Source organism: Streptomyces sp. NPDC057137 (assembly GCF_042670825.1).
Lineage (GTDB): Bacteria > Actinomycetota > Actinomycetes > Streptomycetales > Streptomycetaceae > Streptomyces.
The window spans coordinates 1-56,321 of record NZ_JBHUUW010000012.1 but is presented as its reverse complement, the minus strand read 5'-3'; the positions used below and the strand labels follow the sequence as shown (position 1 = coordinate 56,321).

Annotated in this window: 54 protein-coding genes and 2 tRNA genes; 20 read left to right on the top strand and 36 right to left on the bottom strand. The window is 69.7% G+C overall.

The features are described 5' to 3' along the window. The first annotated feature begins 9 nt into the window (after positions 1-9). The 4 genes from ACFT9I_RS13065 to ACFT9I_RS13050 all read left to right on the top strand — a co-directional run bounded on the left by ACFT9I_RS13065 (position 10) and on the right by ACFT9I_RS13050 (position 4,645). Entirely contained in the window at positions 10-450 is a 441-nt protein-coding gene (locus tag ACFT9I_RS13065; protein WP_382563618.1) for a MarR family winged helix-turn-helix transcriptional regulator, read from the top strand. An 89-nt stretch (positions 451-539) separates the two neighbouring features. Then, positions 540-3,116 (top strand): MFS transporter, encoded by a 2,577-nt coding sequence (locus ACFT9I_RS13060; protein ID WP_382563616.1) that lies wholly within the window; start codon positions 540-542, stop codon positions 3,114-3,116. Between the two features lie 220 nt (positions 3,117-3,336). Then, positions 3,337-4,164: a YceI family protein gene (locus ACFT9I_RS13055; RefSeq protein ID WP_382563615.1), complete on the top strand. Its 828-nt coding sequence runs from the start codon at positions 3,337-3,339 to the stop codon at positions 4,162-4,164. Positions 4,165-4,174: 10 nt separating this feature from the next. After that, the gene (locus ACFT9I_RS13050) at positions 4,175-4,645 is read left to right on the top strand and encodes a PPOX class F420-dependent oxidoreductase (protein WP_382563613.1); all 471 of its coding nucleotides are present in this window, start codon (positions 4,175-4,177) and stop codon (positions 4,643-4,645) included. 37 nt (positions 4,646-4,682) lie between these two features. Here ACFT9I_RS13050 and ACFT9I_RS13045 read toward each other — a convergent pair whose 3' ends face one another. From ACFT9I_RS13045 to ACFT9I_RS13000, 10 genes are all read right to left on the bottom strand, one after another. Then, a complete protein-coding gene (locus tag ACFT9I_RS13045; RefSeq protein ID WP_382563611.1) occupies positions 4,683-5,534 on the bottom strand; it encodes a TetR/AcrR family transcriptional regulator in 852 nt (283 codons plus the stop codon). A gap of 45 nt (positions 5,535-5,579) precedes the next feature. Next, positions 5,580-7,118, bottom strand: a complete 1,539-nt coding sequence (locus ACFT9I_RS13040; RefSeq protein ID WP_382563610.1) for an MFS transporter — start codon at positions 7,116-7,118, stop codon at positions 5,580-5,582. Positions 7,119-7,192: 74 nt separating this feature from the next. Continuing rightward, complete coding sequence (locus ACFT9I_RS13035; RefSeq protein ID WP_382563608.1) at positions 7,193-9,364, bottom strand: glycosyltransferase family 39 protein; 2,172 nt, start codon at positions 9,362-9,364, stop codon at positions 7,193-7,195. Continuing rightward, entirely contained in the window at positions 9,361-10,749 is a 1,389-nt protein-coding gene (locus tag ACFT9I_RS13030) for a glycosyltransferase (protein WP_382563606.1), read from the bottom strand. The genes ACFT9I_RS13035 and ACFT9I_RS13030 overlap by 4 nt, the downstream gene beginning before the upstream one ends. Before the next feature lie 26 nt (positions 10,750-10,775). Continuing rightward, complete coding sequence (locus ACFT9I_RS13025) at positions 10,776-12,335, bottom strand: sensor histidine kinase (RefSeq protein WP_382563605.1); 1,560 nt, start codon at positions 12,333-12,335, stop codon at positions 10,776-10,778. Positions 12,336-12,571: 236 nt separating this feature from the next. Then, entirely contained in the window at positions 12,572-13,309 is a 738-nt protein-coding gene (locus ACFT9I_RS13020; protein WP_382563604.1) for a response regulator transcription factor, read from the bottom strand. Between the two features lie 144 nt (positions 13,310-13,453). After that, the gene (locus tag ACFT9I_RS13015) at positions 13,454-13,765 is read right to left on the bottom strand and encodes a hypothetical protein (protein ID WP_382563602.1); all 312 of its coding nucleotides are present in this window, start codon (positions 13,763-13,765) and stop codon (positions 13,454-13,456) included. 144 nt (positions 13,766-13,909) lie between these two features. Further along, positions 13,910-14,827 carry an amidohydrolase family protein gene (locus tag ACFT9I_RS13010; RefSeq protein WP_382563600.1) on the bottom strand — a complete coding sequence of 306 codons (918 nt, stop codon included), beginning with the start codon at positions 14,825-14,827 and terminating at the stop codon, positions 13,910-13,912. Between the two features lie 69 nt (positions 14,828-14,896). Then, positions 14,897-15,787, bottom strand: a complete 891-nt coding sequence (locus tag ACFT9I_RS13005; protein WP_382563598.1) for a DUF2797 domain-containing protein — start codon at positions 15,785-15,787, stop codon at positions 14,897-14,899. A gap of 102 nt (positions 15,788-15,889) precedes the next feature. Then, on the bottom strand, positions 15,890-16,462 hold the full coding sequence (locus ACFT9I_RS13000) for an isochorismatase family protein (RefSeq protein WP_382563596.1): 573 nt from the start codon (positions 16,460-16,462) through the stop codon (positions 15,890-15,892). A gap of 66 nt (positions 16,463-16,528) precedes the next feature. On the opposite strand from ACFT9I_RS13000, the gene ACFT9I_RS12995 reads away from it, so the two are divergent. Both ACFT9I_RS12995 and ACFT9I_RS12990 read left to right on the top strand, forming a co-directional pair. Continuing rightward, positions 16,529-16,720 carry a hypothetical protein gene (locus tag ACFT9I_RS12995; RefSeq protein WP_382563594.1) on the top strand — a complete coding sequence of 64 codons (192 nt, stop codon included), beginning with the start codon at positions 16,529-16,531 and terminating at the stop codon, positions 16,718-16,720. Positions 16,721-16,723: 3 nt separating this feature from the next. Then, complete coding sequence (locus tag ACFT9I_RS12990; RefSeq protein ID WP_382563592.1) at positions 16,724-17,017, top strand: hypothetical protein; 294 nt, start codon at positions 16,724-16,726, stop codon at positions 17,015-17,017. A gap of 5 nt (positions 17,018-17,022) precedes the next feature. Here ACFT9I_RS12990 and ACFT9I_RS12985 read toward each other — a convergent pair whose 3' ends face one another. The 3 genes from ACFT9I_RS12985 to ACFT9I_RS12975 all read right to left on the bottom strand — a co-directional run bounded on the left by ACFT9I_RS12985 (position 17,023) and on the right by ACFT9I_RS12975 (position 18,793). After that, entirely contained in the window at positions 17,023-17,619 is a 597-nt protein-coding gene (locus ACFT9I_RS12985) for a DUF6461 domain-containing protein (RefSeq protein WP_382563590.1), read from the bottom strand. 80 nt (positions 17,620-17,699) lie between these two features. Beyond that, positions 17,700-18,263, bottom strand: coding sequence for a dihydrofolate reductase family protein (locus tag ACFT9I_RS12980; protein WP_382563589.1), 564 nt, complete (start codon positions 18,261-18,263; stop codon positions 17,700-17,702). Positions 18,264-18,334: 71 nt separating this feature from the next. Further along, positions 18,335-18,793 (bottom strand): hypothetical protein, encoded by a 459-nt coding sequence (locus ACFT9I_RS12975; protein WP_382563587.1) that lies wholly within the window; start codon positions 18,791-18,793, stop codon positions 18,335-18,337. A gap of 247 nt (positions 18,794-19,040) precedes the next feature. On the opposite strand from ACFT9I_RS12975, the gene ACFT9I_RS12970 reads away from it, so the two are divergent. Continuing rightward, entirely contained in the window at positions 19,041-19,268 is a 228-nt protein-coding gene (locus ACFT9I_RS12970) for a hypothetical protein (protein ID WP_382563585.1), read from the top strand. An 85-nt stretch (positions 19,269-19,353) separates the two neighbouring features. On the opposite strand, the gene ACFT9I_RS12965 is transcribed toward ACFT9I_RS12970, so the two are convergent. Further along, positions 19,354-19,689 (bottom strand): hypothetical protein, encoded by a 336-nt coding sequence (locus tag ACFT9I_RS12965; RefSeq protein WP_382563583.1) that lies wholly within the window; start codon positions 19,687-19,689, stop codon positions 19,354-19,356. Between the two features lie 599 nt (positions 19,690-20,288). Here ACFT9I_RS12965 and ACFT9I_RS12960 point away from each other — a divergent pair. From ACFT9I_RS12960 to ACFT9I_RS12930, 7 genes are all read left to right on the top strand, one after another. Next, entirely contained in the window at positions 20,289-20,726 is a 438-nt protein-coding gene (locus ACFT9I_RS12960; RefSeq protein ID WP_382563581.1) for a VOC family protein, read from the top strand. Between the two features lie 400 nt (positions 20,727-21,126). After that, positions 21,127-21,867 (top strand): hypothetical protein, encoded by a 741-nt coding sequence (locus ACFT9I_RS12955; protein WP_382563579.1) that lies wholly within the window; start codon positions 21,127-21,129, stop codon positions 21,865-21,867. 852 nt (positions 21,868-22,719) lie between these two features. Beyond that, entirely contained in the window at positions 22,720-23,940 is a 1,221-nt protein-coding gene (locus ACFT9I_RS12950) for a helix-turn-helix domain-containing protein (protein WP_382563577.1), read from the top strand. Positions 23,941-24,069: 129 nt separating this feature from the next. Continuing rightward, positions 24,070-24,399, top strand: a complete 330-nt coding sequence (locus ACFT9I_RS12945; RefSeq protein WP_382563576.1) for a hypothetical protein — start codon at positions 24,070-24,072, stop codon at positions 24,397-24,399. Beyond that, positions 24,396-24,584 carry a hypothetical protein gene (locus ACFT9I_RS12940; protein ID WP_382563574.1) on the top strand — a complete coding sequence of 63 codons (189 nt, stop codon included), beginning with the start codon at positions 24,396-24,398 and terminating at the stop codon, positions 24,582-24,584. The genes ACFT9I_RS12945 and ACFT9I_RS12940 overlap by 4 nt, the downstream gene beginning before the upstream one ends. Next, entirely contained in the window at positions 24,581-24,754 is a 174-nt protein-coding gene (locus tag ACFT9I_RS12935) for a hypothetical protein (RefSeq protein WP_382563572.1), read from the top strand. The genes ACFT9I_RS12940 and ACFT9I_RS12935 overlap by 4 nt, the downstream gene beginning before the upstream one ends. Before the next feature lie 893 nt (positions 24,755-25,647). Further along, a complete protein-coding gene (locus ACFT9I_RS12930) occupies positions 25,648-26,694 on the top strand; it encodes a hypothetical protein (protein WP_382563570.1) in 1,047 nt (348 codons plus the stop codon). 349 nt (positions 26,695-27,043) lie between these two features. Here the strand turns inward: ACFT9I_RS12930 and ACFT9I_RS12925 are convergent, their stop codons facing one another. The 4 genes from ACFT9I_RS12925 to ACFT9I_RS12910 are packed head-to-tail and all read right to left on the bottom strand — an operon-like array spanning position 27,044 to position 28,659. Beyond that, positions 27,044-27,376: a hypothetical protein gene (locus ACFT9I_RS12925; protein WP_382563568.1), complete on the bottom strand. Its 333-nt coding sequence runs from the start codon at positions 27,374-27,376 to the stop codon at positions 27,044-27,046. A 59-nt stretch (positions 27,377-27,435) separates the two neighbouring features. Next, positions 27,436-27,759 (bottom strand): hypothetical protein, encoded by a 324-nt coding sequence (locus tag ACFT9I_RS12920; protein WP_382563566.1) that lies wholly within the window; start codon positions 27,757-27,759, stop codon positions 27,436-27,438. Beyond that, complete coding sequence (locus ACFT9I_RS12915; RefSeq protein WP_382563564.1) at positions 27,750-28,178, bottom strand: ATP-binding protein; 429 nt, start codon at positions 28,176-28,178, stop codon at positions 27,750-27,752. The genes ACFT9I_RS12920 and ACFT9I_RS12915 overlap by 10 nt, the downstream gene beginning before the upstream one ends. A 46-nt stretch (positions 28,179-28,224) precedes the next feature. After that, positions 28,225-28,659, bottom strand: coding sequence for an NUDIX hydrolase (locus tag ACFT9I_RS12910; protein WP_382563563.1), 435 nt, complete (start codon positions 28,657-28,659; stop codon positions 28,225-28,227). A gap of 88 nt (positions 28,660-28,747) precedes the next feature. Here ACFT9I_RS12910 and ACFT9I_RS12905 point away from each other — a divergent pair, with 88 nt between their 5' ends. Beyond that, positions 28,748-29,536 (top strand): GntR family transcriptional regulator, encoded by a 789-nt coding sequence (locus tag ACFT9I_RS12905; RefSeq protein WP_382563561.1) that lies wholly within the window; start codon positions 28,748-28,750, stop codon positions 29,534-29,536. Between the two features lie 227 nt (positions 29,537-29,763). On the opposite strand, the gene ACFT9I_RS12900 is transcribed toward ACFT9I_RS12905, so the two are convergent. Both ACFT9I_RS12900 and ACFT9I_RS12895 read right to left on the bottom strand, forming a co-directional pair. Continuing rightward, positions 29,764-29,836: transfer RNA gene (locus tag ACFT9I_RS12900), tRNA-Arg, on the bottom strand. Positions 29,837-30,011: 175 nt separating this feature from the next. Then, positions 30,012-30,102, bottom strand: a tRNA-Ser gene (locus ACFT9I_RS12895). A gap of 216 nt (positions 30,103-30,318) precedes the next feature. On the opposite strand from ACFT9I_RS12895, the gene ACFT9I_RS12890 reads away from it, so the two are divergent. Then, positions 30,319-30,789, top strand: coding sequence for an SSI family serine proteinase inhibitor (locus tag ACFT9I_RS12890; protein WP_382563559.1), 471 nt, complete (start codon positions 30,319-30,321; stop codon positions 30,787-30,789). A gap of 204 nt (positions 30,790-30,993) precedes the next feature. Next, on the top strand, positions 30,994-35,049 hold the full coding sequence (locus ACFT9I_RS12885; protein WP_382563557.1) for a PAS domain-containing protein: 4,056 nt from the start codon (positions 30,994-30,996) through the stop codon (positions 35,047-35,049). 53 nt (positions 35,050-35,102) lie between these two features. On the opposite strand, the gene ACFT9I_RS12880 is transcribed toward ACFT9I_RS12885, so the two are convergent. The 3 genes from ACFT9I_RS12880 to ACFT9I_RS12870 form a co-directional block, all read right to left on the bottom strand. Beyond that, on the bottom strand, positions 35,103-36,767 hold the full coding sequence (locus ACFT9I_RS12880; protein ID WP_382563556.1) for a long-chain fatty acid--CoA ligase: 1,665 nt from the start codon (positions 36,765-36,767) through the stop codon (positions 35,103-35,105). A 148-nt stretch (positions 36,768-36,915) separates the two neighbouring features. Further along, a complete protein-coding gene (locus ACFT9I_RS12875) occupies positions 36,916-37,527 on the bottom strand; it encodes a SigE family RNA polymerase sigma factor (RefSeq protein ID WP_382563555.1) in 612 nt (203 codons plus the stop codon). A 512-nt stretch (positions 37,528-38,039) separates the two neighbouring features. Further along, positions 38,040-38,345 (bottom strand): hypothetical protein, encoded by a 306-nt coding sequence (locus tag ACFT9I_RS12870; RefSeq protein WP_382563553.1) that lies wholly within the window; start codon positions 38,343-38,345, stop codon positions 38,040-38,042. Positions 38,346-38,674: 329 nt separating this feature from the next. Here ACFT9I_RS12870 and ACFT9I_RS12865 point away from each other — a divergent pair, with 329 nt between their 5' ends. Continuing rightward, a complete protein-coding gene (locus ACFT9I_RS12865) occupies positions 38,675-39,631 on the top strand; it encodes a bifunctional DNA primase/polymerase (protein WP_382563551.1) in 957 nt (318 codons plus the stop codon). Between the two features lie 106 nt (positions 39,632-39,737). On the opposite strand, the gene ACFT9I_RS12860 is transcribed toward ACFT9I_RS12865, so the two are convergent. Together ACFT9I_RS12860 and ACFT9I_RS12855 are read right to left on the bottom strand one after the other, a co-directional pair. Beyond that, positions 39,738-40,664 carry a hypothetical protein gene (locus ACFT9I_RS12860; RefSeq protein ID WP_382563549.1) on the bottom strand — a complete coding sequence of 309 codons (927 nt, stop codon included), beginning with the start codon at positions 40,662-40,664 and terminating at the stop codon, positions 39,738-39,740. A gap of 252 nt (positions 40,665-40,916) precedes the next feature. Continuing rightward, positions 40,917-41,372, bottom strand: coding sequence for a lamin tail domain-containing protein (locus tag ACFT9I_RS12855; RefSeq protein WP_382563547.1), 456 nt, complete (start codon positions 41,370-41,372; stop codon positions 40,917-40,919). A 320-nt stretch (positions 41,373-41,692) separates the two neighbouring features. Between ACFT9I_RS12855 and ACFT9I_RS12850 the strand changes: the two genes are divergently transcribed. After that, positions 41,693-42,001, top strand: coding sequence for a putative quinol monooxygenase (locus tag ACFT9I_RS12850; protein ID WP_382563546.1), 309 nt, complete (start codon positions 41,693-41,695; stop codon positions 41,999-42,001). Between the two features lie 50 nt (positions 42,002-42,051). Here the strand turns inward: ACFT9I_RS12850 and ACFT9I_RS12845 are convergent, their stop codons facing one another. The 5 genes from ACFT9I_RS12845 to ACFT9I_RS12825 form a co-directional block, all read right to left on the bottom strand. Then, positions 42,052-43,257: a metallophosphoesterase gene (locus ACFT9I_RS12845; RefSeq protein WP_382563544.1), complete on the bottom strand. Its 1,206-nt coding sequence runs from the start codon at positions 43,255-43,257 to the stop codon at positions 42,052-42,054. 202 nt (positions 43,258-43,459) lie between these two features. Continuing rightward, entirely contained in the window at positions 43,460-44,137 is a 678-nt protein-coding gene (locus tag ACFT9I_RS12840; protein ID WP_382563542.1) for a response regulator, read from the bottom strand. After that, entirely contained in the window at positions 44,134-45,435 is a 1,302-nt protein-coding gene (locus ACFT9I_RS12835) for a sensor histidine kinase (RefSeq protein ID WP_382563539.1), read from the bottom strand. Before ACFT9I_RS12835 ends, ACFT9I_RS12840 begins: the two co-directional genes overlap by 4 nt. 162 nt (positions 45,436-45,597) lie before the next feature. After that, positions 45,598-47,901, bottom strand: coding sequence for an MMPL family transporter (locus ACFT9I_RS12830; RefSeq protein ID WP_382563537.1), 2,304 nt, complete (start codon positions 47,899-47,901; stop codon positions 45,598-45,600). 172 nt (positions 47,902-48,073) lie between these two features. After that, on the bottom strand, positions 48,074-48,943 hold the full coding sequence (locus tag ACFT9I_RS12825; RefSeq protein WP_382563536.1) for an SDR family NAD(P)-dependent oxidoreductase: 870 nt from the start codon (positions 48,941-48,943) through the stop codon (positions 48,074-48,076). 58 nt (positions 48,944-49,001) lie between these two features. On the opposite strand from ACFT9I_RS12825, the gene ACFT9I_RS12820 reads away from it, so the two are divergent. Beyond that, entirely contained in the window at positions 49,002-49,454 is a 453-nt protein-coding gene (locus tag ACFT9I_RS12820; RefSeq protein ID WP_382563534.1) for a MarR family winged helix-turn-helix transcriptional regulator, read from the top strand. A 1,219-nt stretch (positions 49,455-50,673) separates the two neighbouring features. Here the strand turns inward: ACFT9I_RS12820 and ACFT9I_RS12815 are convergent. From ACFT9I_RS12815 to ACFT9I_RS12790, 6 genes are all read right to left on the bottom strand, one after another. Beyond that, positions 50,674-52,308, bottom strand: coding sequence for an amidase family protein (locus tag ACFT9I_RS12815; RefSeq protein ID WP_382563532.1), 1,635 nt, complete (start codon positions 52,306-52,308; stop codon positions 50,674-50,676). A 441-nt stretch (positions 52,309-52,749) separates the two neighbouring features. After that, positions 52,750-53,769 carry an iron-containing redox enzyme family protein gene (locus ACFT9I_RS12810; RefSeq protein WP_382563530.1) on the bottom strand — a complete coding sequence of 340 codons (1,020 nt, stop codon included), beginning with the start codon at positions 53,767-53,769 and terminating at the stop codon, positions 52,750-52,752. Next, complete coding sequence (locus tag ACFT9I_RS12805; protein ID WP_382563528.1) at positions 53,766-54,068, bottom strand: CDGSH iron-sulfur domain-containing protein; 303 nt, start codon at positions 54,066-54,068, stop codon at positions 53,766-53,768. Before ACFT9I_RS12805 ends, ACFT9I_RS12810 begins: the two co-directional genes overlap by 4 nt. After that, positions 54,049-54,735, bottom strand: a complete 687-nt coding sequence (locus ACFT9I_RS12800) for a HemK2/MTQ2 family protein methyltransferase (protein WP_382563526.1) — start codon at positions 54,733-54,735, stop codon at positions 54,049-54,051. Before ACFT9I_RS12800 ends, ACFT9I_RS12805 begins: the two co-directional genes overlap by 20 nt. Before the next feature lie 207 nt (positions 54,736-54,942). Next, positions 54,943-55,677, bottom strand: coding sequence for an ANTAR domain-containing protein (locus ACFT9I_RS12795; RefSeq protein WP_382563524.1), 735 nt, complete (start codon positions 55,675-55,677; stop codon positions 54,943-54,945). Continuing rightward, a partial coding sequence (locus ACFT9I_RS12790) for a GAF and ANTAR domain-containing protein (protein ID WP_382563522.1) occupies positions 55,674-56,321 on the bottom strand: 648 nt, incomplete at its 5' end. The genes ACFT9I_RS12790 and ACFT9I_RS12795, both read right to left, overlap by 4 nt.

Genomic DNA, 56,321 nt, shown 5'->3' with positions numbered 1-56,321 from the left:
GGAGGGGTCATGGCCGCCAAAAGTCAGTACGCGGAACTGGCCCGCCAGCTCAGTGCCATCGGCGCCGTGAAACGGGGACTCTCGCGCGTCCTGCCGCCCGACTGTCCGGGCGGCTCCGCCGCCGTACTGACCCTGCTGGAGCGGCACGGCGAGATGCGGATGAGCCGCCTCGCCGAGCTGCTGGCCGTGGACATGTCCGTGACCAGCAGGCATGTGGCCCACGCGGTGGAGCGCGACTGGATCGAGCGCGCACCCGACCTCGCCGACCGGCGGTCCCGCATCCTGCGGCTCACACCGGCGGGCCGCGAGCTGCTCGACGAACTCGCGCGCCGGACGACCGACGTGTTCGCCCGCGCGCTGTCCGACTGGACCGACGACGAGGTCGGACAGCTGAACACCATGCTGGCCCGCCTGCGGGAGAACTTCGGCGACTGCCGGCCCGGCCGTTAGTACGCGTAGTACGCGCGCGACGACAGACGCACAGACACACAGACACAACAGAAGTAACAGCGGCAACAGACGTAAGACAAAGGAATTCAATGGCTACGACCACCACACCAACGGGTGTACGGGGCGGCCACGCCAAGCACGGTGGCGGCTCCCCCGCCCCCGCCGCACCCGGCACGCCGATGACACACCGTCAGATCATGGAGGCGCTCTCCGGGCTGCTGCTCGGCATGTTCGTGGCGATCCTCTCCTCGACGGTCGTCACCAACGCCCTGCCCGAGATCATCTCCGACCTCGGCGGCGGACAGAGCGCGTACACCTGGGTGGTGACCGCGTCGCTGCTGGCGATGACGGCCACCACTCCCCTGTGGGGCAAGCTCGCCGACCTGTTCAGCAAGAAGCTGCTGGTCCAGATAGCACTGACCCTCTATGTGGTCGCCTCGGCGGCGGCCGGACTCTCCCAGAGCTCGGGAACGCTGATCGTCTTCCGCGTCATCCAGGGCATCGGCGTCGGCGGTCTCACCGCCCTCGCCCAGATCATCATGGCCGCGATGATCGCCCCGCGTGAGCGCGGGCGCTACAGCGGCTACCTCGGTGCGACCTTCGCCGTCGCCACCGTCGGCGGGCCGCTCATCGGCGGAGTCATCACCGACACGTCGTGGCTCGGCTGGCGCTGGTGCTTCTACGTCGGCGTCCCGTTCGCGGTCATCGCGGTGATCGTGCTGCAGAAGACCCTCAACCTCCCGGTGGTCAAGCGCAAGGTCAAGATCGACTGGACCGGCGCGTTCCTCATCAGCGCGACCGTGTCGCTGCTGCTGCTCTGGGTCACCTTCGCCGGGGACAAGTACGACTGGGTCTCCTGGCAGACGTACACGATGCTCGCCGGCACGGTCCTGCTCGGTGCGCTCTTCCTCCTCACCGAGTCGCGGGCCAGCGAGCCGATCATCCCGCTGCGTCTCTTCCGCAACCGCACGATCACCCTGGCCTCGCTGGCCTCCCTGTTCGTCGGTATCGCGATGTTCGCGGGCACGGTCTTCTTCAGCCAGTACTTCCAGCTCGCGCGCGACAAGTCGCCGACGATGTCCGGCGTCATGACCATCCCGATGATCGGTGGTCTCTTCCTCTCGTCGACGGTCTCGGGTCTGGTCATCACCAAGACGGGCCGCTGGAAGGCGTGGCTGGTCACCGGTGGTGTGCTGGTGACGGCCGGTCTCGGGATGCTGGGCACCATCCGGTACGACACCGAGTACTGGCACATCGCGATCTTCATGGCGATCATGGGCCTCGGCATCGGCATGATGATGCAGAACCTGGTCCTGTGCACGCAGAACCAGGTCTCCCCTCAAGACCTCGGCGCCGCGAGTTCCGTCGTCACCTTCTTCCGCTCACTCGGTGGCGCGATCGGCGTCTCGGCGCTGGGCGCGGTGCTGGGCAACCGGGTCGCCGGTTACGTCAAGGACGGTCTCGCCGACCTCGGCCCGGAGGGCGCGGCGGCCGGTCACGCCGGTACGGGCGGCGGGGGCATCCCGAATCTGGACACGCTGCCCGGCCCGATGCGGACCGTCGTGGAGGCGGCGTACGGGCACGGTGTCGCCGATGTCTTCCTCTTCTCGGCGCCGGCCGCGCTGCTCGCCTTCTTCGTGACGCTGTTCATCAAGGAGGTCGCGTTGAAGACGCGTGCCGCCGGTGACGCGGTGGAGAGCCTGGAGAGCGCGCCGGCCGTTCCGGCGGGTGTTCCGGTGGAGTCGGCTGTTCCGGCGGGTGTTCCGGTGGAGTCGGCTGTTCCGGCGGCTGCTCACACGGCCGTTCCGGTGGCCGTCGGCGCCGAGGCGCCTGTCACCGTCGCCGCCGAGGCCACCACGACCGTCCTCGCGGCCGGTACCCCGGGCAGCCCCGGCATCCCGATCCACGGCGTCGTACGCGGCGGCGAGGGCGGGGCCGTGCCACGGGCGGCCGTCACCCTCATCTCCCCGGCCGGGCGCCAGTTGGGCCGCGCGGTCGCCGGTGACGACGGCGGCTACACGGTGGACGCGCCCGAGTCCGGCCCGTACGTCCTGATCGCCTCGGCCGACGGCTTCCAGCCGCAGGCCGCGACGGTGACCGTCGGCGCCGAGCCGCTGGCGTACGACATCCTGCTCGCCGGTACGAGCGGCCTCACCGGCTCCGTACGGAGCGCGGAGGGCGATACGCCCGTCGAGGGCGCGATGGTCATCGTGGCCGACGCGCGCGGCGATGTGCTGGCGACCGGCAAGTCCGCCGAGGGCGGCGAGTTCGCCTTCACGGAGCTGCTGCCCGGCGCGGTGACCGTCGCCGTGAACGCCACCGGCTTCCGGCCGCTGGCCCTGCCGGTGGACATCGGCGCCCAGGGCGTGACCCGCGTCGAGGCCGTGCTGCGGTCGGGCGCGCTCGTCCAGGGCACGGTCCGGGCGGGTGCCGACCGGCGTCCGCTGCCGGACGCGCGCGTCACGCTGATCGACGCGGCCGGGAACGTGGTCGCCACGGCGACGACCGGGGACGACGGGGCGTACGGCTTCGCGGACCTGGACGCGGGCGAGTACACGGTCATGGCGACCGGCTACCCGCCGGTGGCCGGTGCCCTGACGGTGGCCGGGCACGGCGTCGACGGCCACGACATCGAGCTCACGCACGCGGGTGAGCAGCCCGCGTAGTCCACGCGCGAGCGAGCCGAAGCCCCCGGACGGGGCGCGTCCCCCAGCGGAGGCGCGCCCGGTCCGGTGGAAAGGGGTCCCGGTGATGGTGGCGGCAGCCTGGGGACGGTGCGCCGCCACCGCGCCGGGACCCACCCCTTGGCCCGTGGGGCGGCCGGACCTGACGGGCCGCACGAGCCTGACGGGCCGCACGGGAACTGCGAACGAGGAGAGAAACGGGATGGGACTTCGCGCACAGGTACGGACACCGGACGGCTGGGCCGTCCAGCACGCCGCCGTGACCCTGACCGACAGAACCGGCGCGCAGGTGGTGCGCGCCGACGCGGACGCCGACGGGGCGGTGGCCGCCGACGTAGCGCTGGCGCCGGGGCCGTACACCGTGATCGTGACGGCCATCGGCTACGCGCCCGCCGCCGCGACCGCGTTCGTCACCTCCAGCGGTGTCGCCGACGCCGGGACGGTCGTCCTGACCCGGCAGGGCGGCGTCCAAGTGCCGCCGCCCGGTGTGTGGAACCTCGACCCCGCGCACTCGTCGGTGGCCACGGTCGCCCAGCACCTCGGGATCTCCAGTGTGCGGGGGCGCTTCACGGAGTTCGGCGGCCGGATCGAGATCGCGGCGGTACCGGAGCACTCGCGCGTGGACGCGGTCATCGACGCGACGAGCATCGACACCGGCAACGGCATGCGGGACAAGCACCTTCGGTCGCCGGACTTCCTGGACGTGGAGCGGTACCCGGAGATCACGTACCACAGCACGGGGATCAGCCAGTCGGGTCCGGACCGCTGGTCGGTACGGGGTGAGCTGTCCCTGCACGGAGTCGTACGGAAGGTGGGGCTGGACCTGTCGTACCTCGGGACCGGGCCCGACCCGTGGGGCGGCGTGCGGGCGGCCTTCCGCGCCACGACGGAGCTGCGGCGCGACGACTTCGCGATGAACTACAACCAGGTGGTGCAGGCGGGGATCTCCGCGATCGGCACGACGCTGCGGGTGGAACTCGACATCCAGGCGGTGCTGGAGGTCGCTCCGCAGGACGCGGCCGGGTCGTAGGCTGCGCGTCATGGCACCCAACATCGCGACCAACACCACCGTGGCGCTCGAAGAGTTGCTGGAGTTCGTCCGGCCCAGGCACCACGCGATCCTGCTGACCACCCGTTCCGACGGCCGCCCCCAGGGCTCGCCGCTGACCTGCGGTGTCGACGACTCGGGGCGGATCGTCGTCTCCACCTACCCGGAGCGCGCCAAGACGCGGAACGCGAAGCGTGACCCGCGTGCGAGCGTGATCGTCCTGTCGGACACCTGGGACGGGCCGTGGGTGCAGGTCGACGGTACGGCGGAGGTGCTGGACGTCCCGGAGTCGGTGGAGCCGCTGGTCGAGTACTTCCGCAACATCTCGGGGGAGCACCCGGACTGGGACGAATACCGCGAGGCGATGGTGCGGCAGGGCAAGTCGATCATCCGCATCACGCCGGAGCGCTGGAGCCCGATCGCGACGGGCGGCTTCCCGGCGCGGCTGGCTCCTCCGGAGTAGCCGGGCCGGGCCGGGCCGGGGGCTCGGCCGGAGGCGCTCAGCCGCGTGCGCGCATCGCCTCGATGCCCGCGATGAGGACTTCGAGCGCGAACGTGAAGTCCCGTTCGCGCATCTCCTCGACGGTCTCACCGCCGCGCGCCGCCATCAGCTCCTCGGCCTGGTCGAAGCGGCCCCGGTACTCCGGCTGTTCGTGGATCGTCCCCATGGCGTGCCGGTAGTACTGATCCTGGGTCATTCCCGCCTCGGCGCACCGCTGGACGAAGTGGCCCTCGATCGTGCCGAAGCCGTACACGAACTGGAAGACGGCGGACAGCGCGCCCATCTGGCCGTGCGCGGGCAGGCCCGTGCGGCGCATGACCCGCTGTACGGCGGCGGAGAACTCCATCGAGTGCGGGCCGATGTTGAGGAACTTGCCGACGAGCGGCGAGACCCAGGGGTGGCGCACGAGCAGGGCCCGGTAGCTGACGGCCAGCGCGCGCAGCTCCTCGCGCCAGTCGGCGCCGGCGCCAGTGTCCGACTCGGCGCCGGCGCCAGTGTCCGACTCGGCGCCGGCGCCAGTGTCCGACTCGGCGTCGGCGTCCGCCGGTTCGAGCGCGTCGATCTCCGTGTAGACGGAGTCCAGGGCGAGTTCGAGGAGGTCGTCCTTGGTGTCCACGTACCAGTACAGGGACATCGCCGTGACGCCCAGTTCGGCGGCCAGCCGCCGCATGGAGAACTTGGCCGGGCCCTCCGCGTCGAGCAGCCGTACCGAGACCGCGATGATCCGTTCCCTGTCGAGCCCGGTGGGATGGTCGGAACGATCGCTCTTACGGCCGCGGGCGGCCGGCTTCCCCTCCAGCCAAACGCTGGTCCGCGGGGGCTGCTTGGCCTTGTCGGCTGTCGACTCCATGGTTGAGCCTCCTCGGTTCCTCGCCCCGTTCGTGGCGGTCCGATGCTATGCCGCGGGCAACTCCGACCGGTCCGTCCGCTCCGCGCGGCGCAGCAGCAGCGCGGCGAGCAGCCCGCCCGCCAGTACCGCCACCGCGCCCACCAACTGGCTTGTCTCCAGCCCGGAGGCGAACGCGTCGGAGATCGCGGCCCGCTCCGCGTCCCCGCCCGGCCCCGACTCGACGGCCGCGAGCGCGGCGGGCAGCGAGGAAGCGCCCACGGCAACCGGCACGAGCGCGGCGAACCGGGAGTTCAGTACGGCTCCGAGTACGGCGACCCCGAGACCGTTGCCGAACTCGGCGAGCGTGCCGTTGACGCCCGCGCCGACGCCCGCCTTCTCCGGTGGGATCGCGCTCATGATGGCGTTGGCCATGACGGGCATCGAGAGCGCGACGCCCGCGCCCATCACGACGAGTCCGACCAGCATCCCGCTGTAGCCGCCGGCGCCGAGAACGGCGATCGCCGCGAGACCGGCGGCCACCAGGGACATGCCGACGGCGATGGTGGCGGGCGTGCCCAACTTCCCCGCGAGCCAGGGACCGAGGCCCGTGAGGTTGAGCGCGACGACGGTGACGGCGAGCGGCGCCGTACGCAGACCGGCGTCCAACGGGTCGTATCCGAGGACGAATTGGAGATGCTGGGTGAGCAGGAACAGCGAGCCCGTCATGCCGAAGGCGACGAGGACCGCGCCCGCGACGGCGCCGACGAAGCGCTGGTTGCGGAAGAAGTGCATGTCCAGCATCGGGTACGGGATGCGCGACTCCCAGGCCACGAAGGCGCCCAGGACGAGCACGCCGACGGCCGCCGGGAGCAGCACCTGGCCGGACGTCCAGCCGTGGTCCGGGCCGGAGATGATCGCGTACACGACGGCGGTCATGCCGATGACGGAGAGCAGCGCGCCCAGGAGGTCGGGCCGGTCGCCCTGCCGGCTCCTGGACTCCGGTACGAGCGCGACGACGGCCGTCAGGCCGAGCACGACGACCGGGATGTTGATGAGGAAGATCGCGCCCCACCAGAAGTGGTCGAGCACGGCCCCGCCGAGCACCGGTCCGGCCGCGAAGCCCACTGAATTGACCGTCGACCAGAGGGCGATGGCCTTGATGCGCTCCGCGTCGTCGAAGATCTGGACGATGACGGCGAGTGTGGTGGTGATCAACAGGGCGCCGCCGACGCCCATTCCGGCACGGGCGGCGATCAACTGGCCCGAGGACTGGGCGAGTCCGGCGGCCAGCGAGCCCACGCCGAACAGCGCGAGGCCGGCGATGAGCATCTTCTTGCGGCCGTAGCGGTCGGCGGCGTTGCCCGCGGTGAGCAGGAGGCCGGACTGGACGAGGGAGTAGGCGTTGATCATCCACTGGACGTCGGCGGTCGACGCGTGCAGCTCGGTGGTGAGGGAGGGGATCGCGACGCTGAGCACGGTGTTGTCGAGGAGCACGGTGAGCTGGGCGAGGCAGATGACGCCGAGGATCAGCCAGCGCTGGGGGTGGCGGTCGGGGACCGGCGAGGGAGGGGTGGTGCCGCGGGTGCCGGCGGCCGACGCCTTCATACGGAAACTCCTTTACGGTGTACGGGACCAACCGGTCCCGTACACCGTACAAGAAACTCCTTTACGCCGTATAGCTACTTTGCGGCGGTCAGGTCGTAGAGGGTCGTGTCACCCACGGTGACCTCCTTGAACGTGGCCTGCACCCAGGTGGAGATGGACGAAGCCGTACCGTTCTGGCCGCCGCCTCCGCCGCCGAACCCGCCGCCTCCGAAGAAGTAGTGGATCTCGCCGTCGGCGACGTACTTCTTGAACTGGTCGAGCGTCGGGGACGGGTCGCTGCCGTTGAAGCCGCCGATCGCCATCACCGGTTCCCCGGTGGCGAGTTGGTTGGTCGCGGCGTTCTGGGAGCCGGTCGTCGCGGCGGCCCAGGTGTAGTCGCCGGCGTCCTTCTGCAGCGCCGCGACGACCTCGGAGCTGACGGCCTGGCCGTCGAGCAGACCGGCCATACCGCCACCACCGCCGCCTCGGCCACCGCCTCCGGCGCCTCCGGCCCCTTGCTGCGCCGGGTTCTCCTGTGCGGCGCCACCGGGCTGCCGCGCCTGACCGGGCGGCTGCTGGCCCCCGCCCTGGGGAGCCCCACCGCCCTGCGGAGCCTGGCCGCCGCCGGGACGCTGACCCCGTGCACCGTCGTCGCCACCGGCGCCACCGCCCGCGGGACCACCACCGCCACCGCCGGGACCACCCGGGCCGCCACCGCCGCCGAATCCGCCGCGCGCGGCCGCCGGACCCGCCGTCACGATCGAGCCCGTGTGCGGGGTGTTGACCGTGGACAGCGTGTACGCGAGCGGCGCCGCCAGTGACGCGGCGATCGCCAGCACGACGGCGCCGACGGCCAGCCGGGGAGCGAGGGTACGGAACCGCCCGTCCCGTCCCAGCCGGCCCACGACCGCCAGCGCCACGGCCGCGATCAGCCCGCCGACCAGTACGGCCCAGCGCAGCCACGGCACATAGTCCGGCGTCCGGCCGAGCAGCACGAACGCCCAGACCGCCGTCCCGGCGACCGTCACACCGAGCGCGGCCGACGCGAGGGCCCTGGCGCGCTCCTCCCACAGCAGCGTCACGCCCATGCCGACCAGAGCGGCGATGTACGGCGCGAGCGCCACCGTGTAGTACTCGTGGAAGATCCCCGCCATGAAGGTGAAGACCCCCGCCGTCATCAGCAGCGCACCGCCCCAGACCAGGAACGCGGCCCGCGCGGTGTCCGTGCGCCTGGCCCGCCAGGTCAGCACCACGCCGACGACCAGCAGGAACAGCGCGGCGGGCAGCAGCCAGGAGATCTGACCGCCGATGCTGTCGCTGAACATCCGGCCGATACCGGTCTCGCCGCCACGGCGACCGCCTCCCCCGCCGCCGCCACCGCCGACACTGCCGACCTCGTCACCGCTGATGCGGCCAAGTCCGTTGTAGCCGAAGGTGAGTTCGAGGAAGGAGTTGTTCTGCGAGCCGCCGATGTACGGGCGGGACGCGGCCGGCCACAGCTCGACGATCGCCACCCACCAACCGCCGCTGACGATCAACGCCAGCCCGGCGGCGGCCAGTTGGCCGAACCTGCGCCGTACGGACGTGGGCGCGCACACCGCGTACACGAGCGCGAGCGGCGGCAGGATCAGGAACGCCTGGAGCGTCTTCGTCAGGAACGCGAATCCCAGCGCGACACCCGCCCACACCAGCCAGCGCGTCCGCGCGCCTTCCAGCGCGCGGAGCACGCAGTAGACGGTGACGGTCATCAGCAACGCGAGCAGCGCGTCAGGGTTGTTGAAGCGGAACATCAGCGCGGCGACGGGCGTGAGCGCGAGCACCCCGGCCGCGATGAGCCCGGCCGACGCGCTGAAACGGCGTCGTACGGCCGCGTACAGCACGGCGATCGTGCCGACGCCCATCAGCGCCTCGGGCACCAGGATCTGCCACGAGCCGAGGCCGAAGAGTCGTACGGACAGGGCCATCGGCCACAGCGCGGCCGGGGGCTTGTCGACGGTGATGGAGTTCCCCGCGTCGGACGAGCCGAAGAAGAGGGCCTTCCAGCTCTCGCTGCCGGCCTGAACGGCCGCGGAGTAGAAGGAGTTGGCGTAGCCGGAGTCGCCGAGACTCCAGAGGTTGACGACGAGCGCCGCGAGCAGGAGGGCGAGGAGGGCGGGGCGTACCCAGGGCGCGTCCTCGGGCCTGCCGCGGCGCAGCCGCGTGAGAAGGGGTACGGCGGGGTCGACAGGTCCGGCGGTCGGTGCGCCGGTGGCGAGGGCGTGGGTCATCGGGCGCTCCGTTCCTGGGCGTTCTGGTCGCTCCGGGTGTTCTGGTTGCTCCGGGTGTTCTGGTCGCTCTGATCGCTCTGGATGTTCCGGGCTTCCTTGGCCGTGGGCTGTTCGTCGCCGCCGCGCCGGTCGGGGAAGACCCACGCGCGGAAGAGGAGGAAACGCAGCACCGTCGCCGCGAGGTTGGCGGAGATCAGTACGGCCAGCTCCGTGGCGTGGGCGGGACTCCCCGAGGCGGCGTCGAGCGCGGCCAGCGAGCCGCTGGTCAGCGCGAGACCGATACCGAAGACGACAAGACCCTGCGCCTGGTGGCGTACGGCGCGCTCCCGGCCCCGTACGCCGAACGTCAGCCGGCGATTGGCCGCGGTGTTCGCGACCGCCGAGACCAACAGCGCGGCAGCGTTGGCCGCTTGAGGCCCGGAGGCCGTACGGAAAAGGGAGTAGAGCAGCAGATAGAAGAGGGTCGACAGCGCGCCGACGACGCAGAAGCCGACCAGTTGACGGGCGAGTCCGCGGGGGACGCCGCTGATCGCGCGGTCCCGCGGGTCGTCGCCGAACGGACGCGCGAGCCGGTCGAGCGGCAGCGCGCCGACGGCGAGCGCGCGGCCCACCCGCCAGACGCCCTTGAGGTCGTCGACCGCCGTACTCACGATGTGCACGCGGCTGTCCGGGTCGTCGACCCAGTCGACCGGCACCTCGTGGATCCGCAGCCCGGCGCGTTCGGCGAGCACCAGCATCTCGGTGTCGAAGAACCACCCGGTGTCCTCGACCATCGGCAGCAGGCGTTCGGCGACCTCGCGCCGTATCGCCTTGAAGCCGCACTGCGCGTCGCTGAAGCGCGCGGAGAGCGAGGACCTGAGGATCAGGTTGTACGCGCGCGAGATGAACTCCCGCTTGGGGCCGCGCACGACGCGCGACGAGCGCGCGAGGCGCGAGCCGATCGCCAGGTCCGAGTGTCCCGAGATCAGCGGCGCGACGAGCGGCAGCAGCGCGTTGAGGTCGGTGGACAGGTCGACGTCCATGTAGGCGAGGACGGGCGAGTCGGAGTGCGACCAGACGGTACGCAGCGCCCGCCCGCGCCCCTTCTCCTCCAGCCGGTACGCGGTGACCTCGGGGATCGTCGCCGCGAGCCGGGCCGCCACGGCGGGCGTGCGGTCGGTGCTGGCGTTGTCCGCGACGGTGATGCGGAAGCCGTACGGGAAGGTGCGGGCGAGGTGGTGGTGGAGTCGGTGTACGCACGACTCCAGGTCTCGCTCCTCGTTGTGGACGGGGATCGTCACGTCGAGCACGGGGACGCCGGTGGGGGCCCTGGCGTCGAGCGCTTCGACCGGGAGATGTTCCCTGGCCGGGAGGCTGCCCCACGGGGTGTCGGTGTCGGTTCTCATACGACCGACACTCGGCGGTCAGGCTGTCACGGCAGTGTGGTGAGCCTGTGCTGCGGCTGTGAGTCCGTGCCCGGGGCGTCGGGGGCGTTGACGTCGTCGCGGATCGCGGGTAGGCGCACCGTAAAGACGGTGCGGCGGCCGGGTTCGCTCCGTACGCGGACGTCGCCGCCGTGCGCGGTGACGACGGCCTGCACGATGGCGAGGCCCAGACCGGTGGAGTCGCCCGCCGGTCCCGGTGCGCGGGTGCGGGACGCGTCGCCGCGCGCGAAGCGCTCGAAGACGTGCGGGAGGAGGTCGGGCGGGATGCCGGGCCCGTCGTCCGCGATGTCGACGAGGACGCACGGGTCGGGGCCGGCTGTGGTGCGCACGGTCGCCGTGACGGTCGTCCCCGGTGGGGTGTGCTTCCGGGCGTTGGCCAGGAGGTTGACGAGCACCTGATGGAGCCGGGGGCCGTCGCCGCGTACGTGTGCGGGCTCGTCCGGCAGCTCCAGCCGCCAGTGGTGGTCCTGCCCGGCGGCCCGCGCGTCGCTGAGCGCGTCCACGACGAGCGGGGAGAGGTCGGTCGTCTCGTACGCGAGCGGCCGTCCGGCGTCGAGCCGTGCCAGCAGCAGCAGATCGTCGACCAGCCCGCTCATCCGCTCCGCCTCGGCCTCGATCCGGCCGAGTGCGTGCCGGGTGTCGGGGCCGATGTCCTCCCGGCCGCGCCGGGTGAGTTCGGCGTAACCACGGATGGAGGCGAGCGGCGTCCGCAGCTCGTGGCTCGCGTCGGCGACGAAACGGCGTACGCGCGTCTCGCTCTCCTGCCGCGCGGCGAGTGCCGAACCGACGTGCCCCAGCATCCGGTTGAGCGCGGCGCCGACCTGGCCGACCTCGGTACGCGGATCGGCCTCGGTGTCCGGCAGCCGCGTCAGGGGCGCCACTTCGCCACTGTGCAGGGGGAGTTCGGAGACGAGGGTGGCGGTCGTGGCGACGCGCCGCAGCGGCCGCAGGGCCACTCCGACGAGCACCCCGCCCGCGATGCCGGCGGCGACGAGGCCGGCGACGGTGACGAAGACCTCGACCATGATCAGGGTGGCGAGGGTCTCCTGGACGTCACTCAGCGGGACGCCGACGAGGAAGGAGCCGTTGACGCCGGCGACGTACTCGACGCGGTAGTCGCCCAGGTCCGCGAGGGTCACGGTGTGCGAATCACCGTCGCGCGGGACCGAGGCCAGGGCGGCAGTCTCGGAGTCGGTGAGCGCGTGCCCGGTGACCTGCTGGCCCGGGTCGTCACCGCTCGTCTGGGCGCTGATCATGCCGGTGCCGACGTCGCTCGGGCCGGTGCCGGTCAGCTCGACGCCGACCGTGCCGATCGGGGCGCCACCGCCGGTGATGGTCCTGAGCGGCTCCGGCTTCTTCACGCCCGACATCCGGGGCAGCGGGGCGGCGTCCGGCGGCCGGTCGGCCCGCTTGGACGGCCCGGCGGCCCGTTGGGCGACCGCGTGGACCTGGGCGTCGAGCTGGTCGTACTGGTACGAGCGGAACGCGATCGTCGTCACCGCGCCGATGACCGCCGCGACGACCGCGATGAGTGAGACCGCGGACACGACGAGGCGGGTGCGCAGCGACCAGCGTTTCGGGGTCCGCTTGGAGGCGCGTTTCGCGGCGCGTTTCGGGGCACGTTTCGGGGATCGCTCCGAGGCGCGTTCCGAGGTCCGCTCGGAGCCCCGCTGCGAGGTGCGTTTCGGGGTCCGCTCGGAGTCCCGCTGCGAGGTGCGCTCCGAGGCTTGCTCCGATTTTGTACGTGCGCCCCGTCGCCGTACTCGCTCCCATACCGCCACGGCTACTCTCCCGGCTTGATCAGATACCCCGCCCCGCGCCGCGTGTGGATCATCGGCGGCCGTCCCGCGTCGATCTTCCGTCGCAGATACGAGATGTACAGCTCCACGACGTTCGCCTGGCCGCCGAAGTCGTACGACCACACGCGGTCGAGAATCTGGGCCTTGCTCAGCACGCGCCGCGGGTTGCGCATCAGGAAGCGCAGCAGCTCGAACTCCGTCGCCGTGAGGTGGATGGACCGCCCCGCCCGGCTGACGTCGTGGCTGTCCTCGTCGAGGGTCAGGTCGCCGACGACCAGCACCGATTCGCTGCGTGCGGAGGCGGTGCCGGAGCGTCGTATGAGCCCGCGGAGCCGTGCCACGACCTCCTCCAGGCTGAAGGGCTTGGTGACGTAGTCGTCACCGCCCGCCGTGAGCCCGGCGATCCGGTCCTCCACGGCGTCCTTCGCGGTGAGGAAGAGGACGGGCACCTGCGGCAGCTCCTGGCGGAGCCGCCCGAGAACGGCGATGCCGTCCATGTCGGGCAGCATCACGTCCAGCACCACCGCGTCGGGCCGGAACTCCCGCGCCGAGCGTACGGCCCCCGCGCCGTCACCGGCGCTGCGGACCTCCCACCCCTCGTAGCGCAGGGTCATGGACATCAGCTCGGCGAGCGAGGCTTCGTCGTCCACGACAAGGACCCGGACGGGGCTGCCGTCCGGCTTGATCATCTCGGTGCGCCCCCTGGGCGAGGTGACGGTCATGGTGCCCACACTGGGGAACGCGCGTGAGAACGACCTTGCCGCTTCCTGTGAATTCCCTGAGAACGCGGCCGACTCGGGTAAATCGGCAGAAAAGGTTCATAGGGCGGTTCACGCGGCGGTTCATACGGCGGTTCATTCGGCGGTTCATACGGCGTCCTCCCCGACGATGCCGGTGAGGCGGCGGGCTTCGCGTCGGCCCGCGTACCGCTCCTTGCGGTTGCCGCTCCTGGCCCACTCCTGGCGCTCCTCGATGTGGGAGCGCACCTTGCAGCCGGCGCAGCAGGGCCGGCCGATCAGCGCCGCGAGGGTCCGGGCCCACCGGCAGCGGGTGTCCGTGTCCTCCCGCGTGGGGCGGGGCGGCAGGTCGCAGGGGCCGTGACGGTGGTCGTGGACGGGCAGGGGGTCGTGCTCCGCGTGGCGGACCCACGGCGGCTTCGTCTTGTCCGTACGGGACATCTCGTTCCTCTCGGAACCCGCCGCCCGTGCTCCCGGGGTTTCCGGGCGAGCGGCTAGGTCGTCCGCGTCACGGCGTCACGCTCCTTCCTGTCTTGTACGGGGCTGCCCACGAAGGTGAACAGCCTTTCAATGTAGGGGGAATGGTCACCCCTGGGCCACACCTTCGGGATCCAGCCCGAAGAGGCGGACCCCGTTCCCGTAACAGACCGCGCGCGTCCAGGCGTCGCCCAGCCCGAGCCGTTCGAGGACCTCCAGTTGGTGGAGGTACGGATACGGGATGTTGGGGAAGTCCGACCCGAGCAGGATCCGGTCCCCCAGGTCCGCGAGCCGGGCCTTGGCGTCCGCGCCGGCCGGGAAGGGCGCGAAGCCCTCGCTGAAGTCGGTGAAGGCCATCGTCGTGTCGAGCAGGACCCCGTCGTACCGGTCGGCCAGGTCCAGGAAGTCCTCGTACTCCGGCATCCCCATGTGCGCGACGACCAGCCGAAGCCGCGGATGACGCGCGAGCAGCCGCCCGACGGGCTCGGGCCCGGTGAACTTGCCGGGCTGCGGCCCCGATCCGCAGTGCATGACGACCGGCACACCGGCGTCGGCGAGCAACCCCCAGACCCGGTCGAGGCGTTCGTCGTTGGGGTCGTAACCCCCCACCTGCAGATGCGACTTGAAGATCCGCGCGCCGGACTCGACGGCCTCGCGTACGTACGTCTCCACGCCCTCCTCCGGGAAGAGGGTCGCGGTCTGGAGGCAGTCGGGCGTCCGCGCGGCGAATCCGGCGGCCCAGCCGTTGAGCCAGTCGGCCATGCCGGGCTTGTGGGGGTAGAGCATCGAGGTGTACGCGCGGACGCCGAACGCGCGCAGGAGCGCCACGCGTTGGTCCTCCTCGTGCCGGTAGGTGATGGGCCACTCCATGCCGGTGAGGGGGCCGGCGCTGTCGAAGTACGCCCACACCTTGCGCAGGACGCGGTCGGGCATGAAGTGCGTGTGTATGTCGATGAGTCCGGGCAGCGAGAGCCGTTCCCGGAACTCCCTCACGGCCTGGATCTCCGCGGCTGCTTGATCATCCATCCCTCTACCCTCCGATCCGGCGGCCGTGCTGTCCAGGGGCACCCGGAGGTGCGGCCGGTCCGGTCCCGGTCAGAACAGCCCGTCCTGTACGGAAGCACTCGTGCCCGTGCTCGCCAGGTCGCGCACGGGGACGGTCACGCCACCTCCCGTAGTCGGCGTGACTCCCGTGAGTTCCCAGCCCCGCACGAGCCGGGTGTCGAGCACGAGCACGCCGCTGTCCCCGCACTCCAGGTGCAGATCGGGCCCGGCGGCGGCCACGAGCCGCCCGGCGACGCGCCCTCCGTCGACCAGTTCGCCGATCACGCCGGTCACGGGCGGGGTCCCGGCCAGCCCGAACACGGTCAGGTGATCGACCGGTTCGAGATCCGCCCGCTCCAACGACTCCGGCCACCCGGCGAGCGCGACGGCGCGCCCGTACAACTCCCGTACCTCTTGGGCCCGTTCGGCCTCTTCGGTAGGCAACGTGGCGCGTACGGCGCGCTTCGCGGCGTACGGAACGCGGTCCGGCACACCCAGCGCCGTACGCAGCAACTCCTCGGTCCGCCGCGCCGCCATCAGCGGCCCGCGCCCGAGCCGGGTGAAGACCACGGCCCCCTGTTCGAGCAGCCGCGCGGACCCGCGCGCCTCGGCGGTGATCCCGACCTTGACCATGCCGGGACCGAACCACGCCAGATAGACGGTGTACGGCTGGGGGTCGTCGGCGACGGTGTCTGCGGCCACCGACCGCGACCGGTCGAGCCGCGCGCAGTCCGGGCACTGCCCACCGGCACTCCGCCCGCTCACGACGGCACCGAGGGGACACGGCTGCCCCCGGACCCCGGCACAATGCCGCTCCCCGACGGCCCGGAACCCGAGTTCCCGCCCGTACACGAGCGCGCTGCGCCGCTCGCGCCCGCCGTCCCGCCAGACCAGCTCGCCCCCGTCGGGACTCCACCGCAGCCCGCCGCACCGCCACCCCATACGCACCTCCCGCCGATCTGCCAGAACGTCCGGATGCCCCCGCTTCCCCCACCCTGCACTACGTCCGCTGCCGGATCGTGGTGGTCCTCCCGGCCTGATCCCTCACTCGTCGCCCGCCTCGAAGCGCACGTCGCCGGCCCGTGCGACGACCTCGACCTCGCTCCCGAGCGCCCACTCGGCGACGCGCGACACGGTCGCGGCCGGGACGGTGTCACTGATGCCCTCGGCGGCGGGTGCGTCGTACGTGGCGTGGGCGTCGTGCGGCAGTACGACGCGGTACCCGCGCGCCAGCGCGGTCCGCGCGGTGGCCGACACGCACATCTCGGACATCACCCCGCACACGGCGATCCCCTTCACCCCGGCGCCCACCAACAGCGCACCGAGGGACGTCCCCGCGAACCCGTCGTCGTGCTCCTTCCGTACGACCACCTCACGGTCGCCTTCCACGACGGGCAGGGCGAGTTCCCACCCGGCGGTCCCGACCTCGTCGTCGGCCCCCGCGGGCCCGTCGTTCTGCAGATGCACGACGAGCACCCCGCGCTCCCGCGCCCGCCGCAGCATCCCCTCGACGGCCTCCCGCACCGGCCCGGCTCCGGGCACGGCGCCGTCCCCGGTGAAGAAGGCGGTCTGCACATCGACGACAACCAATGCCTGCACGTCAGCAACGTCACTCATCCCGCGATGATCGCCGCCTGCCGCCCGCCCCGACAAACGCTTAAGCTCCCGGCAGGGGGGGCGGACATGACGGACACGACTGAGCGCGACTGGGACGACGACACGGAGTACCACGCGGCGCTGGCCCGCGCGGAACGACTGACCCGCTTCGGCTGGACAACCATGACGGGGCTGCTCGCCCTCCTCGCCCTCGCGATGCTGGCGCCGGTGCTCGTGGCGGCACTCGGCATCCTCACGGTGCTGAGCATGAACTACTGACCGATGCCCCCACCCTCACCCTCATCGCCGAAGCGCCACGTCTCCCGCTCCATCTGGCTCGGCGGCGCTTCCGTGGCGATCTGGTTCTGCTGCCCTTTCTGGATGGTGGTCTGCTATCTCGCCCTTCCGCTGGGCGTGTCGGGCCTCTTCTACGGAGTCGCCCACCACCGCTCCCAGGACAAGGAGTTGCGAGCCCAGGCGCGTACGGGCCTGGTACTCGCCACGGTGGGCACGGCGGCGGCCGTCGGCTACCTGATCTTCCTCGCCACCCACCCGGACCTGCCGATCCAGGACTGACAAGTTCACTGGAGCCATGTGCTCTCCGGCCCGCCGAAGAGCGCGCCGGGCGCGGCGAGCAGCACCGTACGGAGCGGGGTGTCGATCCAGGCAGGATCGACGGCGACGCCCATCGTGCGCTCCATGAGCGCGAAGGATTCCGCACAGAGGGTGTCCATGGAGAAGACGACGCCTTCCGCCCAGGTGGGCACCTCGTCCTCGGGGTCCTCCAACTCGCAGGGGTCGAAGGCCCCGTCGACCCGACCGCCCACGGCGCGCATGACCTGCTGCCGGCCGTTGACGTCCCGATGGACACTGAAGAACTCGCCACCGTCCGCCGAGGCCCGCCGCCCGATCTCGGGAAGGCTGCCGTGGTACCCCCACTCGATGGCGACGACATGCTCCTTGCTGGTGACGACCCGCAGCAGCTCGTAGTCCTCGTAGAGATGATCCGCCTGCTCGTCGGCGGCCTCGGCGAACGTCATGAGCCGCGACTCCCCGGGATCACCGCCGAACGCCCGGATCACGTCGTCCTCGGACCTCCCGGCGACCACGGAGAAGGTGTACGCCTCCGGCGCGTCCGCATCGGCCCACGCGTACCGAGCAACGAGGTCGTCCCACACCGCGGCATCTCCCTGGGTTCAAGCGCTTTCGCCATGGTGACGGCGCATGGCGGCGCACTCTACAGACCGCCCGGTCGTGGTCAGGCCCGCGGAATGTCCCGCCCGGTCGGCCGGTACTCGATCAACAGCACCCGCCCGTCCAGGGTCCGCCGACCGACCAGCTCCAGATCGGCGGCCGCCACACCAGCGAAGAACGGTTCGCGGCCCGACGACCCCACGAGCAGCGGAAACGTCATCAGCCGCAGCCGGTCGACGAGCCCCGCGTCAAGAAGCTGCCGGGCGACGGAGAGACTCCCCATGGTCCGCAGCGGAACATCACTCACGCCCTTGAGCCGCGCGATCTCACCGACGAGGTCGTCACCGCAAACGCGGGTGTTCGGCCACGAGGCCGTCTCCAACGTCTTCGAGAACACGACCGCGTCCAACTCACTCATCCGCCGCCACGCCGCGTCCCGCGCCTCCTCGGGCAGCCCGGCCAGCGCCTCGTAGGTCCGCCGCCCGAGCACGACAAGCTGCGGCCGGGCCGACTCGACGGTGATCCACTCCTCCAGCTCGGGCCCGAAGTACCCGAAGTATCCCGGCGAGTTCTCCCCGCCGGCCCACCCGTCGGCCGAAATGAACACATCGACAGTCAATGTCTGCATAGCCGCCCCTCCCCATCCACAGGAGACGTCGAAGCCACGCGGGCTTTTTCGACATCGTCCCGAGCTCTGTGTCAGTGCGGTGGGTAGGGGCTGTAGATGATCCGGGGCCCGGCGGGACGGGGCGAGTCCATGTCGAGCTGCGGCAGTTGATACTCCGGAACAAGAAAGCTGCGATAACTCTCCGCAGCGGAGGACTCCCCCCAGTACACGGCCCCGGCGACAACAAACCCACCCAACAACCGCTCCCCCAGCACAAAGGCCCGATCCCCACGCCAGGGCCCCGGGACGACCTCACGCAGTTCCCGCTCCTCTTCGCCGGACGCCAGGCGAATGGTCAACGCCGGGTAGCCGTCCAGCACCGACAGGGCGCGGACGTCCTTGAAGACCACTTCCAGCGTTGTCGAGTACCCCGGCCCGCTGTCCTGCCGCCCTCTGAGCAGCAGCTGACTGTGCCCGATGATGTACGCGAACAACTCGACCGGCCGCGCGAAGCTCACCGGCAGATCGACCAGGCGGCGCTGCGAGGCCACGACATCACTCCATCAACACGCTCAGGGCCGGCCCGCCGCCGGACGCACTATCGTCACGCCCGTGAAGATACGGCGCAATGTTCGCGCGGTTCTACTCGATGACGATCACCTGGTGTTCCTGCGCCGGGGCTGGCCGGGCGGATCCACCTACTACGAACCCGACGACGCGAATCTCGAAACGGCCTTACGCCGCTAAGTCCTGGAGGAGATCGGCGCCACCATCGGCCCAGCCACCGAGTTCCTGACCATGACAGAGTCCGGCGCCAAGATCACCGTCGTCCGGCACTACTTCCGCGCCGACGTCCTGACCATGAACCCAAATCGCCGCAACGGCCCTGAGCTGGACGACCCCGACGTAGGGGACTTCTCACCGATCCGGATCCCCCTGACGGTCTCGGCCCTGGCAGCGCTCGACCTCCAGCCGCCCGAACTCGCCGAGTACTTACGCGCCCACGTCACGTCATGGGGCGCCTGACCATACGCCCCAACGCCCCTGGCCTGCCCCCTTCTCGGTCAGTTACGGCCTGCTGACGTTGCTGCACTTCGCCGCTGTACCGCAGTCACAGATCCACACAGGTTTCCGTCTCCGGGCTCCCTTGACGCAACACGACGTGGGCCGGCCGCATCGGCAGGCTACGGAGGATCGGCTCCATGACCCCGAAGAGCGCTTGGGCATCCGGCCCGTAGGCGTACACCGTGACCTCGCCGGCACCGAACTCGTTCCCGTCGACCTCACCGACTCCCCACTTCTCGACCTCGGCCGACATCACCCGCGAAGCTTCGAAGACCAATCCACGCTCAGCCGGCGAACCGAACCGATCACCACTCAAGCGGTAGCGGGCGATGACGGCCTGCTCCGACACCATCGACTCGGGGAGATCAGAGGACAGGTCCATCCGCACACGATCTCACCAGCCTCTGACACCGGCTCGGCGCCGTATCCCCCTGCGTCTGCCGTCATGCGGAGGCGTTGAGCAGACAGCTGAGCCGTTTCGCGAACGCGGGTGTACGGCCGCCGGTGCAGCCGCGAGCGCAGAGCGTCTACGGGCCGTCCGTGGGGTCGGGGCCCACCGGTGGGGTAATGCGCGGTGTGGCGGACCCGACCGCGTTTGAATGCGGGCCGTCCAAGCAACTCACTTCAGATCGGAACAGTCATACGACGCTCGCTCCCCGCACCCGCGCAGGCGATGGACACCGGGCGGCTCACGATCAAGAACCTTGCCAACGGCGGGTACCTGAGCGCGGAAGGCATGGCGGCCTGCGGCACCCAGGGCAGGTACCAGCAGTGCGAGTTCCTCCCCGCCACCCGAGCGCACCAGCCGCCGACACGGCACATGCCAGGGGTCGAACCTGCAACATCCGGATGAATCACCTGAGGCGCGATCCACATCTTTCGAAGTTCGGCGGACTGCGGATGTCGAGAACGTGCCATCGGCTCCGTCCCAGGGACAGCAGTGGCCACTTCCGGCCACACCAGGAAGAAGGAGAAACCAGCATGGCGATTCAGCGGATGGACAACGTCGGCATCGTCGTCGAGGACATGGACGCCGCCATCGCGTTCTTCGTGGAACTCGGCATGGAGCTGGAGGGCAGGGCAGAGGTCAAGGGCCTCTTCGCCGACCAGTGCACCGGGCTCGAGGGCGTCCACTGCGACATCGCGATGGTCCGGACCCCGGACGGTCACAGCCGACTCGAACTGGCGAAGTACCGCAGCCCCGCCGCGACCAGCGGACCGCACAACCCGCCGCACAACATTCTGGGCACGCACCGCGTCATGTTCGCCGTCGACGACATCGAGGACACCGTCGCCCGCCTGCGCCCGCACGGCGCCGAACTCCTCGGCGAGATCGCCCGGTTCGAGGACAGCTATCTGCTCTGCTACCTCCGCGGCCCGGACGGCATCATCGTCGGACTGGCCGAACAACTGCACTGAGAAGGAGAACCCGAACCTCGCCGGGCCGGCCGTCGAGTCATCCCACTGCGGACACCCGGCACACGTGCAGCTCGCTCCTCGCTCGCAACGTTACAACCTGTCCCGAATGAGACTGGTTGCCGCCATTCGCCGCCGCACGGCCCAACGCGAGAGGCCCCGGACTTGCCGTCCGGGGCCTCTCGCCTGCTGTGCACTCGGCAGGATTCGAACCTGCAACCTTCTGATCCGTAGCTCTAGCCGGATCGGTCAGCGACGTCCATACCGGTCGCTTCGAGGGCCCACAGGGACGCTACCGGACGGGGGCGGTTGCTGTGGTTGCGGTACAAAGCTGCTGTACCGCGCAGCCGCGAGCGCGGGAAAATCCCAGTCGAACACAAGCCGTGGCGCTTAGAGTGCTGGCGTGGCGAAAAGCAAGCACACGTGGTGGCTTGACGGCGACCTCGGTGAACTCGTCGTCGACGGATTCGGCGGCACCGGGCTCAGTGCTGACGATGCAGCAATGAAGGCGCGCGCGCAGGAGTCCTTGCAGCATGCCGAGTATCGCCTTGACACCCATCAAAATAGGTACGACCTGATCGATGCAGTCCTCGCACTAAAGAGGTCAATGCAGACGCGCCTGGAGCACCTAGACGTAATCTACGGATTCAAGCAATACCCGCACGCTAAAACACATGGATGGCTGGGTGTACTTGAAGGATGGGGGGCCGTTCGTCAGCGAATGCTGCGACGGATGAATCGCCTACGCAACGCAGTTGAGCATGACGGAGCCGACCCGCCCTCGCTGGATGAATGCGAGGACTATCGCGAGGTCGTATGGTGGTTCCTAAAGGCGACGTCTCCACTTTTGGAGCCGATCGCAGATATGGACTTCATTTGGGGACGTGCGCGAGGATCGTGCGATATCACCTACAATCCACTCAGGATCGACCTTCGAGGAAATTTCGCCCCGGAGCAGCTTTCTGATTCCTCACTTCCCGGCTGGATGGAGTTCCGGACCATGCCCGCCCTGGCGTTGAAGTACAAGGGTCAAGATACTCCCCTGTACGTCAAAGAGGATGGGAGATATTACGTCTGCGGCCACTCGGCAGATTGGGTCTCGGCGCAACCTTTTTTGAAGGCGGCACTGAGCGTGATGGAATAGCCGCGGAACTAGGTCGGCATAGCGGCTTTGGGCAGGAGCTGCCATGGGGCGAGAGATCGGGGGCCCGTAAGCTTCCCGCGACTCGGGCAGTCTCTGGACCTGCCCGCAATAGCCCGATGTGGGCCCCCGATCTTCGAGGCTCGCCCCATGGTGGCTGCCTAAAGCCGTGGAGCCGACCGTCCCAGCCACAGAGGGCTTCTCTCCCCCACTGGCGTTCGCTTCTGTCGCGCGACCGGCGTAGCCGGGGACCGGAGCGGGGCGGAGACAGGAGCGGCGGGACCCGGCGGGGAGCCGGGGAGCGCGCGGTGAGCGGAGCGAGGCGCCTTGAGATCGTAGAGAAAGTTGTTACTCACGCTGGTGGCGGGGCTTGGTGTACTCCTCTGTGCAGGCTGGGGAGTTGGTGTCCTGGCGGGTCGTGAGCCTGGGGCGCGGTCTCCGTGTTGGCCGAGTCGAGCAGCGCGGTGGCATCGCCCTTCGCGGGACGGTTCGTGTGGCATTCGCACTGGTAGCCGTACATAAGCACGGCCTTGGCCCGTTCATCGTGTCCGTCCTGCGTGGCGGGCCGAGAGCATGTAGCACGTCGTGGACCACTGAAGGTGGGCAACTCGCCCTGGTCGAGCGTTGATCGGGGCTGTCTATGACCCAGTGACGTCCAGAAGCGGCGTGTGCCGGTCCCATTGGACAGCGAGTCGTGGACTGCTCCGTCAACGCCGTTCATCGCCACGGATGGCTGCTGACTCTCGGTTGGGCCAGCAGCCATGATGGCAATTGGCTTCTGAAACAGCGCCGCGCCTCCTTCCTCCCTTCGGGAGAAGGCGGAATTCCCTCACCATCGCGGCGTAGCGTGGCAGCGTGGTAGCGAGCGAACAGAACCTTGGGAAGACGCTTCGGCGCCTGCGCCGGCTGGCCGATCTCACGCAGGAAGATCTCGCGGAGCGTTCCGGTGTCTCCGTGGACGTGGTCCGGCAGCTCGAACAGGGGCGGAAGCACTCGGCCCGCCTCCCCACGCTGCATGCCCTCGCGAACGGACTTGGGGTGGAGCTGACCACGCTCCTCGGGGACCCTCCCGCGGTCGCCACGACCGGTGAGGCCAACGGCCCACGTCTCGTGGCGGTACGCCGCGCGATCATGCCCCCGCTGTGGGGGCCGCCACCGTCGCCGGTAGGCCCGGACTTCTCCCTGGAACGCCTGCGCGAGCAGATCGCGGACGGCTGGTCGCAGTACCACGCCGCAGAGTTCGACGTCGTGATGAAGGCGCTTCCCGACCTGATCCAAGAAGCACGTTCCGCGTCGGTCTCCGGCACCGACGACGACCGCGCGGCCGGGTTCGCGGCCTTGGGCAAGGTGCTCCAGCTCGGTGGCCACGTCGCTATCCGCATGGGAACGACCGACCTCGCCCTGACGAGCCTGGAACGGGCGATAGAGGCGGCGGGGCAGTCCTCCGACCCGCTGCTCCTACCGATGATCGTCAACTCCACGGCGTGGGCGTACCAACGCCAAGGGCGCCTGGACGACGCGCTGTACGTCGCCAACCGTGCTGCTGACGATATGAAGGCGGCCGGCCACATCGATACCGCGGACGGGCTGAAAGTCTGGGGCGCCCTCACCATGAGCGCCGCCACCTCAGCGGCACGGAGCCGCGACTACGACCGTGCGGCATCGATGATGGAGACGGCGGAGAAGGAAGCCGCACGCGTCTCCAAGCTCCCGGCCGGTGACGACAACCGCATGATCAGCGTCTTCAGCCCGTCGTCGGTCCGTATCGAGCGCGTCCGCCTGGCCGTTCAGTACGGGCACCCCAAAGACGCCCTCGCGCTGGCCAAGGGCATGCGTCTGAGCAAGGACACACCACCGTCCTGGCGAACGTGGCTGCTGCTCGACGTAGCACGGGCGCACACGGACATCGGAGACGCCGCCGGCGCGGTGAAGACTCTGGAGTCCCTGAAGCGCGTGGCTCCTGAGTGGATACGCCACCACACCCTTGCGGTGGCCATCGTGCGCGACCTCTGGTCGCTGCCCAACCACCCCCCGGGACTACGGCCGTTGGCCGAGTTCCTGGGAGTCACCGAATAGCGTCGTGAAAGTGGGACGTTGCGTCCCTGTCTCTGCCGCCGGCATGTCGAAAGCCTGGTCAAGCAAGCGTCCCCGAACCGCGCTACACGGTCCGGGGACTGCCGACCGCTCAACCAGGGAGCAATCGACATGCGGAAACTCAGCCGCACGGGACGTGCGGAAACCGTGCTCAGCAGAAGAGCGGAGGCGGAGATCGGCAGAGCGCTGGAGCGCCGTGAGGGGTTCCAGAAGCAGGGTCTGCCGGTGATGGCGCAGGGTGCGTTGGACGCCCGGATCACGGTCGTCGTGAAGATGAGCGTGGCCGGCTTCCTGGAGTACGCGGCGAACGAGGCCCACGGCCGGTACACGGCGCACTTGGAGGTCTGCGGATGCCGGGCGGTCGGAGTCTTCTGCAAGCGCGGTGACGAGCTGGCCAAAGAGTGGCGCGAAGCTCGCGAGTTGGCAGGGGTGGACGCGTGAATGCCCCAGAGATCGGGCCTGCGGAGCGGGCGGCGCTTGAGGACACCATGGAACGGTCGGCCCTCGATCTGGAGACCCACCAGATGAAGTGCGTCCCGTGCCGGACACCAGGCGTCAGCTGCGGTCCGGGGGCCACCATCGCGTGGACCCACGAGGACGCGAAGCGCGCCCTGGGGCTCGAATGACCCTCGTCCAGGAACTCGAAGTCCAGGAAGAGAAGGCGTGGAACGCCTACCTCGATCACTCCCGGAACTGCTCCTCTTGCGCGACTCTCCACGCATACTGCGCCGTCGCCGCCGGGCTGCTCAAGACCGTCCGCGACCTCCGCGACGCGATCGGATGGGGTCCACGATGACCGCCATCGGCCGCACATTCCGGTCACTGTTCGTACTCGCGGCCGTGCCTGGGGGGTGCATTGCGGTGTAGGGCCGGTCGCCTCCGTGATGCAGAGGGCTCTCAGCCCGAGCGGAATCGCCGGCGCCGCGCCGGAACGGTTGCCGTCAACTGCTGCCGTCAAGGCACACGCCGGAGGCCCCATCGATTCCTCGATGGGGCCTCCGGCCTGCTGTGCACTCGACAGGATTCGAACCTGCAACCTTCTGATCCGTAGCTCCAGCGGAAGCGGTCAGCAGCAGTCATACAGGCCGCTGATGACCACCTGACGGCCACCACTGGGCGTTGCGGGTTGCTGTAGTTGCGGTACAGCGCTGCTGTACGCCGGTGCCGGGTGCGCTCCCTATTCTTCCTGCACATCGGCCTCCTCCGTGGCCGCAAACTTGCGGCGCATCATGTGTGCTGCTGAAACGACAGCGGCCAACACAGCGGAAGCGGTGGTCAGTGGACTGGCGAGGCTTGGGGCAAGCCAAACCGCTCCAGCTGTCAGAGCTCCAAGCGCCCCCAGCCCGCCCATACGCAGACGAAGCGAAGCCTGGGATCGGACGCCTATGGGACGTACATTCATGAGAGCACCTCTTCATGACGCGTGACGATGGTGTTGAGCGGCCTCCGGTGCCACGGGGGCCGCTCGCTACTTTCCAGCACTTCCGCCCGCGACCAGCCCGGGAGCGCAGTACCCTTTGGCCCGCATGACCCCACGGGCCCATCTTCTCCACGCATGAAAGGGCAGGTCACGCGAGGATGCCCTGAATCCAGCGTGCGGGCCTAAGGGTCGTAGGTGCGGTGGTGACCCTTCAGCCCGCATGAGGATCTGAGGCCAGGCGCAACCTGGGCCCATTGAGGCTGGTCAGCATGAATCTGTCGATCATCAACGTGCGGGCCAAAGGGTCGAACGAAGGGGGAGACGTGACGTCTAGGAACGTCAGTCGCCTGACTGAACGGCTGAGAAGGCTAGAGACGCTTAGAGCTCAGGTAGCAACGGCAAGTCAAGAGCTGGCCACCTTGCAAGGCGGCGGCGTGAAGCCATACATGATCAGGATTCGCACTGATCTATTCCACGGAAGGAAGGGGCGAAGGCCATCAATTAGCAAAGTCTCCGCCCCGAAAGGCGTGAACCTTCAGGTCTACCTATTGCTACTATTCGAGGCCCAGTGCAGGAAAAGAGTTGGAATTTCAGGCCCGTCAGAGATCCCGCTATTTCCCGAAGATCCCGAGGAGGTCTCTTGGGATAAGATCGTAGTATCTCGGGCCGTTGATAACTCGCACGGAAAATCCCGCACCACGGCAAGGCAAAACAAGCTGAGGCAGATCAAGTCCGCCTTTAACCGGCTGCAGGAAGAAGGCCTAGTTAAAGTGGTCCCGGACCCAAAACGAGGACCCGCACGAATCATCCCCCTGCATGAGTCGGGCGTTCCGGGAGGCGGTGACTCCTACGAGTACTCGATCCCGCATACCACGTACGCCACGGTTGGCATCCCGAGTAGCTTCTTCACCGAGGGGTGGGTGTACTGCCTAACCCCCTCAGAGATACACGTCTACTTCACTCTCTTGCACCTGCAGCGACGCAACCCTACCGAGCATCAGGAGTCAGGCGTCTACTGTGCTGGACTCGGCCGCACGCGCGATTACGGCATGTCTCGCGATGTGTATGAATCCCACCTTTTACTGGCTAATTTCGGCCTGATTCATAAGGTTCGCAATCCGTTGCGGCACGAGGATGGGAAAGTGAAGGCATTTAACGAACTTGAGAAGCGCGGATTACCCTTGCCTGCACACAGGTTCAGAGTGCGCCCGCTGCATGACGTGTTCACGCGAAGTGCCCTCGAATGCGTAACTCGGGGGATGAAATGGGAGCTTCAGGATCGAGCCAGAAAAGCAGCACCATTGGGGCGCTTCTGATACGAACCCAAGGTCGGCGGAGCGGCTTTGGGCGGGAGCTGCTTTGGGGTGAGTGATCATGGCCCCTTAAGCTTCCGGCGAGTCGGGCAGTCTGTGAGGCTGCCCGTTAAAGCACGACGTAGGGGCCATGATCTTAGAGGCTCGCCCCAAAGTGGCTGCCTAAAGCCGTGGAGCCGACCGCCCCAGCCACAGAGGGCTTTTCCGCACCAAAGGCGTTCGCTCTCCAGTCCGCACGACCGGCGTAGCCGGGGCCCGGAGCGGGGCGGAGACAGGAGCGGCGGGACCCGACGGGGAGCCGGGGAGCGCGCGGCGAGCGGAGCGAGGCGCCTTGAGATCGTAGAGAAGGTTGTTACTCATGCTGTTGGGCGGTGCTGCCGTACTCCTTAGTGCAGGCTGGGGAGTAGACGCCCTGGCGGGTGGTGAGTTTGAGGAACTGGGCCGGCCGGGCGGTCCATTGGATCGTTGTGGGGCCCTGCTGGAGTGTGAGAGTGATGGGCTCGCCTTGGACGAGGGCCTGGAGCGCGTCGTGGTGATCTTCCGACAGCCATTGCCACACTTCTTCGAACGCCTCGGAGTTGAGGGCCGGCGAGAGAGTACGCAGGGCAACTCTGATCCAGCGGACCGCCTGGAGCGCGGTCTCCACATCGACCGAGCCGAGAAGCGTGGTGGCGTCGCCGTTCATGGGATGGCTCGTGTGGCATTCGCATCGGTAGCCGCGTAGGAGCACAGGCGTTGGGCGGGTCATCGTGTCCGTCCCGTGGGGCGGGCCGAGAGCATGTAGCACGTCGTGTCGCCGTAGAGCCTGAAGACGTACGCCTCGCCCTGGGCAAGCGCTGACCGGGCTCGCTCGTGTTCGGGCTCGTCCAGGAACCAGTGGCGTCCAGGGGCGGCATAGTGCCGGTCGAGTTGGTCCGTGGCGTCCCGGACCCTGTCCCGTATCCATCGGACCGCGAGTCGTGGACTGCTCGTGCAACGGCCGCCGAGGTGGAGAACGGGGTAAAAGGCGGTCGTGTGCGCGGTGGCCTCGCACCAGTAGTCGGTCTCGCGCACGCCGGTCATCGCCATGGCCGGCTGCTGGGGTGGTGGGAGATGAGTTCCGCGGTGACGGTGAAGCCCTGGCCGGTGCCGTGGATGCTGACGTTGTGGGCCAGCGAGCTGACGATGTCGAGGCCCCGGCCGCGCAGTGCTTCCTTCTCCGCGTGCTCCACCTCGGGGGCCGTAACACTGCCTCCGGCGTCGGTGACGGACACCGCAATCACGTGGTCCGAGAGCGCGAGCGTGACCTGGAAGGCGCCGTTCTCCTCGCCGCTGGCCGTGTAGAGGAGTGCGTTGGTGCCCAGCTCGCTCACGATGAGCGTCACGTCGTCCGCCCTGGGGTGGCCGCCAAGGATGTCGCGGGTCCACCGCCGCGCCCGGCCGACCTCTTCGCGGAGACCAGGGCATGTCAGTCCCCAGACTCGGACCTTGCTCATATACTCGTGCATACAAGTTCCTTTACGCTGGTGGGCGGCCATGGACCGTTGTTCAGTGCTAGATGAGTTTCACGCCGTCGTGGGCACGTACAGCGGCGGGGGACATCGCGTCCAGGGCGTCGAGTACACGAACCGCGTACGCCTCGTCAGCCAGCTCAGCCGCCTCGTCGCGAGTGACCCAGCGCAGCGCTTTGGTCTCGTCGCCCGTGGTGGGCTGGCCGTCGATGGCCCGGCAGCGGAAGACGAGCGAGACGATCAGGCCCGTCATGTTCTTGTAGACGCCGGTCAGGGTCGCCGGAAGGGCGATCTTGATGCCGGTTTCCTCCAGGACTTCCCGCTGGAGGGCTTCGGGGAGGGTTTCGCCGGCCTCGACCACGCCGCCGGGCGGTTCCCAGTGCCCGTTGTCGCGTCGTTTGATCAGCAGGGCGCGACCGTGGTCGTCCACGATCACCCCGGCGACGCTTACGGAGTGGGGACGTTCGGCGGTGGTCACGTTCGGCAGTCCTCGTCCGGTTGGCTGACTAGGCTCTCACCGTAGCAACGGGACTCAGCTGCTTGTCTAGATATCTAAAGGAGTACATATGGCCGCTCTTACTCCCGGTCTGCTCGGCTCGCTGGACCCGACCAGTGACCGAGCTGTCTTCCGGCAGATCGCCGACCAGCTGCGGGAAGCCATCGACAAGGGACGTTTCGCCGAGAGTTCCAAGCTGCCCTCGGAGTCGGAGCTGGTCGAGCACTTCAGCGTGTCCCGTATGACCGTGCGCAACGCGCTTTCCATGCTCCAGAGCGAGGGACTGGTCTCGTCCGAGCATGGCAAGGGGGTCTTCGTCCGGCCCCGGCCCCCGGTACGCCGCCTGGCATCCGACCGGTTCGCACGGCGCCATCGCGAGCAAGGGAAGTCCGCCTTCATCGTGGAGGCCGACGCCGCCGGCAGCCGCCCAGAGGTGGACAACCTGGAGGTCAAGGAAGAGCGCCCGACCCCGGACATCTCCGCTCGGCTCGGCGCACCTCGGCGCGTCCTGGCCAGGCGCCGCCGATACCTGCTGGACGGCCGTCCCGTCGAGTTCGCCATCTCCTACCTCCCGCTCGACCTGGCCCGCAACACCCCCATTGCCCAGCCCGATCCCGGCCCCGGCGGCATCTACGCCCGACTGGAAGAACTGGGCCACACGCTCGACCACTTCGAGGAAGAGATCCGGGCCCGCATGCCTTCCCCTCCAGAAGTGAAGACGCTTCGGCTCGCCTCCGGAGTGCCCGTGATCCACCTGATCCGCACCGCCTTCGACACCAAAGGCCGCGCCGTGGAGGTGTGCGACACGGTCATGGCCGCAGACGCGTACGTGCTGAACTACCAACTGCCCGCTACGTAGGGGGAGCTGGATGTGCACGGGATGCTGACCGGGCCTCGGGCCAGGGCACTTCTTGAGACTCGGGTGCCCCACGCCCGTCCTACCGTTCGAGAACGAGGTGCCCAACTCAGCCGTCGGCCGGTGTCGCGGGCTTGTCTGCTCTCATGCGCGAAGTTGCTGTACTTCGCTGCTGTACGGCTCAACGCCAGAGGCCCCATCGATTCCTCGATGGGGCCTCTGAGCTGCTGTGCACTCGGCAGGATTCGAACCTGCAACCTTCTGATCCGTAGTCAGATGCTCTATCCGTTAAGCTACGAGTGCTTGTCGTGCTGGGCTTTTCGGGCCCGTCCGCGTTGCGAGAACAACATTACATGACCTGCGGCGTCACGTGAAATCCATTAGCCGGACCTGGGCTGAGCTGCGGAAACTCCCCGAAACAGTGGCCGGCAACGGCCGAAGCCCCGGCCTGGTGGACGGGGCTTCGGTGGGTGGTGAGCGGAGGCGGAGGGATTTGAACCCTCGATGGGATTTAAGTCCCAAACCGCATTAGCAGTGCGGCGCCATAGACCGGACTAGGCGACGCCTCCAGCACACCCGCGCGGGCGCGGGTGGTGCGTGTCAGATGATGACACAGCCGAGCGCGGTGTCACCAATCGCCGCCCACGGTACTAGGCGGGAAGCCCGCAGGGCAAAGCGCTTCTTCGCGCCCCTCGCCGGTGCGCAACGACTGGGCCTCACGCGCGTTAGTGATGCCGGGCGCGCACCGTCGGGCCCCTCGGAATCGTCTGCCGTCAGGAGCTCCCATGTCGCGTCGTTTCTCCCTCGTCGCCCCCGCCGCCTTCGCCGCCTCGCTCGTCGCCGTGGCCGCCTTCACGCCCACCGCCGTCGCCGGGCCGCTCGATCTCGCGCCGCTGCCGTTGTCGTCGCTGCTCCAGGAGCGGGAGCAGGACCGGCTCACCGTGACCGTCGTCGACACCAACATCACGCGCGCCGACGGCACATACGAGCTGCGCTGCGGGCCCGCCGGCGGTACGCACCCCGAGTCCACGTCCGCGTGTGCGCGGCTGGACGAGCTGGCCGGGGAGGAGAAGGACCCCTTCGCGCCGGTGCCCAAGGGGCAGATGTGCACCATGCAGATGGGCGGGCCCGCCACCGCCCGGGTCACCGGGACGTGGCAGGGGCGCAGCGTCGACGCGACGTTCAGCCGTAAGAACGGGTGCGAGATCTCCCGCTGGCAGAACCTCGTCCCCGTGCTCCCCGCCGCGCGGGGCTGAGCCGCGAGGGTGGCGGGGGTGGCAGGGGCGCACGAGGGGGGTGCGTACGGGGTGTGCACACAACCTTGGTGAGAGCTCCCCCTCATCCGCCGCGCCGCCATGCCCCCAGCCCTTAGACTCCCTCCAGTGACAGGCTGAGACTCAGAGGGGCAAGATGGGACCGGCCGTCCGCAAGGTGCAGTGGTTCAGGGAGGAAGCGTCGTCGTGAGCAGCAGGCCATCCCGAGGCGCTGCTCGCCTCGCGGCGATACTTGACGCACTCCCCGACGGGTTGGTGCTCGTCAACAGCAACGGCACCGTCGTCAACGCCAACACCATCGCCCTCGAAACCTTCGAAACCCCTGGTACGGCCCTGGTCGGGCGCGGTCTGCTCGATCTCCTGCCGGAGTTCGACCCGCGCCTGATCCCCGGTTCGATGCGCCGGCCCGAGGCTTCCGACGAGCGGGGCCGTACGAAGCCGACCCGGATGATCGCGCGGCGTACGGACGGCAGCGAGTTCCCCGTCGAGGTCACCAGCGCCAACCTGGAGGACGGCCAGCAGGCCCAGGCCTACAACGACCTGCACAACTACACCGGCGACGAGTTGCTGATGCTCGTCGTCCGCGATCTGTCCGGGACCGTCGACACCGAGGCGGAGCTGGCGCGTTCGCAGCGGCAGACCGAGATGATCCTGCGGGCCGCCGCCGAGGGCGTGGTCGGTACGGACACCGACGGCCGCGTCGTACTCGTCAACCCCGCCGCCGCGCAGATCCTCGGCTTCCGGGCCAGCGATCTGGGCGGCCAGGAGCTGCACCCGCTGATCCTGCACTCGCGCGGTGACGGCGAGCCGTTCCCGTACGAGGACTCCCCCCTCGCCGACACCCTCAAGTCGGGCCGCAAGCACCGCGTGCGGGGGCAGGTGCTGTGGGCGAAGAACGGCAAGCAGGTGCCGGTCGACCTGACCACCGCGCCCGTACGGGACGGGGAGCAGCTCGTCGGCGCGGTGATGACGTTCACCGACCGGCGTCCGTACGAGGAACTGGTCGAGACGCACGCGACCGAGGCCAGCGAGGCGGCCGAGCGGCACGCGACGGAGCTGGCGGAGACGATCGAGCGCCACGAGACGGAACTCGCCGAGGCCGTCGAGCGGCACACCGCCGAACTCGCCGACCGCAGCGACCGGTACGCGGCCGAGATCGAGGAGCTTGCGGAGCGGTACGACAACACGGCCCGCCGCCACCACCAGCTGGCGGCCGTGCTGGGCGGCGCGCTGCGCGGCCCGCTGGAGGAGCTGCGCGGTGAGCTGTCGACGCTCGCCGCCGACCCGGCCGGCCAACTGTGGCCCGAGGCCAACCAGATGCTGCACCACCTGTCGGCCGGCTACGCCCGGATGACGACGCTCGTGGACAACGTCCTCGGCTACCAGCGGCTCGACGAGGGTCTGGAGCAGCTGACCAAGGTCAAGGTGCTGCTCGACGGAGTCGTGGCGGCCGGTGTCGAGGGTGCGATCGAGCTGATCGGCCCCGGCCGGGCGCAGTTCGCGGTGCACGCGCCGCCCATCGAGGCGGAGGTCGACCCCGTACGGCTGGCGACGGCGCTCGCGCATCTCACGGCCGACGTGGCGGGCGTCGACTCGACCGGCCGGACGCGGGCGGTGCCGGGCGGCGCCTACGTCGACTCGACGATCGTGGTCGCGGCGGCGCAGCGCGGGGATGTCGTACGGATCGAGGTGCGCGGACCGTTCGCGGGCGGCGATCCGGTGCACGAGCCGATCGTGCGGGGGATCGTACGGGCGCACGGCGGGGTGTTGCAGACGCACGAGATGCCGGGCATGGGCGGCAGCGCGTACGTGCTCGAAGTGCCGCTCGGGGACGGGTCGGGGACGTTCCATCCGCCCACGCCCGAGGAGAGCCAGGCGCCGGTTCAGCAGGAGGAGGCGCCGGGGTCGACCGGTGGTTCCGGCCGGTCCGGCGGCGGTGGGCGGCGGCGTGCGCGGCGCGCGTCAACGGACGCGTTCCTGGGGGCTGCGGGCGAGGAGCCCGGGGAGCCCACGGGGCGGCGCAGGGCTCGTACGGAAGGGGCCCCCGGTCCGGACTCGCAGGCGCCTGGGCAGCAGGAACTCATCCCGGCGCAGGACTCGGGCGGGAGCAGCGGCGGTGGCGCCCCCGGTGGGGGTACGGGCCGCAGGCGCGGCCGGCCGAGCCCGGCGGAGAACGCGGCCGGCGTCGTACCCGGCGCCGAACTCGCGGTGTCCGGCCCCCAGGCTCCCCCTGCTCCCCCCGCTCCCCAGGCCGTGGCATCCGCCGCTTCCGAGGGATCGGTCGTGACGGCTGCCGAGGGCTCCCATCCGACCGGGCGCGCGGCCCTCGGCCAGGCCGTACCGCCGCAGGGCGTACCGCACGGCGCACAGCAGGAAGCCGCGGCGGCCGGTACGGGGCGGCGTGCCCGGCGCGGTGGCCAGAACGCGCTCCCGGCCCTGCCCGCCGGCCCGTCCCCCACGCCGCAGCAGGCCCCGCCACAGCTCCCGCAGCAAACCCCGCGGCAGGCCCCGCAACAGCAGGCGACGGCACAGGCGACGGCTCAGGCCGCGGCACCGCAGCAACAGCAGCCGGCCGTCCGCCGCACCCGGCGCGCGCTGGCGCCCGCCCAGCAGCGGCCCGCGCCCGCGCCCGTCGGCGATGCCGCGCCCCCCCGCGCGCAGTTCGCGCTCCCGCCGGCCGACGCCGACCGGGCGCCGGCGCCCGACGCGTCGGTGCCGGGGCGCCACGACTCCGCACGGTCGGACCCGCGCGCCGACCACACACCCCTGAGGCCGCACCCGGTCACGGCTCCGAGTACGGCTCCGACGGACCAACGGCGTGGTCGTACGAACGCCCCCGCGCCGGAGACCGGCGACAACGGCGCCCCGCCCGTGGGCCCCGACACGGACCCGGACATGGATCCCAACAGCTGGGCGCCGGGGATGCCCACCGCCTCCGGCGTCGGCGTGATGCCCGGCGGGCAGCCCTCGTGGCCCGTCCCCGGAGCCGTACCGGCGACCGAGCACGCCCACGCGGACGACGACGCCGACACCGGTGACAGCGGTGACAGCGACGGCCGCGGCACGGCCGACGGCTCGGCCGACGGCAGAACCCCCCAGGACCCCCGCGCCGCCCAGCCACTGCCGCCCGCCCAGCCGCTGCCCGAGGAGGAGCCGATGTCGGCGGACTCCACGCAGGGGCGAGCCTTCAGCGTCCGTACGCTCGGCCAGGGCGTGCCCTTCTCGCAGCAGATCACCAAGCAGCAGAACCAGACCCTCGGCGCCGGCCGCCGCCGCAGGCTGTCCGCCCCGCACGAGCCCGAGGAGCCCCGCACCGGCAACGGCACCGGGTCGTCCCCCTCCGGCCCCTCCCACGGCGGCCAGGGCGGCCCGCTCGCCCACGGCCCGCACTCGGAGGGCCGCGCCTACGCCATAGGCGCCCCGGACGAGGGCGCCGAGGGCCCCCAGCCGCTGGACGGCCCCGGCGGCGCGGTCGAGGTCGCCAACCGGCCCCAGCCCCGGCCCGTCGACGACGAACTGCCGCCCGAGCCGCTGGACAACCCGCGCCGCCTGCTGGTCTGGCCCGCTCCCGACGTCTCCACCCAGCAGGCCCTGAGCGACCGCGGCTACCGCCCGGTGATCGTGCACTCACGCGAGGAGGTCGACGCGCAGATCGCCGCCTTCCCCGCGGCGCTGTTCGTGGACCCGCTGACCGGCCCCATCACCCGTACCGCGCTCCAGTCGCTGCGCCAGGCCGCCGTCGCCGCCGAGGTCCCGGTGCTGGTGACGGCCGGGCTGGGGCAGGCGACGCGCGAGGCGGCGTACGGCGCCGACCCCGCCGTACTGCTCAAGGCCCTGGCGCCGCGCGACAGCGAACAGCACCCGCCACGCGTGCTGTTGATCGAGGAGAGCGAGGAGATCGCGCTCGCGCTCACGGCGACGCTGGAGCGCCGCGGCATGCAGGTGGCGCGCGCGGGGACGGACAGCGACGCGGTCACGCTCGCGGGCCAGATGCGGCCGAACCTGGTGGTCATGGACCTGATGCAGGTACGGCGCCGACGCGCGGGCATCATCGACTGGCTGCGCGCGAACGGCCAGTTGAACCGTACGCCGCTGGTCGTCTACACCTCCACCGGCATCGACCGCGCGGAACTGCCGCAGCTCTCGGCCGGGGAGACGGTGCTCTTCCTCGCCGAGCGGTCCACGAGCGAGGACGTACAGGCGCGGATCGTGGACCTGCTCGCGAAGATCGGCACCAACTGACCCTCGCAGGGAGCCAGTTGGTGCCGTGTCGTCGAGAACGCGCCGAGAATGATCTAGAGGCGCGTGACGTCCAGCTCCCCGTCCGCGTACTGCTTCCGGATCACTTTCTTGTCGAACTTGCCGACGCTCGTCTTCGGTACCGACTCCACCACCGACCAGCGTTCCGGCAGCTGCCACTTGGCGATCTTCCCGGCGAGGAAGGTCTTCAGCGCCGCGTAGTCGGTGCTCGCGCCCTCCTTCAACACGACTGTCGCGAGCGGCCGTTCGCCCCACTTGTCGTCGGGCACGGCGACCACGGCGGCCTCGGCGACGTCCGGGTGCGCCATGAGCGCGTTCTCCAGCTCCACGCTGGAGATCCACTCGCCGCCGGACTTGATGACGTCCTTCGCGCGGTCGGTGAGGGTGAGATAGCCGTCGGGGCTGATGACGCCGACGTCGCCCGTCTTCAGCCAGCCGTCCTCGCTGAACTTGTCCTCGGGCTTGAGCGGTTCGGCGCCTGCGCCGCCGTAGTAGGCGGCGGCGATCCACGGCCCGCGCACCTCCAGCTCGCCGGCCGACTCGTTGTCCCACGGCAGCGTGTCTCCGCCGGGGCCGGACAGCCGCGCTTCGACGCCTGCGGGGAAACGGCCCTGCGTGACGCGGTACGGCCACTCCTCCTCGGCGGTGAGACCGGCGGGCGGGTTGGACATCGTGCCGAGCGGCGAGGTCTCCGTCATGCCCCAGGCGTGGCAGAGCCGTACGCCGAGCTTGTCGTACGCCTCCATCAGCGCGGGCGGACAGGCCGAGCCGCCGATCGTGACGCGGACCATGGACGTCAGATCGCGCGGCCTGGCGGTGACCTCGGCGAGCAGCGCCTGCCAGATCGTCGGCACGGCGGCGGCGTGCGAGGGCTTCTCGCGTTCGATCATGTCCGCCAGCGGGGCGGGCTGCAGGAACCGGTCGGGCATCAGCATGCCGACGCCGGTCATGAAGGTGGCGTGCGGCAGGCCCCACGCGTTCACGTGGAACTGCGGTACGACGACAAGGGTCGTGTCCTTGTCGGTCAGGCCCATCGACTCGGCCATGTTGATCTGCATGGAGTGCAGATAGATCGAACGGTGCGAGTAGACGACGCCCTTGGGCTCGCCGGTGGTGCCGGAGGTGTAACACATGGCGGCGGCGGTGCGTTCGTCCAGCTCGGGCCAGTCGTACGTGGTGGGGCGGCCGGCGATCAGGTCCTCGTACTCGTGCACCTGGACGCGGCCGTCGGTCCCGGCGACGGCTTCGGCGAGCGGTCCCCGGTCACCGGGGCCGGAGACGACGACGTGCTCGACGGTCGGCAGGTGGGGGAGGAGCGGCGCGATGAGCGGCACCAGGGAGCCGTTCACCAGGACGACGCGGTCGGCGGCGTGGTTGACGATCCAGATCAACTGCTTCGGCGGGAGCCGGAGGTTGAGCGTGTGGAGGACGGACCCCATGGAGGGGATCGCGAAGTATGCCTCGACATGGTCTGAGTTGTTCCACATGAGAGTGGCGACCCGCTCGTCACGCGTGACACCGAGCTCGTCGCGCAGGGCGCCGGCGAGCTGTGCCGCACGCGCGCCGATCTCGGCGAAGCTGCGGCGCTGCGGCTCACTCTCCCCGGTCCAGGTGGTGACCTGCGACTTCGCGTGGATGGTCATCCCGTGGCGCAGGATGCGGGTCACAGTCAGCGGTACGTCCTGCATGGTGCTCAGCACGGCGTCCTCCCGGTGGGCGCTGGCGCTACGCGGCAGCGGCGCAGCGTGGCGTGGCGTGGCAGAAAGGTTTTGCGGAGATTCTGCGCACATACCACGTGGTATGTCACTACCCGGGAGTAGAAAAACACTGGGTGCGGAGCAGGACGGATCAGCGGACGGGCACCAGCTCCGGGTCCTGGCGGAGCTTCCCCAGCGCGCGTGACACCGCGCTCTTGACCGTGCCGACGGAGACCCCGAGCACCTCGGCGGTCTGGACCTCGCTCAAGTCCTCGTAGTAACGCAGCACCACCATCGCCCGCTGCCGGTCGGGCAGCTTCATCACCGCGCGCCACATCGCGTCGTGGAGCACCTGCTCCTCGGCGGGGTCGGGCGCGGGAAGACCGGTCGGCTCGGGCAGCTCCTCGCAGGCGAACTCGTCGACCTTGCGCTTGCGCCACTGCGAGGTGCGGGTGTTGACGAGCGCCCGGCGGACGTATCCGTCGAGGGCACGGTGGTCCTCGATCCGGTCCCAGGCGACGTACGTCTTGGTGAGCGCGGTCTGCAACAGGTCCTCGGCGTCGCTCGGATTCGCGGTGAGCGAGCGAGCGGTCCGCAGCAGCACGGGCCCCCGCGCCCGTACGTACGACGAGAAGGACTTGTAGGGCGGCGCGTGCGCATGGGACTGCTGATGCGGGTGGGCATGAGCGGGTGGATGTGAGTTGGGGTGGTACGGCGAGTACGAGGCCGCCTTAGGGGCGCTCGTGCAGAGGGGCGTGGTCATGACTCCACGCTAGGAGCGGGCCCATCTCAGGGGATCGGCCCCAGGTCCCGAAGCTTCGTCCGCCTCAGGGAGTAGGAGTGGTGCTTGGTCCACCTCCTGAAGATGGAGGAGGTGAGGACACTCGTCAGGGTCCACCCCGGAGACGGAGGGCCGCTGTCGATCTTCGACGCCTTGTCGCGTGGTGGCCGTGAGGCCTTGTGGGAACGGCGCTCCGGACGTCTCCGCAGGTGGGAGCGGTGCGGGCCGCGCACGCGAGGACGGGGGTGTCGGAGCCGTACACCTTAGTGAGGAGGGAAAGGCGGGCCACCGGCGGATGGTACTGGGGTGTGGGACGTCCACCCGGGGTTAGAGGGGGTGGGGGCATGCCATAGGAAGGGGGCCGGCACGCGCGGCGGGTGCGGGGCGGGCGGCGGGCGCAAAAAGAGGACGGTCTGCGCAACGGCACCGAAGTACCGTCGCGCAGACCGCCGCTCACCCCTCAGCCCTCAGCAGGCCCCCCGTCGGGCCGCGTATCACCAGAGATTGACGAAGTTCACCGCGATGTTCTCGTTGGACTGGTCGATCACCGTGAACCCGGAGCCGTTCACGTTGGCGGTGTTGTTCTGGTTCGACGCACCAGCGCCGGTCGCCACCTGCTGGGTCGTCGTCGAGTTGCCGGAGTTGTCGTCGCCCACACCACTGCCCACGATCGTGGCCACGCTGGCGTTCGATCCGTCGTCCGCGAAGTCATCGGCCGACGCCGAGCCGGTGAAGAGAGCCGCAGCGAGGGGGAGAGCGGCGACAGCGGCGAAGACGCGGGCGGTACGGAAGCTTGCCATGTCAGTTCCTCCAGGAACGAGATCTTCTGAACGAGAAGTACGGCTTTTGCCGGGGCAGTTGGCCGACCGCCTCGACGTTGTGCTCGACGTCGCGGACTCAGAATTGCCCACCGAATCCCCTGCGAACCAGCCCTGAGCGGGTTATTCCCTCGCAAGCGTGAGGACATGTCGATAAACCCCCTTCCCGACATCAACGGGCCAGTTCGGTAGGTATGCACGCGTACGGATCGCGCCACAGCCCTGCTCCCACAAGGGGTGAAGCGTTTCGGCACACTTTCGGCCAATCTTTCCCACTCCCCTTCTTCGAACAACAGTGCGAACATAGACCCATGGCCATCACCGCCCGGCACACGACCACCCTGGCCCTCGCATACGCCCTCTCCGCAGCGGAGAGCGGGTTCCCCGTCATCCCGCTGTCCTCCAGCAAGCTCCCCGCCCTGCGCTCGCCCCATCGGGACGAGCCAGGCGCAGGTCCCGGCAGGGGACCCGGCGGAGGCGCCCATCCATGCCGAGGTGAATGCGGCCGCCTCGGTCACGGCGTGCACGACGCCACGACCGATCCGGCGGCCGTACGGGCACTGTTCGCCGCCGCGCCCTGGGCGACGGGGTACGGCATCGCCTGCGGACGGGCGCCGCACCACCTGGTCGGCATCGACCTGGACGTCACGCCGACGACTTCGGCTGCGGCTACGGCCACGACCGCGACTACGGCAGACCCCACGCCGGACTCCGTGGCCGCGCTCCAGCAACTCGCCTTCCAACACCTGTTCACGCTGCCGGAGACCGTGGTCGTGCTCACCCCGAGCGGCGGCCGGCACATCTGGCTGTCGGGTCCGGCCGGCATCACGGTCCCCAACTCGGCGGGCCGCCTGGCGCCGGGAATCGACGTACGGGGCGCGGGCGGCTATCTCGTGGGGCCGGGCTCCGTCACCGCCCGTGGCGCGTACCGACTCGCCCCCGGCTCGGCCGGCCTCACCCCGGCGCCCTGCCCACGCGCCCTGCTGCGCTTGCTCACGCCCCCCGAGCGCGGTCGCCACGCGGGCCCGGGAGGCCACCGGGGAGGCCGGCCGCAGCAGGGCCACGGCCTGGTGCAGTTCGTACTCGCCGCACACGCGGGCCAGCGCAACACCCGGCTGTTCTGGGCGGCCTGCCGGGCGTACGAGCACGGCTTCGGCGAGTCGCTGGTGGAGAAGCTGGTCGACGCCGCCGTACGGACGGGCCTGACCGAACACGAGGCGCGCGCGACGATCGCCTCGGCGTCACGCCTGACGGCGGGCCCGGCGTAGCGTCGTACACGGGAGGGTCGTACACAGGTAGGTCGTACACGGGTAGAGGGGGCGTTCACCGGTTCGAACCGCGGTGAACGCCCCCTCCGTCTACCCATCCACCGCCCTACAGCACGTCGATGCTCAACGTGGCCTTGTTGTTCGCCTTGTTGGTGTCGTACACGGGGTCGATGTCGTAGTTCGACGTGGCCTTGACCACGCCGGACGTGTCGGCCCGCCGGCTCTTGTCGATCTTCAGGACGATGGCGAACGCCTCGATCTCCCCGACCTCCAGGGTGTAGTCGTCCTCCTGGCAGACGTACTTCGGGTGCCCCGGCTCCGAAGGACCGGTCGGCCCGTCGATCCCGAACGGCAGGCAGTTCTCGGGGACTTCGACGGCCGTCGTGCCCTTGGGGATGTTCACGAGGAGCGCCGGGTGGTCGTCGCTCTCGTTGTTCTGGATCCAGCCCGGTCCGTCGTTGCGGATCGAGGGTGTGACGATGACCTTGCTGCCGGGCTTCCCCTTGGCCTCGTCCCCCGTCGCGACGAGATCGGCCGAGCTGTCCGTGTCCAGCGCGAGCCGGCGGTTGGCCTGGTCGTAGCCCTCCCCCGGGTCTTCGCCGGTGCGGCTCGTGCCGTACTCGACGACCTCCATCAGCGCCTTCTTCAGCACCTTGAACTTCACCGGCACCGTGTAGCTCTCGCCGGGCGCGATGCCGACATCCAGCTCACACACGGCCTGCTTGACCTTGTCCCCGACCGTCGAATACGTACAGCCGTCGACGGGCGCGGTGAAGGCCAGCCCGCGGGTGAGCCGCAGCCGAAAGGTGACACCGTCGGTGGCGGCGGTGCCGTTGTTGGTGAGGGTGACGGAGTCGTTGCGGATCTCGCCGGGGCTGAGCTGATTCCCCGACAGCTCAGACACGGTCAGATCCGGCGTGATGGGCTCGTCCGCGTATGCGCCGGGCGCGAAGGCGAGCGGCAGGGCGGCGGCAACCGCGGCTGCGGCCACGGTTGTTGAGGTGAGGCGCGAGAGGCGCTTGTGGTGGCGCACGGTGGGTCTCCTCGAACGTACTCGAACGCGCAGAACGGGACGGTGTGTCCCGTTGGTCACCTGCTAGACACCGGAATTCCATGTCTGGTTGTGCGCGGAGATGTGGAGGAACGATGACCGGGTCGCGTGACGGCGCGCCTTGTCGGCGACGTAACGGCGTCGGCGCCCGTCCCCTCCCCCGAGGACGAGCGCCGACGCACATCGCGACAAGCCGTTCAGCGAACCGTTCGGGCGAGCCGTTCAGTGAGCCGTTCAGCAGACCTTGTAGTCGACGCGGGTCGAGTTGTACGAGCAGGTGTCCACCAAGGCCCCCGTCGACTTCTTGAGCGTGGCCTTGTCCCGGTCGTTGTTCCAGACGTACGCGGCCCGCCCCTGATAGCGGTTGGCCGCGGTGTTCGTGCCCGAACCCGTGCGCACGGTGACGGTCTTGCCCCGGGCGAGGGAGTAACTGCCGAACGTGTACTTGTGACTTGAGGCGTCGACGACCGTCCAGCCCGTCAGGCTGACGGCCCTGGTGGTGGTGTTGCGGATCTGCACGTACTCGGCGTTGAGACTGGCGTTGGTACGACGGTCCGTGCCGGGGCTGTCGTAGTAGACCTTGTACAGATGAACCGAGCCGACGGCCTGAGCCTGCGTCGGCAACAGAACCGTTCCGGCGACCACCGCGGCCGTGGCGACGGCGGTGGAGAGCGTGCGGGAATAGCGCATGTGCGTCCTCTGATCGAGGCCGGGCACCCCCCAAAGGGCCCGGCAGGCGCCCAGAGTATGACCAAGTGTCCACAACTGGTTCCCTTTTCAAGAACAAGGACATACCGACCGGTAGAGCCACCAACTCCCGTACAGTGAGCCCCATTTCGCTCCGCAGGAGTTGCGCGAGGACCGCTCCACCCCCACCGCTCCACCCCCACCGCGCCCCGGAACCGCACGACAACACGACAATGCGCCGAGGACGCGTGTCCTCTCCACAGGTCGGCGACGCGTGCGCGACCATCAGCTCGACCCGCACCCGACCAAGGAGGCGCACGACCGTGAGCGTCCAGGCCACGAACACCTTCCACACCAAGCCCGGCCGTGCCGCCGAACTCATCGCCACCCTGCGGCAGGTCCTGCCCGACACACTCACCCACGGCGGCTGCGAGGAGATCCGCCTGTGGCGCGACCAGGACCACGAGGACAAGGTGGTGTCCGTGACCCGCTGGACCACCCGAGGCCACTACGAGGAGTACCTCGACTGGCGGGGCAGACAGGGCGACACCGCGATGTTCCGGGAAATGCTCATCAAGGACATGGAGATCAGCTACTACGACGAGGTCTTCACCGTCGGCCAGGGCACGTAGACCCGTCCCGCGTGGAGGTCCCGCTTCGGGCTGTTGACCAGGGCGCCTGTCTACCGGGCGCCGCGCAGTTCGATCACCGTGATGTCCGGTGGGGCTCCGACCCGGATCGGGGGAAGGGAGGCCCCGACCCCGCGTGAGACGTAGAGCTGGGTGCTGCCGAAGGTGGCCAGTCCTGCCGTGACCGGCTGTGTCAGGGGGACGAGCAGGTTCCCGGGGAAGAAGCCTCCGCCGTGGGTGTGCCCGGAGAGCTGGAGATCCACGTCGTGTCGGGCGGCCTCGTGTACCTGGACGGGCTGGTGGGCGAGGAGAACGACGGGGTGGGAGGCGTCGCGGTCGGCGAGGGCCTTGTCGTAGTCGGGGGTGTCGTGGTGGCGTTCGCCTTCGACGTCGGTGACGCCGGCCAGGTCGACGGCTCCGCCCCGGTGGGTGATCAGGGTGCGGGTGTTGCGCAGGGTGGTGATGCCGAATTCGGTGAGGGTGTCGATCCAGGCGTCGACGTCGTAGCGGTAGTCGTGGTTGCCGGTGACGAAGTAGGTGCCGTGGGTGGACGCGAGTCGCGCCAGCGGTTCCGCGTGTCCTGCGAGGTCTTCGGCGCTGCCGTCGGAGAGGTCGCCGACGATCGCGACGATGTCGGGCGAAGTGCTGTTGATCAGGCGGACGTTGCGGGCGGTGTGGGCGCGGCCGAAGAAGGGGCCGAGGTGCAGGTCGCTGGCCATGGTGATGCGCATGCCGTCGAGTGACGGGTGGAGTCGGCGCAGGTTGATGGGCAACGTCTTGATGTCGGGTGGTCCCAGGCCGCGGTGGAAGCCGTAGCCGGTGGTGGCGGTGGCGGTCGCTGTGGCCAGCAGGGCGACCGAGCGGGCGAGTACGAGGCGGCGGCCGGCCATCGTCGGCAGGTCGGGGCATGGAGCGGGCGTGCAAAGGGTTACGTGGGCGCGCCCTCGTAGCGAGCGCGTTGTGAGATACCTCGGAACTTCGAGGACGGCGAGGACGAGCAGGAGGTAGGCGGCGCACGCGACCCAGGCGAACACCGGCCGGACGAGCCACGCGACGCGTGTGGGGTCGGCGTACTGGGCTGTCAGTACACCGGCGGGGACCAGGGCGGTCAGCGCCACCGCCGTGATCTGCCCACCGCGGCGCAGCCGGCGGGAGGCGGTGATGTTCTTGACGAGCCGCAGGTAGAGGTACCGGTGGGCGGCGGCCGCGACGACAACGCTCGTACCGGCGACGGTTATCTCCTGCGCGAGGGTGCTCATGCCGCTGCCCCTGGGGCGGGGGTCGCGGTGCGGGCGCATGGGCGGCGGGTGGGTTGAGGGTGCCTGGGCATGGGGCGGTCGCTCCTGGTGAGGCGTGGGTGATGAAGGGCGCGGGTGGTGAAGGGCGTGCGGTGGCCGTCCGGCCCGGCTGCTGATGAGTGCCGATGGGTGCTGATGGGTGCTGCGGCTGCTGTGCGCGGGATCAGTTGGGGCGGGCCAGGCCGACGTCGTACGCGAAGATGACCGCCTGGACGCGGTCGCGGACGTTGATCTTGGCGAGGATGCGGCTGACGTGGGACTTCACCGTGGACTCGGCCAGGTGGAGTTCGGCGGCGATCTCGGCGTTGGACGACCCGCAGGCGACGGCGGCGAGTACTTCGCGCTCCCGCTCGGTGAGGAGGGCCAGTTGTTGTCGCTGCTCGCGGCTGAGATGGACCGGGTCGAGGTGCTGCTGCGGCCGTACGGTGGTGAAGGCGTTGATCAGCCTGCGGGTCAGACTCGGTGAGGTGACGCAGTCTCCGGCGGCCACCGCGCGGATCCCGACCACCAGTTCCTCGGGGCGTGCGTCTTTGAGGAAGAAGCCCGCGGCCCCCGCGCGCAGGGCTTCGTACGCGTACTCGTCGAGGTCGAAGGTGGTCAGGACCAGGACGCGGGAGCGGCCTCCCGACGCGGAGATACGGCGGGTGGCCTCGATGCCGTTGAGGCCGGGCATGCGGATGTCCATGAGCACGACATCGGGGCGCAGTTCGGCGGTCATACGGACGGCGTCGTGTCCGTCGGCGGCTTCGCCGACGACGGTCATGTCGGCCTGGGCTTCGAGCAGCATGCGGAAACCGAGCCGCTGCAGGGTCTGGTCGTCGACGACGAGGACGGTGGTCATGTGAGGTGCTTCTCCATGGCGACGGTGGGGGCGCTGAGAGCGGTGTGGACGCGCCAGCCTCCCGAGGGGGTGGGTCCGGCACTGATCCGGCCCTGGTAGAGGGCGGCGCGCCGGCGCATACCGACCAGCCCCTGGCCGCCGGGGTGTTCGGTGTCCGCGCGGCGTGGCGGTCCGCAGTCCTCGACGCTCACGTGCACCGTGCTGCCGTCGGTGGTCACGTTCACCTCGACGCGGGTGTCGGACGCCGCGTGCTTGAGGGTGTTGGTGAGCGCTTCCTGGACGATGCGGTAGGCCGTGAGCTGCACTCCTTTGCTGAGCGCGGTCAGGTCGCCGTCGGTACGGAGCGTGGCGGCGGGGCCGGCGGCCCGTACACGGGTCAGCAGCGCGGTGAGATCGTCCAGAGTCGGCTGCGGGGTCAGCGGCACGTCTTCCGCCGTCGGAGGACGGTCGTCGATGACGATGAGGAGACGGCGCAGCTCCGCGAGGGCTTCGCGCCCGCTGTCGGCGATGATGAGCAAGGTGTCGGCCGAGCGTTCGGGCCGGATCTTGGCCAGGGCCGCGGCGCCGTCGGCCAGGCCGACGATCACGGCGAGGGTGTGGCCGAGGATGTCGTGCATCTCGCGCGACACCCGGGTGCGTTCGCGCGCGGCCGCCAGCCGCGCCTGCTGGTCCCGTTCGATCTCCAGGGCCACGATGTACGCCTTCGCCAGCCGCCCGGTCAGGGCGAGGCCCGCGCAGGCGGTGACGGCCAGCATGGTGAGCAGGGTGATCATCTCGGGTCTTTTGGCGTGCTGGAGATGCCCACTGCCCCAGAACGCCGAGGCCCACACGACGAGTTGGGCCGCCGTGACGGTGCAGGCGGCGGCCAGTTGGCGCGGCGTGCCGTAGCGGCTGACGTTGTACAGCGCGACGATGCGGGCGGCGTCGGCGCCGTTGAGTACGTGGAGGGGCAGGGCCAGCAGCGAGGCGCAGGTCGTCAGGGCGAAGACCAGGCCGGGGTGCCGCTCGCGCCACAGCAGGGGCACGGTGTAGGCGAGGGTGAGGGCGATCTCGCTGGGCAGGTGGGCGCGGTTGGCCGGGTTGAGCAGCGAGGGCAGGGCCAACAGGGAGCAGAACGCGGGCAGGGCCCACCGGCGCAGCCGCGGGTGCCGTTGGTCGAGCATCCGCCACGCGGCGAGCCCGCTGATGATGGACACCGCCACGCGCTGGTCCGGATCGCTGGTCAGCGAGTGCGGCAGCCGGGCGGCGGCGTACGTGGCGGTACGGGGGGCGGGCACCGGGGTGATCGGCTCGGGCATGGGAGGGCGCCTTCGTAGTAGTCGGGCGTCGCGGGTCCTTGCGGGTCCTCGCAGGTCCGGGTCGGTCCGAGGTCGGTCCGGTCCGTCCCGTCGGTCCAGAGGGAGAGAGCCGCCGCCCGTCGGCTCCGGGGCGGGAGACCGACGGACGGGGCTTCCGGGCGTTCAGCCGACGGGGGCAGCCGGCTCCGGTTTCTGGTCCGTGAGGGCAGCGGGCACGCCTGCGGCCTGGCCGGTGAGGACGGGTACGCCCGCAGCCCGATCTCGGTCGTCGAGGATGCGGCGCAGCTTCTCGCCCTCCACATCCACGTTGGGCAGGATCCGGTCCAGCCAGGCGGGAAGCGACCAGGCCCGGTCACCGAGCAGGGTCATCACCGCCGGGACGATGGTCATACGGACCACGAACGCGTCGAAGAGGACCGCGACGGCGAGCCCCATGCCGATCGACTTCACCAGGGCTACGTCGTCGAGGAGGAACCCGGCGAACACCGAGATCATGATGATGGCCGCAGCGGTGACCACGCGGGCCCCGTGCTGGAATCCGGTGACGATGGCTTCGGTGGGCGAGGCTCCGTGGACGTACGCCTCGCGCATGCCGGAGACAAGAAAGACCTCGTAGTCCATGGCCAGGCCGAAGACGACGCCGATCAGCAGGATCGGCAGCAGACTGACGATCGGCGCGGTCTCGTCGACGCCGAACACGTCCTTGAGCCAGCCCCATTGGAAGACAGCGACCAGCACACCGAGGGTGGCGACCACGCTGAGCAGGAAGCCGAGGGCGGCCTTCAGCGGAACCAGCAGCGAACGGAACACCAGCAACAGCAGGATCAGCGCGAGCCCGACAACGATGGCCAGGTAGGGCACCATCGCCTCGCCCAGCTTGGCCGAGACGTCGATGTTGAGGGCGGTCGGGCCGGTCACCATCACCCGCGCGCCGCCGTCCCCCTCCGCGGCCGTGCTGCGCTCACGGATGTCGGCCACCAGATCCACGGTGGCCCGACTGGTGGGGGAACTGCCCGGAACGGCGGTGATCAGGGCGACGTCACCGGCCTCGTTGAAGACGGGCGGTCGCACGGTGGCGACATCGTCGAGCCCATCCAGCAACGCGGTGGTGTCCTTCGCGGCCGCGTCGGGATCGTCGCTGCCGCGCGCGTCGACGACGACGGTCAGCGGACCGCTGAAGCCCGGCCCGAAACCCTTGCTGAGGGTGTCGTAGGCCATCCGCTGGGTGCTGCCCGGGGCAGCCATGCTGTCGTCCGGCAGGGTCAGCCGCAGCGACAGCGCCGGGAGGGCCAGAACGCCGAGGCCGACGACGGAGGCCAGGAGCATCTTCCAGGGATGGCGGGTGACGAAGCGGCCCCAGCGCACCCCCATCGTGGTGCGGCTGCCACGCTCTGCGGCGCGCGCCCGGCGTGCAGTCGGGGGTGTGGTCCCGCGTGCGGCCTTGCGCGTGGTCAGGCGCCCTCTGGCCACGCGCGTACCGGTGAAGCCCAGCAGCGCGGGCAGCAAGGTCAGGGCGACGAGGACCGCGACGGTGATGGCGAAGGCCGCGGCCAGCCCCATGGTGGTCAGCATCGCGATGCCGATGACGGACAGACCCACCAGCGCGATGATCACCGTCAGCCCGGCGAACACCACCGCGGATCCCGCTGTCCCCAGGGCCCGGCCCACCGCCTCCTCCGGCTGGTGGCCCCGCAGCAGCTCGCTGCGGTAGCGGGAGACGATGAACAGGGCGTAGTCGATGGCCACCGCCAGGCCCAGCATGAGGGACAGCGTCTGCGCGTTGGAAGCCATGTCGACGAACGACGAGGCGACGGTGATCCCGCACAGCGCGATTCCGACGCCGACGATCGCGGACAGCAGCGGCAGCCCGGCCGCGACCAGCGAACCGAAGGTGATCACCAGTACGAACGCGGCGACGAGCAGGCCGATCAGCTCCGCGGCGTTGCTCCCACCCTCGTCCAGAACCGCGTTGCCGCCGAGGCTGACGGCCAGGCCCGCCTCCGCGCCCTGCCGTACCACCTCGCGCAGAGCGTCGGAGGCAGCGGTGGTTATCTCCGCCTGCGGCACGGCGTAGGTGACCTGGGCGTAGGCGATGCCGCCCGAGGCGGACACCAGCCCGCCGGAGAACGGTTCGGCGACAGTGGCCACCTGCGGCGCCGTGCGCAAGTCATCGACCAGCGCCTCCACTTGAGCCTTGTGGGCGGCCGACGTCAGCTTCTCGCCGTCCGGCGCTTCGATGACCACGCGGGCGGTGGCACCCGAGGCGGACGCCTGCGGAAACTCCGCCTCCAGCAGGTCGATGGCCTGCTGCGACTGGGTGCCGGGAAGGGTGAAGTCGTCCGTCGTACTGCCGGAGACGCTGCTGATGCCGATGCCCGCGGCGATCAGCACCGCGACCCAGGCGAAGAGCACACGCCGGCGCTGCCGGAAGGCGAGCCGGCCGAGCCGGTAGAGAAAGGTGGCCACGAAAAGTACTCCCACCAGGAGAAATGAGGATGTGTGAAAGCGGGCCTGACAGGCACCGGGTGAAAACGTAGGAGTCAGGCGTGGCCGGCGTGAGCTACTCAAGGCTGAATCCGCGCCGGGGCCGGTACCCCGGTACCGGCCGGCGTCCTCCTTGAGACGGAGCCGCCAGGTCTCAGCCGAAGGCGCGGCCCGCCAGCAGCGCCATGGTCTGATCCCACAGCTCCTTCTGTACGCGGGGATCCCGCCCGGGTTCGGGGCACTCCAGCGGCTCGGCGTCGCGAACGGAGAAGTAGCCGCCGCTGGTGTGCGCGAACGCGGGGTCGGTGGCGAGCCGGACGATGATGCCCGCGCCCTTGCGCGGATCCCCGACGCGCAGCGTGCTCAACACCCGCCGCAGCACCCCGGATCCGGGCAGATCGCGTCCCAGGCCGGTGGCGTTGAAGCCGGGATCACAGCAGTTGACCGTGACCTTCGCGGGATCCAGACGCCGGGCCAGTTCCTGCGTCCACATGATCGTCATCAGCTTGGTCCGCCCGTACAGCGCCATCGACTCCCGGCGGCTGTACGGGGCGACATCGCGCAGGTCCTCCGCCGGTGCGATCGACTTCGCCTGCCGGGACGCCTCGGAGGCGACGTTGACGATCCGGGACGGCGCCGAGCCCAGGAGCCGGTCGGTCAGGGCGTGGGTCAGCACGAATGGACCCAGATAGTTGACCGCGGTCATGTCCGCGAAGCCTTCGGCGGTGGTGCGCTGCGAGAAGGCGTGCAGCCCGGCGTTGTTGACCAGCACATCCAGACGCGGGTAGAACGCGGCGATCTCCTGTCCGACCCGTCGAGCATCTGAGATCAGGCCCAGATCCGCGTAGAAGACGTCCACCGGCACGTCACCGGCCACCGCCTTGAGTTCACTCGTCATGGCGTCGGCCTTGGTACGGGAGCGGGCCACCAAGCCGATGCGGTAGCCGCGGCCGGCCAGGTCGATGGCGGCGATACGGCCCAGGCCGGAGGTGGCTCCAGTGATCACGGCAACGGGACGGGGCATCACTTCACTCCATTCGTGAGGTACCTCATGACCTCTGTGTGGGAGGATACCCGACACCATGAGCGAGCACGAGGCGATCACCGCCGACACCGGCCCTGAGCAGGTAGGACTGGCCTTCCTCACCATCGCCTACGGCCTGCGCGGAGCCGTGGACCGGCACATGCAGTCGACCGTGGGACTCTCCCTGTCCCGCACCAAGGTCCTCCAGGCCCTGGCCACGCACGGCACCCTGCACCAGGCCCAACTCGCCGACACCCTCGGCCAGGCCCCCCGGTCCGTCACCCAGATCGTGGAAGGACTCGAACGCCTCGGCCTGGTCTCCCGCACGGACGACACCGACGACCGCCGCCGCAAGACCGTGTCCCTGACCGCCGCAGGCAGCACCACACTGACCGCGGCGGAAGAAGCGGGCGCCCATGTCCTACGCAAACTCTTCGGCTCGCTGGACCCGCAGCAGCTGAAAAGCCTGCAGTCATCACTGACCCGCCTCGACACGGCACTCACAGACTGACAAGCCCCACCGCCCACCCGCCCCCGCACGTCGGCCCCGTGGCTCGTAACACCACCCTCGCGCTGCACCAGGGCTACGTCCGGCCACGGAGCAGCCGAGCACGGCGGCCAGCGCAGGACCAACGCTGCGGACGAAAGGTGAGTTACAGGCGGGACAACGCGAGACACAGACAAAACCGAAGGGGCACCTCCGAATGGAAGACACCCCTTCTGGTCCACCGGTCCGCATAAACGCTGACCTGCTGCGGTGGGTGTGGGATTTGAACCCACGGTGACATCGCTGCCACGACGGTTTTCAAGACGGTGCGGATTGCGCGACGACAATGCCCTCTGACCTGTATGAACGGCAGTTGTCGGCCGCCGTGAGAATCTCACGGACCACAAATGGACCACTAGGGCCCGTCCGGCGGATCTTCGTGGGCGGCGAGCGATGAGCTTCTGATCCGTAGCTCTAGCCGGATCGGTCGATGAGGGTCTTTCCGGTCGCACCAGGGTCGTACAAGTGCGTTGCGGAACGGTCTTGGTATCGGTGGGGTTGCTGTACTTCGCTGCTGTACCGCACTAAGGGCTCCACGCGCTCAGGCCATGGACCTTGGCGTCCAGGACGAGACCGGCCTCCGGGCACGTCGTCTGGCTACGTAACCTCCGATACCGGCCAGGACCAGCACGATCCCAAAGGTCCCAAGCGTCACCCGCCACGTGATCGCCACCCATCCCGATCACCCGCCGCAGCATCGGTCCGCCCTGAGAGTGCTCGGGTGCCTCGATGAACAGGACATCGCCCCCGGCGTATCTCGCTCGCGTCGATCCGCTCGGTGAACAGTTGGTCGCCCTGGCGGTACGTGGGTCTCAATGGGACGCCTTCACGGAACTACGCATGTCCTGCGTCCATGCATAGGCAACCGTCTCGGGAGCCATACGACCATCAGAAACGGCGATCGATACCCAGAAGCTGATATTGGACCTTCTGCCGAGATCCTCCGGTACGTCCGCCACACGAACTCTTTCAGAGGACTTGCTCCAGGAGCTCACTGAAGCCGATGCAGTGCACCTGGACTGCATCTACCTCCTTGTGGCGGGTCTTGTGGCTCATAGCGGGGCCGTTGCCGGCCGGAATCCGTTCCACCTGCCACCGCTCGGAGTGAGAGGGTCCGCCAGTGGCCTGCTGGCGGACCCTCTACTGGGCGCGTGCTGGGGATACCTGCTGAGTCGGAGCAGAGTCAGGGCGCGCAGGAGTCCCCGAGGCTGGTGAGAGCGGTGCAGCGGTACGGAGCCGGATTGATGACCGTCGGCGGCCGGCGCAGCTTGGTGGCCTGCTCGTAGTCATGGGCGTAGCCGATGAGGGTGGGCTCGCTCCACGCCTGGCCGAGGAACGAGATGCTGAACGGCCGCCTGTTGGCGGACTGGTAGCCGGCCGGGACGCTGATCGAGGGGTACCCCGCCTTCGCACCGATGCCCGCGCTTCCACTGTTGGCGAAAAGCAGCGTCGTCAGGTTGTTGTCCTTCATGACGGCGTCGATACGGTCCTTGCTGTCGGCCAGATCCTGGGCCCGGCTCGCCTTGTAGGCGGCCGTGTCGGCGCTGTCGGCGCCGAGGTCCTTGGCTTCGGAATTGAGAGCATTGACCTGTCCGAACTTCAACGCCGCACCGGCGTGCACGTTGTTGTACGCGATGATGTCGGCGAGGCTCTTCATGGGGGCTTTCTTCGGCAGCCGGGCCAGATACGCGTTCAGGTCGCGCTTGAACTCGTAGGACAGAACCGTCGAGGGGCGGCCCGAGGTGTCCAGGGCGACATCGACGAGCGTCGCGCCCTGGTCCTTGAGAGCGGTGACGGCCGCGTCCCAAAGGGCCCGGTTGTCGGTTCCCGCAGCCGGGACCTGGCTGGCGACGACGCCGATACGGGCCCCTCGCAGTGCGGTGGTCGACAAATCCTTGATGAAGTCGTGCCCGACGAGCGGATTGGAGGCGGTGGCGGGATCCGCCGGGTCCCTGCCGTCGAGCGCGGTGAGCGTGGCCGCGGCGTCGGCGACCGTGCGCGTGAGCGGGCCTGCCGTGTCCTGGCTGGCGGCGATCGGAACGATGCCCGTGCGGCTGACCAGTCCCACGGTCGGCTTGATGCCCACGACGGAGTTGGAGTACGCGGGACTGAGGATGGATCCGGAGGTCTCGGTCCCGACGGTGACGGCGGCCAGGCCGATCGAGGCCGCGACGCCCGAACCGCCGCTGGATCCGCTCGGAGTCTGGCTCGCGTCGTAGGCGTTGAGCACCTGCCCGCCGAGCGAGCTGTAGCCGCCGGGCATCCCGCTGGTCAGGTAGTTGGCGAACTCGGTGAGGTTGGCCTTTCCGATGATGACCGCGCCGGCCTTGCGGAACTGCGCGACGATCGGCGCGTCCTTCACGGGATACGAGTCGGCGAGTGCCACCGAACCCGCGGTGGTCGGCATACCCGCGACATCGATGTTGTCCTTGACGATGACCGGTACTCCGAGCAGGGGGCTGTGCGGGCCCTTGCCGCGCCGCGCCTTGTCGGCGGAGGCTGCTTCCTTCATCGCGTCGGGGTTGACGGAACGTACCGCGTTGAGCGACGGCCCCTGGGAGTTGAAGGCCCGTATGCGTTCCAGGTATGCCTTGGTGAGCTTGGTACTGGAGATCTTGCCGGAGCTGAGGAGACCGTCCAACTGGGCCACGGTCGCCGTTCCGAGGTCGATGGACAGCGGTCTCTCGGAGTGACGACCGGTCGCGTCGGCTCTGGATGTGGTCACCGACGCTGTGCCGGCGACCATCAGCACAGCCATGGCGAGGGCTGTGGCGTGGCGCCGGTCGAACCGTTCACGGGCTGAGGAGTTGCTTTTCATCGTGGGCTCCTGGCGAGGGATACGAATCTGTGTGTCCTCAGCATGGAAACGGCGGTCCGCGTCCGTCGTGTATCCGTGTGATGCCGATCGAGTTGCCGTCACCGCATGCGGGTTCGGCGCGACGGAGTGATCGCGTACGGGACGCCGTAGACGCTCCGCTGCCGCGACGCGGGCGTCGGCGACATGCTCCAAGGCGGAACGACGGGAACGACGGGGAGGGACCAGAGCGGCGTGCGGGTGGCTGTTGGTGAGGCCGGTCGCCTCTCCGTCCACACTGATGGGCTCCGCCGTGAACGGCGGGGGCCCATCGACTGTTCTTCTTCGGCTCCAACAAACCGGAGGAGAACAGGGCTCCCGTGATCGTCGACTCCGACGGGGCGGCCCGGCCCCGGCGATCACCGGTCCGCGCCGGGGCGTTGCCCGGGGCCAGCGGTCAGCGGGTCAGAGCGGTGTTCGGAGACTGGAGAGGCCGTCGCGCCAGGCGGCGAGGGTCTTGGTGCCCAGGCGGGCGTCCAGCAGGTCGGTGGCGTCGATGCCGAAGGCCACGTCCGCCGCCAGCCACGGTTCCTCCTCCAGCATGCCGCCCACCACGTCCCGGCGGACGACCTGTTCATGAACGGCGTCGGCTTCCACGTGCTCGGCGTAGAAGTGCACGGCCGCCGCTCCGGCTCCTGCCCGGTGCATCGCCTCGACCAGTCGGCGGGAGGCCGGCGACGAGGTGACCTCGACGGCGGCGAAGTGTCCCACCAGGGCGCCGCGCAGGGCACGGTGCAGGCCGAACATCGACATGAGGTTGACGCTCGCCAGCATCTCCCCCGTCGCCGCGTCGACATACCGGCCGTACGTCGTGTCGAGATCCAGGTCTGTCATGAGGTCCGCGAACAACTGCGAATGCATCCGGTCGGCGTGGCCGGCGCCGAACTCGTCGAACTCCACGGCCACCATCGCCGCCTTGGCCCTGCCCCGCAGCCGTGGAATCACCCAGGCGTGCGGATCGGCCTCCTTGAGGTGGTACAGCGAACGCTGGGCGGCGTACTCACGCAGCTGCCACAACTCGCCCTCGTCCCTGAGGTGGTGGGAGAGACCCGTGCCGTCCAGGGGTTCGACCAGAATCCCGGCGAACGCCTCGTCGATGTCGGTGTGGCGTGTGGTGTCCGCGCGCAGCGCGTCCAGGAACCGGCCCTCCAGGCCGGCCCGCAGCCGAAGCAGCTCGGGATCCCACTCCCAGGCGGGATCGACGCCGCGGAATCCGCGGTAGTGCAGCTCGTAGCAGAGGTAGAGCGCGAGGTGCAGATCCTCGCCGTACGGATCGGCCTCGTCGGCCGCCGCGCCCGACGACAGGGGGCTTTCGGCACCGGGGCCGCCGCGCAGAGCCCGCAGGACGGTGCGGCTGAGGTCGCCACGGTTCGCCGGCAGGGCGGGCCCGGCCTGCCGGATGTCGGGTTCCTGAAACGGCTTCACTCCTCAGCCCTCTCGCTCGGGTCGCTCGGGTCGGTGCGGTCCGCCCGCTCGTCATTCGTCGTCGCCGGGCACCCGGTGCGCTGACCGCGGTCGGCGGAGTCCCTGACCCTGCGGCGATGGCTGGTGTCGCACCACGGATAGGTCCGGCTGCGTCTGCAGGCGCACAGGGCCACCGTGAACCGGTCCGACGTCACCGTGCTCCCGTCGTCGAGGACGACCTCGACGGGCCCCTCGATGAGTACCGGTCCGTCCTTCGTCGGGGTGACGCGGCGCGGCCTGTCACCGGACGGGGTGGGCACGGATGATCACCAGCTCTTCCTTTTCGTCACCGGGCGTGATCAGGCCGCGGCCCGTCAGCCACTGCTTGCGCGACAGCAGCACCGGGCCGAAGGCCACGTACCGCCGATCGGTCACCTCGGCCCGCAGGCCCGCTCGCTCCAGCCGTTCGAGCGTCGCCGGCACCCCGCACAGGACCGAGTGCACAAGCAGCAGAACTCCGGTGGGACGCAGCAACTCGGCCACTCCGTCGCACAGACGGTCGACAAGGAGGCGCCCGTCGAGGCCCGCGTCCCAGGCTCGCGCTCGCCCCCGCCGGGGCGCGGCGGCGCACGGCGCGGGCACGTAGGGCGGATTGCTGAGGATGAGATCGAACCGCCGACCGACCGCGGGGGCCAGCAGGTCCCCGCGTACGACGTCGACCCGCAGCCGCGCGAGCGCCGCGTTCACGCGGGTGGTGAGGACCGCGCGGCGTGTCCGGTCCACGGCGGTCACCCGCGCGCCACGCCGTGCCGCGGCGAGAGCCAGCAGACCCGACCCCGTTCCCACGTCCAGGACATCCATGCCGACGTCCATCGCCTCGCGTTCCAGGGCCTCACGCAGGAGGAGCGTGTCCTCCTGGGGCGTGTAGACGCCGCGTGGCACCAGCACACGACCGGCCGGGTCGTACGGTTCCAGCAGACCGAGCATCGACTCGCCTCACCACTCCGCAGCCCCACGGGGCTGTCGACCAACCCGCAGTAAGGGCACCGCGTGGTCCTTCCGGACGGGCGGGCGTGCGCCTTGAAGCACACCCGTCCCTTGTCTCACGCTGGCCTAGTGCCCCCGACGGCGCACTTCTCACAGGCTGCTCGCTTCTCGCGGGCCGCCGAGGTGAGGCCGGTGGGTGTGCCGGTTCTACGGGCGGGGGATCTGTGTGATGTCGAGGGTCTGGTCGATGATCTGGCGTGCGAGGTCGGAGATGCGGAGATGGTGCGCGCGGGCGTAGGTGCGCAGGGTGGCGAAGGCGAGATCGGGGTTGGTGTTCCAGCGCTCGGCGAGGATGCCTTTGGCCTGTTCGACGGTGATGCGGCTGGTGAGTGCGTGCTGGAGCTGGGCCTTCTCCCGCTGTTCGTGGTCGAGGTCACGTTGCTGGAGGAGGGCGATGGTGGCGACGTCTGCGAGTGCCTGGGCGAGTGAGGCGTCCTGGGCGGTGAGTGGCTGGCGGCCGGTGTGGAAGAGGTTCATGGCGCCGACGGCGCGGTTGCGCAGTCGTAGCGGGAAGACGTGGCTGGTGTGGAAGCCGCTGCCGCGTGCTTGCTGGGCGAAGGCGGGCCAGGTGCCGGCGGTGGGATCGTCCAGGTCGATGTTGGTACGTGCGGTGCCGTCGCGGTAGCAGTCCAGGCAGGGGCCTTGGTCGTGCTGGACGGCGAAGAGTTCCAGGATGTGGGTCGTCTCGTCGGACGCTGCGACGGTGTGGAGCGTTTCTTCCTCGCCGGCCAGGAGGATGCCGACGGCGGAGACGTCGAGGAGCGTCACGCAGTGCGCGCACAGCTGTTCCAGGAACTCGATCAGGTCGAAGTCGTCGATCAGGGAGTCCGCCACCTGCACGAACACTTCTGATACCTGCTGTTCGCGGGACACGGATGTCATCCCCTCGTCTCCTCGGATGGGCCGGTTTGGGCTTCGGGGCTGTCATCGGCGAGTGTGAGGCGCCGTGTCACGATGTCCTCAGCCACCTCGATGATGGACCGGTCGTGACCGTAGGCGTGGGCGCGCAGCCGCAGCAGAGCCTTGGCGAGTGGCAGGCCGAGCTGGACGCTGAGCATGCCGGTCGCCTGGTGGACGACGGCGCGGTGTGATTCGCTGCCCGGCCGCACCGAGGCGACGAGTTGTTCGCCGTCGCCGCCGAGAAACCGCAGGGTCACGGCCGCCGCGAGGGCCAGGGCGTCGTCCATCTGCTGCCCCGTCATGGGACCGGGCGTGGAGCGCAGGGCGGTAAGAACGCCGACGGTGATGCCGCCGAGAGCGAGCGGCAGGCAGAACAGGGCCTGGATCGGCAGGCGGGCCATCGCGGGCAGGAGAGCGGGCCACCGCTGCGGCGGCACCGCGGACACGTCGTGCTCCAGGATCAGCCGCCCGGTCCGCAGGGCGTCCGGTCCCGGCCCCTCGCCCACGGTGAACTGGAGGTCTTCGAAGGACGTGCTGGTCTCGTCGGTGGACCACAGTTGTTCGGTGAGCCGGCCCTCCAGGGCCAGCGAGACCGTCAGCTGGTCCATGCCCAGGGCCGGGACACA

Coding starts and splice junctions, on each gene's coding strand:
- ACFT9I_RS13065 (WP_382563618.1), top strand. CDS start 10: ATGGCCGCCAAAAGTCAGTACGCGGAACTGGCCCGCCAGCTCAGTGCC.
- ACFT9I_RS13060 (WP_382563616.1), top strand. CDS start 540: ATGGCTACGACCACCACACCAACGGGTGTACGGGGCGGCCACGCCAAG.
- ACFT9I_RS13055 (WP_382563615.1), top strand. CDS start 3,337: ATGGGACTTCGCGCACAGGTACGGACACCGGACGGCTGGGCCGTCCAG.
- ACFT9I_RS13050 (WP_382563613.1), top strand. CDS start 4,175: ATGGCACCCAACATCGCGACCAACACCACCGTGGCGCTCGAAGAGTTG.
- ACFT9I_RS13045 (WP_382563611.1), bottom strand. CDS start 5,534: ATGGAGTCGACAGCCGACAAGGCCAAGCAGCCCCCGCGGACCAGCGTT.
- ACFT9I_RS13040 (WP_382563610.1), bottom strand. CDS start 7,118: ATGAAGGCGTCGGCCGCCGGCACCCGCGGCACCACCCCTCCCTCGCCG.
- ACFT9I_RS13035 (WP_382563608.1), bottom strand. CDS start 9,364: ATGACCCACGCCCTCGCCACCGGCGCACCGACCGCCGGACCTGTCGAC.
- ACFT9I_RS13030 (WP_382563606.1), bottom strand. CDS start 10,749: ATGAGAACCGACACCGACACCCCGTGGGGCAGCCTCCCGGCCAGGGAA.
- ACFT9I_RS13020 (WP_382563604.1), bottom strand. CDS start 13,309: ATGACCGTCACCTCGCCCAGGGGGCGCACCGAGATGATCAAGCCGGAC.
- ACFT9I_RS13015 (WP_382563602.1), bottom strand. CDS start 13,765: ATGTCCCGTACGGACAAGACGAAGCCGCCGTGGGTCCGCCACGCGGAG.
- ACFT9I_RS13010 (WP_382563600.1), bottom strand. CDS start 14,827: ATGGATGATCAAGCAGCCGCGGAGATCCAGGCCGTGAGGGAGTTCCGG.
- ACFT9I_RS13005 (WP_382563598.1), bottom strand. CDS start 15,787: ATGGGGTGGCGGTGCGGCGGGCTGCGGTGGAGTCCCGACGGGGGCGAG.
- ACFT9I_RS13000 (WP_382563596.1), bottom strand. CDS start 16,462: ATGAGTGACGTTGCTGACGTGCAGGCATTGGTTGTCGTCGATGTGCAG.
- ACFT9I_RS12995 (WP_382563594.1), top strand. CDS start 16,529: ATGACGGACACGACTGAGCGCGACTGGGACGACGACACGGAGTACCAC.
- ACFT9I_RS12990 (WP_382563592.1), top strand. CDS start 16,724: ATGCCCCCACCCTCACCCTCATCGCCGAAGCGCCACGTCTCCCGCTCC.
- ACFT9I_RS12980 (WP_382563589.1), bottom strand. CDS start 18,263: ATGCAGACATTGACTGTCGATGTGTTCATTTCGGCCGACGGGTGGGCC.
- ACFT9I_RS12970 (WP_382563585.1), top strand. CDS start 19,041: ATGACAGAGTCCGGCGCCAAGATCACCGTCGTCCGGCACTACTTCCGC.
- ACFT9I_RS12965 (WP_382563583.1), bottom strand. CDS start 19,689: ATGGACCTGTCCTCTGATCTCCCCGAGTCGATGGTGTCGGAGCAGGCC.
- ACFT9I_RS12960 (WP_382563581.1), top strand. CDS start 20,289: ATGGCGATTCAGCGGATGGACAACGTCGGCATCGTCGTCGAGGACATG.
- ACFT9I_RS12945 (WP_382563576.1), top strand. CDS start 24,070: ATGCGGAAACTCAGCCGCACGGGACGTGCGGAAACCGTGCTCAGCAGA.
- ACFT9I_RS12935 (WP_382563572.1), top strand. CDS start 24,581: ATGACCCTCGTCCAGGAACTCGAAGTCCAGGAAGAGAAGGCGTGGAAC.
- ACFT9I_RS12930 (WP_382563570.1), top strand. CDS start 25,648: ATGAATCTGTCGATCATCAACGTGCGGGCCAAAGGGTCGAACGAAGGG.
- ACFT9I_RS12925 (WP_382563568.1), bottom strand. CDS start 27,376: ATGAACGGCGACGCCACCACGCTTCTCGGCTCGGTCGATGTGGAGACC.
- ACFT9I_RS12920 (WP_382563566.1), bottom strand. CDS start 27,759: ATGGCGATGACCGGCGTGCGCGAGACCGACTACTGGTGCGAGGCCACC.
- ACFT9I_RS12915 (WP_382563564.1), bottom strand. CDS start 28,178: ATGCACGAGTATATGAGCAAGGTCCGAGTCTGGGGACTGACATGCCCT.
- ACFT9I_RS12905 (WP_382563561.1), top strand. CDS start 28,748: ATGGCCGCTCTTACTCCCGGTCTGCTCGGCTCGCTGGACCCGACCAGT.
- ACFT9I_RS12890 (WP_382563559.1), top strand. CDS start 30,319: ATGTCGCGTCGTTTCTCCCTCGTCGCCCCCGCCGCCTTCGCCGCCTCG.
- ACFT9I_RS12875 (WP_382563555.1), bottom strand. CDS start 37,527: ATGACCACGCCCCTCTGCACGAGCGCCCCTAAGGCGGCCTCGTACTCG.
- ACFT9I_RS12870 (WP_382563553.1), bottom strand. CDS start 38,345: ATGGCAAGCTTCCGTACCGCCCGCGTCTTCGCCGCTGTCGCCGCTCTC.
- ACFT9I_RS12865 (WP_382563551.1), top strand. CDS start 38,675: ATGGCCATCACCGCCCGGCACACGACCACCCTGGCCCTCGCATACGCC.
- ACFT9I_RS12855 (WP_382563547.1), bottom strand. CDS start 41,372: ATGCGCTATTCCCGCACGCTCTCCACCGCCGTCGCCACGGCCGCGGTG.
- ACFT9I_RS12845 (WP_382563544.1), bottom strand. CDS start 43,257: ATGAGCACCCTCGCGCAGGAGATAACCGTCGCCGGTACGAGCGTTGTC.
- ACFT9I_RS12840 (WP_382563542.1), bottom strand. CDS start 44,137: ATGACCACCGTCCTCGTCGTCGACGACCAGACCCTGCAGCGGCTCGGT.
- ACFT9I_RS12835 (WP_382563539.1), bottom strand. CDS start 45,435: ATGCCCGAGCCGATCACCCCGGTGCCCGCCCCCCGTACCGCCACGTAC.
- ACFT9I_RS12825 (WP_382563536.1), bottom strand. CDS start 48,943: ATGCCCCGTCCCGTTGCCGTGATCACTGGAGCCACCTCCGGCCTGGGC.
- ACFT9I_RS12820 (WP_382563534.1), top strand. CDS start 49,002: ATGAGCGAGCACGAGGCGATCACCGCCGACACCGGCCCTGAGCAGGTA.
- ACFT9I_RS12815 (WP_382563532.1), bottom strand. CDS start 52,308: ATGAAAAGCAACTCCTCAGCCCGTGAACGGTTCGACCGGCGCCACGCC.
- ACFT9I_RS12800 (WP_382563526.1), bottom strand. CDS start 54,735: ATGCTCGGTCTGCTGGAACCGTACGACCCGGCCGGTCGTGTGCTGGTG.
- ACFT9I_RS12795 (WP_382563524.1), bottom strand. CDS start 55,677: ATGACATCCGTGTCCCGCGAACAGCAGGTATCAGAAGTGTTCGTGCAG.